50 protein-coding genes are annotated in these 57,671 nt (G+C 70.7%); 31 read left to right on the top strand and 19 right to left on the bottom strand.

The annotated features are described in order from the left end of the window. Nucleotides 1-59 precede the first annotated feature (59 nt). Entirely contained in the window at nucleotides 60-254 is a 195-nt protein-coding gene (locus RM479_RS20265; RefSeq protein WP_311513327.1) for a DUF397 domain-containing protein, read from the bottom strand. A gap of 9 nt (nucleotides 255-263) precedes the next feature. Continuing rightward, entirely contained in the window at nucleotides 264-1,100 is an 837-nt protein-coding gene (locus RM479_RS20260) for a helix-turn-helix domain-containing protein (protein WP_311513325.1), read from the bottom strand. Nucleotides 1,101-1,288: 188 nt separating this feature from the next. Between RM479_RS20260 and RM479_RS20255 the strand changes: the two genes are divergently transcribed. The 5 genes from RM479_RS20255 (at nucleotide 1,289) to RM479_RS20235 (ending at nucleotide 3,548) form a co-directional block, all read left to right on the top strand. Beyond that, entirely contained in the window at nucleotides 1,289-1,840 is a 552-nt protein-coding gene (locus RM479_RS20255) for a hypothetical protein (protein ID WP_311513323.1), read from the top strand. Further along, nucleotides 1,837-2,058: a hypothetical protein gene (locus tag RM479_RS20250; protein ID WP_311513321.1), complete on the top strand. Its 222-nt coding sequence runs from the start codon at nucleotides 1,837-1,839 to the stop codon at nucleotides 2,056-2,058. Before RM479_RS20255 ends, RM479_RS20250 begins: the two co-directional genes overlap by 4 nt. Then, a complete protein-coding gene (locus RM479_RS20245; protein WP_311513320.1) occupies nucleotides 2,055-2,459 on the top strand; it encodes a hypothetical protein in 405 nt (134 codons plus the stop codon). Before RM479_RS20250 ends, RM479_RS20245 begins: the two co-directional genes overlap by 4 nt. A 132-nt stretch (nucleotides 2,460-2,591) precedes the next feature. Further along, nucleotides 2,592-2,756: a hypothetical protein gene (locus RM479_RS20240; RefSeq protein ID WP_311513318.1), complete on the top strand. Its 165-nt coding sequence runs from the start codon at nucleotides 2,592-2,594 to the stop codon at nucleotides 2,754-2,756. A 132-nt stretch (nucleotides 2,757-2,888) separates the two neighbouring features. Further along, the gene (locus tag RM479_RS20235) at nucleotides 2,889-3,548 is read left to right on the top strand and encodes a class I SAM-dependent methyltransferase (RefSeq protein ID WP_311513317.1); all 660 of its coding nucleotides are present in this window, start codon (nucleotides 2,889-2,891) and stop codon (nucleotides 3,546-3,548) included. A gap of 290 nt (nucleotides 3,549-3,838) precedes the next feature. Here the strand turns inward: RM479_RS20235 and RM479_RS20230 are convergent, their stop codons facing one another. Beyond that, nucleotides 3,839-6,166, bottom strand: coding sequence for a molybdopterin-dependent oxidoreductase (locus tag RM479_RS20230; protein WP_311513315.1), 2,328 nt, complete (start codon nucleotides 6,164-6,166; stop codon nucleotides 3,839-3,841). A 143-nt stretch (nucleotides 6,167-6,309) separates the two neighbouring features. On the opposite strand from RM479_RS20230, the gene RM479_RS20225 reads away from it, so the two are divergent. From RM479_RS20225 to RM479_RS20215, 3 genes are all read left to right on the top strand, one after another. After that, nucleotides 6,310-7,257: an HpcH/HpaI aldolase/citrate lyase family protein gene (locus tag RM479_RS20225; RefSeq protein ID WP_311513314.1), complete on the top strand. Its 948-nt coding sequence runs from the start codon at nucleotides 6,310-6,312 to the stop codon at nucleotides 7,255-7,257. Between the two features lie 75 nt (nucleotides 7,258-7,332). Further along, the gene (locus RM479_RS20220; RefSeq protein WP_397222689.1) at nucleotides 7,333-8,040 is read left to right on the top strand and encodes a response regulator transcription factor; all 708 of its coding nucleotides are present in this window, start codon (nucleotides 7,333-7,335) and stop codon (nucleotides 8,038-8,040) included. Continuing rightward, complete coding sequence (locus tag RM479_RS20215; protein WP_397222722.1) at nucleotides 8,040-9,506, top strand: sensor histidine kinase; 1,467 nt, start codon at nucleotides 8,040-8,042, stop codon at nucleotides 9,504-9,506. Before RM479_RS20220 ends, RM479_RS20215 begins: the two co-directional genes overlap by 1 nt. Before the next feature lie 65 nt (nucleotides 9,507-9,571). On the opposite strand, the gene RM479_RS20210 is transcribed toward RM479_RS20215, so the two are convergent. Together RM479_RS20210 and RM479_RS20205 are read right to left on the bottom strand one after the other, a co-directional pair. Further along, nucleotides 9,572-10,852: a glycosyltransferase gene (locus RM479_RS20210; protein WP_311513308.1), complete on the bottom strand. Its 1,281-nt coding sequence runs from the start codon at nucleotides 10,850-10,852 to the stop codon at nucleotides 9,572-9,574. A 392-nt stretch (nucleotides 10,853-11,244) separates the two neighbouring features. Then, a complete protein-coding gene (locus tag RM479_RS20205; RefSeq protein WP_449590052.1) occupies nucleotides 11,245-12,864 on the bottom strand; it encodes a S1C family serine protease in 1,620 nt (539 codons plus the stop codon). A gap of 272 nt (nucleotides 12,865-13,136) precedes the next feature. Here RM479_RS20205 and RM479_RS20200 point away from each other — a divergent pair, with 272 nt between their 5' ends. Further along, nucleotides 13,137-13,742, top strand: coding sequence for a response regulator transcription factor (locus tag RM479_RS20200; RefSeq protein WP_311513305.1), 606 nt, complete (start codon nucleotides 13,137-13,139; stop codon nucleotides 13,740-13,742). A gap of 83 nt (nucleotides 13,743-13,825) precedes the next feature. Here RM479_RS20200 and RM479_RS20195 read toward each other — a convergent pair whose 3' ends face one another. Next, a complete protein-coding gene (locus RM479_RS20195) occupies nucleotides 13,826-15,997 on the bottom strand; it encodes a SpoIIE family protein phosphatase (protein WP_311513304.1) in 2,172 nt (723 codons plus the stop codon). 247 nt (nucleotides 15,998-16,244) lie between these two features. Between RM479_RS20195 and RM479_RS20190 the strand changes: the two genes are divergently transcribed. Both RM479_RS20190 and RM479_RS20185 read left to right on the top strand, forming a co-directional pair. After that, the gene (locus RM479_RS20190; protein ID WP_311513303.1) at nucleotides 16,245-20,624 is read left to right on the top strand and encodes a HAMP domain-containing protein; all 4,380 of its coding nucleotides are present in this window, start codon (nucleotides 16,245-16,247) and stop codon (nucleotides 20,622-20,624) included. Nucleotides 20,625-20,629: 5 nt separating this feature from the next. Beyond that, entirely contained in the window at nucleotides 20,630-21,271 is a 642-nt protein-coding gene (locus tag RM479_RS20185; RefSeq protein ID WP_274812213.1) for a response regulator, read from the top strand. A gap of 38 nt (nucleotides 21,272-21,309) precedes the next feature. Here RM479_RS20185 and RM479_RS20180 read toward each other — a convergent pair whose 3' ends face one another. After that, nucleotides 21,310-22,398, bottom strand: coding sequence for a GAF domain-containing protein (locus RM479_RS20180; RefSeq protein WP_311513408.1), 1,089 nt, complete (start codon nucleotides 22,396-22,398; stop codon nucleotides 21,310-21,312). A 185-nt stretch (nucleotides 22,399-22,583) separates the two neighbouring features. On the opposite strand from RM479_RS20180, the gene RM479_RS20175 reads away from it, so the two are divergent. Next, complete coding sequence (locus tag RM479_RS20175) at nucleotides 22,584-23,345, top strand: ANTAR domain-containing response regulator (protein WP_311513302.1); 762 nt, start codon at nucleotides 22,584-22,586, stop codon at nucleotides 23,343-23,345. A gap of 152 nt (nucleotides 23,346-23,497) precedes the next feature. After that, the gene (locus RM479_RS20170; protein WP_311513300.1) at nucleotides 23,498-23,845 is read left to right on the top strand and encodes an STAS domain-containing protein; all 348 of its coding nucleotides are present in this window, start codon (nucleotides 23,498-23,500) and stop codon (nucleotides 23,843-23,845) included. Here the strand turns inward: RM479_RS20170 and RM479_RS20165 are convergent. Together RM479_RS20165 and RM479_RS20160 are read right to left on the bottom strand one after the other, a co-directional pair. Then, complete coding sequence (locus tag RM479_RS20165; RefSeq protein ID WP_311513299.1) at nucleotides 23,835-24,800, bottom strand: anti-sigma factor RsbA family regulatory protein; 966 nt, start codon at nucleotides 24,798-24,800, stop codon at nucleotides 23,835-23,837. The two genes, RM479_RS20170 and RM479_RS20165, sit on opposite strands and share 11 nt — an antisense overlap. A 143-nt stretch (nucleotides 24,801-24,943) precedes the next feature. Next, nucleotides 24,944-26,218 carry a glycosyltransferase gene (locus RM479_RS20160; RefSeq protein ID WP_311513298.1) on the bottom strand — a complete coding sequence of 425 codons (1,275 nt, stop codon included), beginning with the start codon at nucleotides 26,216-26,218 and terminating at the stop codon, nucleotides 24,944-24,946. Between the two features lie 720 nt (nucleotides 26,219-26,938). Between RM479_RS20160 and RM479_RS20155 the strand changes: the two genes are divergently transcribed. Then, nucleotides 26,939-27,700 carry a PP2C family protein-serine/threonine phosphatase gene (locus RM479_RS20155; protein ID WP_311513297.1) on the top strand — a complete coding sequence of 254 codons (762 nt, stop codon included), beginning with the start codon at nucleotides 26,939-26,941 and terminating at the stop codon, nucleotides 27,698-27,700. Between the two features lie 106 nt (nucleotides 27,701-27,806). Here RM479_RS20155 and RM479_RS20150 read toward each other — a convergent pair whose 3' ends face one another. The 3 genes from RM479_RS20150 to RM479_RS20140 all read right to left on the bottom strand — a co-directional run bounded on the left by RM479_RS20150 (nucleotide 27,807) and on the right by RM479_RS20140 (nucleotide 29,501). Further along, nucleotides 27,807-28,430 carry a copper resistance CopC family protein gene (locus RM479_RS20150; protein ID WP_311513296.1) on the bottom strand — a complete coding sequence of 208 codons (624 nt, stop codon included), beginning with the start codon at nucleotides 28,428-28,430 and terminating at the stop codon, nucleotides 27,807-27,809. Nucleotides 28,431-28,505: 75 nt separating this feature from the next. Beyond that, nucleotides 28,506-29,081 (bottom strand): copper resistance protein, encoded by a 576-nt coding sequence (locus tag RM479_RS20145; protein WP_311513294.1) that lies wholly within the window; start codon nucleotides 29,079-29,081, stop codon nucleotides 28,506-28,508. Between the two features lie 156 nt (nucleotides 29,082-29,237). Further along, on the bottom strand, nucleotides 29,238-29,501 hold the full coding sequence (locus RM479_RS20140; RefSeq protein ID WP_311513292.1) for a WhiB family transcriptional regulator: 264 nt from the start codon (nucleotides 29,499-29,501) through the stop codon (nucleotides 29,238-29,240). Nucleotides 29,502-30,376: 875 nt separating this feature from the next. Between RM479_RS20140 and ectA the strand changes: the two genes are divergently transcribed. The 11 genes from ectA (at nucleotide 30,377) to RM479_RS20085 (ending at nucleotide 41,210) form a co-directional block, all read left to right on the top strand. Then, on the top strand, nucleotides 30,377-30,883 hold the full coding sequence (gene ectA / locus RM479_RS20135; RefSeq protein WP_311513291.1) for a diaminobutyrate acetyltransferase: 507 nt from the start codon (nucleotides 30,377-30,379) through the stop codon (nucleotides 30,881-30,883). 92 nt (nucleotides 30,884-30,975) lie between these two features. Then, nucleotides 30,976-32,241, top strand: a complete 1,266-nt coding sequence (gene ectB / locus RM479_RS20130) for a diaminobutyrate--2-oxoglutarate transaminase (RefSeq protein ID WP_311513290.1) — start codon at nucleotides 30,976-30,978, stop codon at nucleotides 32,239-32,241. Nucleotides 32,242-32,387: 146 nt separating this feature from the next. Next, complete coding sequence (locus RM479_RS20125; protein ID WP_311513289.1) at nucleotides 32,388-32,792, top strand: ectoine synthase; 405 nt, start codon at nucleotides 32,388-32,390, stop codon at nucleotides 32,790-32,792. 471 nt (nucleotides 32,793-33,263) lie between these two features. After that, entirely contained in the window at nucleotides 33,264-34,178 is a 915-nt protein-coding gene (gene ehuB / locus RM479_RS20120) for an ectoine/hydroxyectoine ABC transporter substrate-binding protein EhuB (protein ID WP_311513288.1), read from the top strand. A gap of 7 nt (nucleotides 34,179-34,185) precedes the next feature. Beyond that, nucleotides 34,186-34,911 (top strand): ectoine/hydroxyectoine ABC transporter permease subunit EhuC, encoded by a 726-nt coding sequence (gene ehuC, locus RM479_RS20115; protein ID WP_311513287.1) that lies wholly within the window; start codon nucleotides 34,186-34,188, stop codon nucleotides 34,909-34,911. After that, nucleotides 34,912-35,550, top strand: a complete 639-nt coding sequence (ehuD, locus tag RM479_RS20110) for an ectoine/hydroxyectoine ABC transporter permease subunit EhuD (RefSeq protein ID WP_274812192.1) — start codon at nucleotides 34,912-34,914, stop codon at nucleotides 35,548-35,550. Beyond that, nucleotides 35,537-36,328, top strand: a complete 792-nt coding sequence (gene ehuA / locus RM479_RS20105) for an ectoine/hydroxyectoine ABC transporter ATP-binding protein EhuA (RefSeq protein WP_274812193.1) — start codon at nucleotides 35,537-35,539, stop codon at nucleotides 36,326-36,328. The genes ehuD and ehuA overlap by 14 nt, the downstream gene beginning before the upstream one ends. 150 nt (nucleotides 36,329-36,478) lie before the next feature. Then, nucleotides 36,479-37,411, top strand: a complete 933-nt coding sequence (locus RM479_RS20100) for a CPBP family intramembrane glutamic endopeptidase (protein ID WP_311513285.1) — start codon at nucleotides 36,479-36,481, stop codon at nucleotides 37,409-37,411. A 313-nt stretch (nucleotides 37,412-37,724) separates the two neighbouring features. Continuing rightward, the gene (locus RM479_RS20095; RefSeq protein ID WP_397222719.1) at nucleotides 37,725-39,764 is read left to right on the top strand and encodes an RNA degradosome polyphosphate kinase; all 2,040 of its coding nucleotides are present in this window, start codon (nucleotides 37,725-37,727) and stop codon (nucleotides 39,762-39,764) included. Beyond that, entirely contained in the window at nucleotides 39,761-40,735 is a 975-nt protein-coding gene (locus RM479_RS20090; protein WP_311513282.1) for an NUDIX hydrolase, read from the top strand. Before RM479_RS20095 ends, RM479_RS20090 begins: the two co-directional genes overlap by 4 nt. A gap of 37 nt (nucleotides 40,736-40,772) precedes the next feature. Beyond that, nucleotides 40,773-41,210 carry an SRPBCC family protein gene (locus tag RM479_RS20085; RefSeq protein ID WP_311513281.1) on the top strand — a complete coding sequence of 146 codons (438 nt, stop codon included), beginning with the start codon at nucleotides 40,773-40,775 and terminating at the stop codon, nucleotides 41,208-41,210. 65 nt (nucleotides 41,211-41,275) lie between these two features. Here RM479_RS20085 and RM479_RS20080 read toward each other — a convergent pair whose 3' ends face one another. Continuing rightward, complete coding sequence (locus RM479_RS20080; RefSeq protein ID WP_311513280.1) at nucleotides 41,276-41,491, bottom strand: hypothetical protein; 216 nt, start codon at nucleotides 41,489-41,491, stop codon at nucleotides 41,276-41,278. Between the two features lie 450 nt (nucleotides 41,492-41,941). Here RM479_RS20080 and RM479_RS20075 point away from each other — a divergent pair, with 450 nt between their 5' ends. Further along, nucleotides 41,942-42,652: a M50 family metallopeptidase gene (locus RM479_RS20075; RefSeq protein ID WP_311513279.1), complete on the top strand. Its 711-nt coding sequence runs from the start codon at nucleotides 41,942-41,944 to the stop codon at nucleotides 42,650-42,652. 99 nt (nucleotides 42,653-42,751) lie between these two features. Here the strand turns inward: RM479_RS20075 and RM479_RS20070 are convergent, their stop codons facing one another. From RM479_RS20070 to RM479_RS20060, 3 genes are all read right to left on the bottom strand, one after another. After that, the gene (locus RM479_RS20070) at nucleotides 42,752-43,111 is read right to left on the bottom strand and encodes an STAS domain-containing protein (protein WP_311513407.1); all 360 of its coding nucleotides are present in this window, start codon (nucleotides 43,109-43,111) and stop codon (nucleotides 42,752-42,754) included. A gap of 559 nt (nucleotides 43,112-43,670) precedes the next feature. Continuing rightward, the gene (locus RM479_RS20065; RefSeq protein ID WP_311513278.1) at nucleotides 43,671-46,067 is read right to left on the bottom strand and encodes a hypothetical protein; all 2,397 of its coding nucleotides are present in this window, start codon (nucleotides 46,065-46,067) and stop codon (nucleotides 43,671-43,673) included. 140 nt (nucleotides 46,068-46,207) lie between these two features. Next, nucleotides 46,208-47,302 carry a CaiB/BaiF CoA transferase family protein gene (locus RM479_RS20060; RefSeq protein WP_311513277.1) on the bottom strand — a complete coding sequence of 365 codons (1,095 nt, stop codon included), beginning with the start codon at nucleotides 47,300-47,302 and terminating at the stop codon, nucleotides 46,208-46,210. Between the two features lie 309 nt (nucleotides 47,303-47,611). On the opposite strand from RM479_RS20060, the gene RM479_RS20055 reads away from it, so the two are divergent. Both RM479_RS20055 and rsmA read left to right on the top strand, forming a co-directional pair. Further along, nucleotides 47,612-48,778, top strand: a complete 1,167-nt coding sequence (locus RM479_RS20055; RefSeq protein WP_311513276.1) for a ubiquitin-like domain-containing protein — start codon at nucleotides 47,612-47,614, stop codon at nucleotides 48,776-48,778. A gap of 159 nt (nucleotides 48,779-48,937) precedes the next feature. Beyond that, on the top strand, nucleotides 48,938-49,831 hold the full coding sequence (gene rsmA / locus RM479_RS20050) for a 16S rRNA (adenine(1518)-N(6)/adenine(1519)-N(6))-dimethyltransferase RsmA (RefSeq protein ID WP_311513274.1): 894 nt from the start codon (nucleotides 48,938-48,940) through the stop codon (nucleotides 49,829-49,831). 93 nt (nucleotides 49,832-49,924) lie between these two features. On the opposite strand, the gene RM479_RS20045 is transcribed toward rsmA, so the two are convergent. Next, nucleotides 49,925-50,167 (bottom strand): hypothetical protein, encoded by a 243-nt coding sequence (locus RM479_RS20045; protein WP_274812204.1) that lies wholly within the window; start codon nucleotides 50,165-50,167, stop codon nucleotides 49,925-49,927. Beyond that, nucleotides 50,154-51,536 carry a PspC domain-containing protein gene (locus RM479_RS20040; protein WP_311513271.1) on the bottom strand — a complete coding sequence of 461 codons (1,383 nt, stop codon included), beginning with the start codon at nucleotides 51,534-51,536 and terminating at the stop codon, nucleotides 50,154-50,156. The genes RM479_RS20045 and RM479_RS20040 overlap by 14 nt, the downstream gene beginning before the upstream one ends. Before the next feature lie 207 nt (nucleotides 51,537-51,743). Here RM479_RS20040 and RM479_RS20035 point away from each other — a divergent pair, with 207 nt between their 5' ends. Then, nucleotides 51,744-52,982 carry an ATP-binding protein gene (locus RM479_RS20035; RefSeq protein ID WP_311513269.1) on the top strand — a complete coding sequence of 413 codons (1,239 nt, stop codon included), beginning with the start codon at nucleotides 51,744-51,746 and terminating at the stop codon, nucleotides 52,980-52,982. 13 nt (nucleotides 52,983-52,995) lie between these two features. Further along, on the top strand, nucleotides 52,996-53,688 hold the full coding sequence (locus RM479_RS20030) for a response regulator (RefSeq protein WP_397222675.1): 693 nt from the start codon (nucleotides 52,996-52,998) through the stop codon (nucleotides 53,686-53,688). Nucleotides 53,689-53,731: 43 nt separating this feature from the next. On the opposite strand, the gene RM479_RS20025 is transcribed toward RM479_RS20030, so the two are convergent. After that, entirely contained in the window at nucleotides 53,732-54,661 is a 930-nt protein-coding gene (locus tag RM479_RS20025; RefSeq protein WP_311513268.1) for a nucleoside hydrolase, read from the bottom strand. A 160-nt stretch (nucleotides 54,662-54,821) separates the two neighbouring features. Between RM479_RS20025 and pcrA the strand changes: the two genes are divergently transcribed. Further along, a complete protein-coding gene (pcrA, locus tag RM479_RS20020; RefSeq protein ID WP_311513267.1) occupies nucleotides 54,822-57,158 on the top strand; it encodes a DNA helicase PcrA in 2,337 nt (778 codons plus the stop codon). The last annotated feature ends 513 nt before the right edge of the window (nucleotides 57,159-57,671 follow it).

Here is a 57,671-nt window from a genome sequence, read left to right as displayed (position 1 = left end):
AATGCGGGAGGCCCCGACCACGAGAACCCAAGTCCGTGGTCGGGGCCTTGCTGTTCGTTCTATCCGTCTCGGCGGACAGATGAGATCAGGCCGGCCCACTCGGCCTGCGCGAACATCAGGTGCCCTGCCTCGCGGTTCTGGGTGTCTCGAATGGCCGATCCACCTGGCAGGTCGGCGACCTCCACGCAGTTCTGCGACTGCGGGTGACTGTAGGACGACTTGCGGAACGCCTCGTTTGGGATATTCGAGTTCATGATGGCTTCCTAGGTGATCATTTCTTTCAAACGCTCCACGGTCTGCTCAGGTGTCATCGCCGCGCTGTGCAGATGGCCGAAGATGTTGCGGTAGCGGGCTACCTCCTCCGGAGACTCCAGATACAACCCATCGGTGTCGGTCTCCAGGTAGACCACGGAGGGGTCGACCACCTCAGGGAAGTCCATGATGACGAACGGGCCACCCAGACCTGGCGTGAGTCGCCGCTCAGGTGTCATCTGGATGGTCGTCGTCGGCGCTTCAGCGGCTTCAAGCAGATACTCCACCTGCTGGCGGAGCACATCAGGGAAATCGGTGAGTGACAGCAGGATCGACTCGGAGAACACCGCCCAGAGTTCGGGCGGGTCCGAGGCGAGGATGCGTTGCCGCTCGATGCGGGCGTCGATCGCCCGCTGGATGCCGTGCTCGTCGCTCATCCTCGCGGCCCGAGCCACCGCCCGGATGTACTCGGGCACTTGGAGTAAGCCCGGCACCACCAAGGGCTCCCAGGTGGAAATCACGGCGGCCTCTGCCTCAAAGCCGATGAACTTGCCGCTCAGGACGTCCTTGTAGCGCGACCACCACCCTGATTCCCTCGACTGCCGGGTGAGGTTCAGGATCTCGTCGCGTTCCCGTTCTTCGGTCACTCCGTAGGCGTCGAGGAGGGCCTTGATCTCGTTGATCTGGGGCCGCTTCTTCACTCCTGACTCGATGTTGCTCACGGTGGTTCGCGAGATCTCGGTCGCCTGGGCGGCGTCGTCCAAGGTCATGCGGGCGTTGGTGCGGCGACGGCGTAGCTCTTCGCTCAGGCGTCGTCGCCGGACCGTGGGGCTGTAGCGCTGCGTCATGGCACTCCCGGAAGCGTTGATGCCCCGATCGTAGACCCTGTGGCCCCGAACTGGACATTCAGGGATTTCAGGGGCGGGATTTCAAGTTGCTCTTGAAAATCGGAAATTCAGGTTCGATGATTAGCCTAACTTGAAGTCCCGAATCTGCCGGGACTCCCACCCGGCACCCTGACCGGAGGTGTGCGCTCATGGCGCGATACCGCTACCTGAACCGCTCCGAACTGGTCGCCGCCCGCCGGCCGGCCACCGAAGTCCTTCGCCTGCGGCGACCCCGCCGAGCGTCCCGGGCCCGCATGTACGTCACCCACCCGGGGCGCGACCTGGCCCCGCTCGCCTTGGCGGTGCGGCAACTGCTCGGTCACACCACCACCCCGGACCCGGCACCGATGCCGGCCGCCGTTCCGGCACCGGCCGCGAACCCGCCCCAGGTCCCGGCCGCAGCCTCGGACCAGGCCCCGCACCCGGTCGTGGCTCCGACCTCGGCACCGACCCCGGTCCCGGCCTCCGGTTCGGGGTTCGCCGCAGCGGTGGCGTCCCGGCCGCGCATCCAGGCCCTTCGTGAGGGGACCCGCTCCCGTAGGGAGCCCGTCCCGACCACGGGCAAGGCCCCCGCGCGGTTGCGGGCCCGGACGGCCGCGTTCCAGAGCACCGCCCACCTGGTGGCCGACCGCTCTGCTCTGTGGCGCGACGAGCTGGCGGCCTCGCGGATCGTGGCCTGGAACCTCGGGAGGGCGGCGTGATACGGCGCATCTGCGATATCCGCGAGTTTCCCTCGATCCAGACCCTGGGGTTCTGGGCCAACGTCCACCGGGTTCCGCTGCGCTACCTCGGACCCACCCTGGAAGGTCGCGCGGTGTACGCGGCCACGCACGGCACGGCGACCCGGGTCGCGGTCACCTCCGGACGCGACCCCCACCCGCTGCCGTTGGTGTGGCGCAGCCCGTTGGAGGTGCTGTGACCAACGATGTTCCGGATCCGATGGTGCGGGTGCTGGACGACCTCATCCACGGACGCTGGGTCCTCACCCTCGAACCCACCCCGAACGGCGGCACGGAGGTCGTCGCCTACCGGCCGATCGGCTGGACCGGCTCGGGAGATCCGCACGAGCGCCTGGCCGCACCCGACCACGCCGTCATGCGCGACCTCCTGGCCCGCCACCACACCACAGAAACGGCCACGGAGCAGGACATGGGCGAGAAACCCCGGTGTACCGACCCGGCCGCCGACCCGATCCCGGACGATCTCACCCCCGAGGAGCGGGCAGCGGTGATCCGCCAGGGTGAGGTCATCGTCGAGCAGCGCGCGGCAGACGCCCCGCTGATCGGCGAGCAGCGCCGCAGATACGCCCACGGCGACTGACCGCCCACTCTGCCCCCGAAGCCCCCGCGCGCCCGGACCCCATGCTCTTCCCCGGGCGCGCGGGCCACGGCCAGGCCGCGTCCATGCTTCGACGCACCGGTCGTCGGCGAGAACCGTACAGGGGTGATCCCGATGGGAGAACCGGAGCACGTTTCCCAGATCGAGTCCAGGTACGACGGGGCGGTGGAGCGCACCGCCCATGTCATCCAGGAGAACGGTTTCATCGTGGACCGGCCCCTGCGGGACCGCGATGCCGCCAAGTGCACCTCGTGCGCTTCAGGGCCGAACGGTCACTGACCAACCGGACGGCTGAACCACGAGGCCGACACCTGTGAAGGTGTCGGCCTTTTCCGTTGTTCCCCTGCCGTCCCGCCGCCGCGTGGCTACCGTGGTGCGGGTCCTGTCAGACGAAGCCACAAGGACCAAACCATGGCCGATCCGACCACGGACATCCCCAGCTACTGGGACCGGTACATCCAGGGCATCACCCCGCAGGAGCCGGAGGAGGTATCGCCCCCGGCTCTGGAGTGGACCCAGTACCCGGGGCACGGGCCCGGCCCCGAACTCCTCGGTGAACCCTCCACAGCCCTGGAGTTGGGATTCGGTCGGGGCAACGCGGTTGCCGCGCTGGCCTCCCGCGGGATAAATGCCACGGGGGTGGACGTGTCCCCGGTGGCGGTGCGCACCGCACGGGAGCGGTGGGAGCATCTGGGCGCGGAGTTCCATCACGCGGACGTCGTCGAGTTCCTGGCGAGCACCACACGGCGGTGGGAGGCGATCCACTCGATCTGGGGGGCGGCGTGGTTCACCGATCCGGCAGTGTTGTTCCCGCTGGTGTACGACCGGTTGGAGCCCGGGGGGCGGTTCGTGTTCTCCCACGCCCCTGCGGTCCCGGGATCGTACGGGGTGCAGGGCATGTACGGGGCCGGGTTCAACGGCCGCCGGGTGTGGGTGTACCGGTGGGCCCACGAACCCGAGGAGTGGGAGGACATCCTGACCGGGCACGGGTTCGCCCGGGTGCGGGTGTGGGAAGAGGCGGCACCGGAGCCCGATCATGTGGGAACGGTGATCGGGGTCGCCGGCCGGTAGGTGCGGGTGTCCGCGTGCGCGGGGCTCAGGCCGGCCGCCCTTCGGTCCATCCCCGCGTGCGCGGGGCTCAGGCTTAACGACCTGGGCGAACGCGGGGTGTTATCTCTGCGTTATGTGCTCTCGGCGGTGTGAAGGACTTCCGCCTTCGGCCACTCTGGCACGAGGATCGGCACGGCTTCAAGGCCTGCTTCCATCGGTGCCCCTCGCGATCGGAAGCGCTCGGCAGGAGTGCGGCTTTCACCACCTTCGCCCCCGGGACGGGGTGGCGGTGCCCCGTCCCGTCACGGGCCTCAGACCGGGGTGACGCCGCGCGGCGGCTCGAAGGCGCGGACCGGGGGCGGCGTTCCGTCGAACCGTTCGACGCGCACCCGGGTGAGCTGCCCCGTGCAGCCCTGGCTCAGCGACGACGTGCCCTCGTCGACCGTCAGCGCGTTCGGATTGCCGTGTACGCACGTGGCCTCCGCCGCCGACGGGTCGTACCAGGCGCCCGTCGACAGCTGTGCCACCCCCGGCCGCAGCGCCTCGTCGACCACCGCGCCCGCCAGGCACGAACCCCGCTCGCCGACCACGCGCACGATGTCGCCGTCGGTCACGCCGTGGGCCGCCGCGTCGTCCGGGTGCAGGCGCACCGGCGCTCGGCCGTGGACCTTCTGCCGCATGCTGTGCGCGCCCATGTCCTGCTGGCCGTGCAGCCGCCCCGTCGGCTGGTTGGCCACCAGCACCAGCGGGAACTCCCCATCGTGGTCCGACAGCACCGGCCCCGCCAGCCACACCGGGTGCCCCGGGCAGTCCTCGTACCCGAACGAGGCGATCGTCTCCGAGAACAGCTCGATCCGCCCGCTCGGCGTCCGCAGCGCGTGCCCCTCGGGGTCGGCGCGGAACTCCCCGAGCAGCGCCTCGTCCTCGACCCGACCCGGCATCTCCACCCGGCCGGCGGCCCAGAACTCCTCGAACCCCGGTACTTCCAGCCCGCGCCGAGCCACCAGCGACCGCCACCGGTGGTAGATGACCCGCATCCACTCACCGCTCGTGCGCCCCTCGGTGAACTCCTCCCGCACCCCCAGGCGTTCCGCCAGGTCGGCGTAGGTGTCGTACTCGTCGCGGGCCTCGCCGTGCGGCGACACCGCCCGGGGCATCGCCCGTACGCTCAGGTCCCCCTGGCTCGCCGTCAGGTCGTCCCGCTCCAGCACGGTCGTGGACGGGATGACGATGTCGGCGTGCCTGGCCGTCGCGGTCCAGTGCGTCTCGTGTACCACCACGGTCTCCGGCCGTCCGAACGCCCTGGTCAGCCGGGCCAGGTCCTGATGGTGGTGGAACGGGTTGCCGCCCGCCCAATAGACCAGCCGGATGTCCGGGTAGCGCCGTTCCCCACCGTCGTAGTGATAGGCCTTGCCCGGGTGCAGCAGCATGTCGGCGACCCGCGCCACCGGGATGAAGTCCTTCACGGCGTTGTCGCCCTGCGGCAGCCGGGGCAGCCCCAACGGGGTGGAACCGCCGCCGTAGTTGCCCATCGACCCGTACCCCGACGCGAACCCGCCGCCGGGCAGGCCCACCTGTCCCAGGCAGCACGCCAGCGCCAGCCCCGCCCACAACGGCTGTTCGCCGTACCGGGCCCGCTGCACCGACCAGCCCACGTTGACCAGGGTCCGCCCCCGCGCCATCCGCCGCGCCAGCGCGCGCAGTTCGGCGGCGGGCACCCCGCTGATCCGCTCCGCCCACTCCGGGGTGCGTGCCGTCCCCGGCCGCCTTCCGCCCTCGTCGTGCTCGCCCAGCACGTAGGAGCGCACCGTGTCGGCGCCCACCGTGTACCGGTCCAGGAAGTCCGTGTCGGCCAGGCCCTCGGTGAACAGCACGTGCATGAGCGCCAGCAGCACCGCCGTGTCCGTGCCCGGCCTCAGGGAGAGCCACTCGGCCTTGACGTCGTCGGGGGTGTCGTCGCGCAACGGCGACACCGACACGAACTCCACCCCCGCCTCGGAGGCCGCCCGCATCGCCGGCCCGGCGGTCTGCGCGGCCCGACCGCCCGAGGCCGTCCACGTGTTGGACACCCGCAGCCCGCCGAACGTCACCAGCAGGTCGGTGTGCTGGCGGACGGCCTCCCACGACGGGGCCCGGTGCAGCAGCCGGTTCGTCGCCGGGGTGCCGATGAGGCGCGGGAACAGCGTCTCGACCGCTCCATGACTGTAGGTCGTGCGCGAACGCGTGTAACCGCCGATGGTGTTGAGGAAGCGGTGCAGCTGGCTCTGCGCGTGGTGCACCCGCCCGGCACTGCCCCAACCGTAGGAGCCGCCGTAGATCGCGGCGTTCCCGTGGGCGGTGCGCACCCGGTCCAGCTCCCCGGCGAGCAGGTCCAGCGCCCGCGTCCACCCCACCTCGACGTACTCGTCGTCCGGGGCGCCCCGCCGCGGATCCGGTCCGGGGCCCCGCTCCAACCACCGCCGCCGCACCGCCGGCCGCGCCACCCGCGAGGCGTGGTGCTGGGCGATCGGCGTGTTCTCCATGACGGGGGACGGCGCCGGGTCCTCGGGGTCCGGCCGCACCCCCACCACCCGGTCGTCGCGGACCAGGACCCGGTAACCGCCCCAGTGGGCGCTGGTCGGGTACGACGTGGTGGACATCGGCGCTTCCTTCTTCCGGCTCTCACGGCCCCACGAGGGCCCGAATCCCACTCTATGTACCGTCGAATGCGATGATGGGCCGCGCGTCCCACGTGGGCCGGGTCGCACAGGTCACAGGTCACAGGGAACGGGAGCGAAGTCGGATGGGCGGACTCAGGTCGCGACGGTCGGTGCTCGCGGTGCCGGGCTCCAATCCCCGGTTCGTGGAGAAGGCGCGGGGACTGGACGTGGACGCCTTCTTCCTGGACCTGGAGGACGCGGTCGCGCCCTCCGAGAAGGAGGCCGCCCGTGCCACCGTCGTCGCCGCGCTCAACGACGGCGGCTGGGGCGACAAGGTCCGTACGGTCCGCGTCAACGACGTGACCACGGCCTGGGCCTACCGCGACGTCATCGCCGTGGTGGAGGGCGCCGGCGCCGAACTCGACGCCCTGGTCCTGCCCAAGGTCACCTCGGCCCGCGACGTCCAGTGGCTCGACACCCTCCTCACCCAGATCGAACGCGCCGTCGGCCTGCCCGTCGGCCGCATCGGCATCGAGGCGCAGATCGAGGACGCCAAGGGCCTCGTCGCCGTGGACTCGATCGCCGCCGCCTCCCCGCGCCTGGAGACCCTGGTGTACGGGCCCGCCGACTTCATGGCCTCCCTCAACATGAAGAGCCTCGTCGTCGGCGAGCAGCCCCCCGGCTACGACACCGGTGACGCCTACCACCACGTGCTCATGCGGATCCTCACCGCCGCCCGTGCCCACGACCTCCAGGCCATCGACGGCCCCTACCTCCAGATCCGCGACGTCGACGCGTTCCGCCGCGCCGCCGGCCGCACCGCCGCGCTGGGCTACGACGGCAAGTGGGTGCTGCACCCCCTCCAGGTCGAGGCCGCCAACGAGGTCTTCGCGCCCTCCCAGGAGGACTACGACCACGCCGAACTCATCCTCGACGCCTACGCCCACGCCACCGAGGTCGACCGGCGCGGCGCCGTGATGCTCGGCGAGGAGATGCTCGACGAGGCCTCGCGCAAGATGGCCCTGGTCATCGCGGGAAAGGGCCGGGCGGCCGGGCTGCGGCGCACCCGGGTGTTCACACCCGACGCCTGAGCCGGGAGGCGTCGTGACCGGCTCTGACACGCGCCCCACCCGCCTCTTACCGACCTCTCACCCGGATGGGGCAGCATGTGGGCCATGGACGCCACCACCGCCACCGTGCTGGTCGCCGATGACGACCGCGCCATCAGGGAGTCGCTGGAACGCGCCCTCCAACTGGAGGGGTACGCGGTCCGGACCGTCGCCGACGGGGTTCAGGCGCTCGCCTCCGTTCACTCCGACCCCGCCGACCTGCTCATCCTCGACGTGATGATGCCGGGCGTCGACGGCCTGGGCGTGGCCCGAGTGCTGCGGGCCGAGAACGACCGCACGCCCATCCTCATGCTCACCGCCCGCGTCGAGACCCCCGACCGGGTCGCCGGACTCGACGCCGGGGCCGACGACTATCTCGCCAAGCCCTTCGAGCTGGACGAACTCCTGGCCCGGCTGCGCGCCCTGCTGCGCCGGGCCGCTCCCGGGCCCGAGGGCACCGAGGAGGGGCCGCTGCGCGTCGGTGAACTCAGCCTCGACCCGCGCGCCCGCCGGGTCTGGCGCGGCGATCGCGAGGTCGAGCTGTCCAAGACCGAGTTCGACCTGCTCGAACTCCTGGTCCGCAACGCCGGGATCGTGCTGGACCACGCCACCATCTACGACCGCATCTGGGGCTACGACTTCGGCCCCGACTCCAAGAACCTGGCGGTCTACATCAGCTACCTGCGCCGCAAACTGGAGGACGGCGGGCAACCGCTCATCCAGACCGTGCGCGGTGTCGGGTACACGCTCCGCCCGCAGGGGTGATCACCGTGGCAGACGAGCGCATCCGGGGCGGCGTGCTGTTCCATCCGAGCGGATGGCGCCTGGGCACCCGTTTCGCCGTGATGTTCGCACTGGTCGTCGCGGTCACCATCGCCCTGGTCGGCACCCTGGCCTACACCACGGCCGCCGCGCTCATCCGCGCCGACGCGCGCGAGGACTTCAGCCGGGTCGTCACCGCGCTGTCCGACCAGATCGTCTCCCTGTACGAGAACCAGGACGGCACGCTCTCCTCGGACCGGGGGCCGGTCCTGGCCGGCAAGGACCTCCAGATCCACCACATCCTGCCGGACGGCCGCCGTCAGGTCGCCGTCGCCGACGGCGCCTCCGAGGTGGCGCTCTTCGCGCCGACCGCCGAGGACATGGAACTCGCGACCGCCGGTGAGCCGGGTGAGGCCCTCACCCGCGAACAGACCGTGCAGGGCCAGGCCTACCGGGTGGCGACGGTGTCCCTGGGCGACGGCGCGGGGGCCCTCCAGGTCATCCAGCAGATGTCGCCCACCGAGCGGATGCTCGGTCGGCTCGCCACCCAGATCCTGTGGGTGGGCGTGCTGGTCGCCCTGGGCGCGGCCTGCGTCGGGTGGCTCATCGGCCACCGCACCACGGGGCGGCTGGCCCGCCTCACCGACGCCGCCGAGTACGTCAGCTCCACAGGCCGGCTCGACCCGCTCGCCGGGCGCCCGGACACACCGGTGGGGGAGGCCGGGCACGACGAGGTGGGTCGGCTCGGCGACGCCTTCAACGCGATGCTGGCCCGTCTGGCCCGTTCCCAGGAGGAACAGCGACGGCTGGTCCAGGACGCCGCCCACGAGCTGCGCACCCCGCTGACCAGCCTGTACACGAACATCCAGGTCCTCGGCCGGGCCGACCGGCTCACCCCGGAGGCCAGGGGCAGCCTCATCGAGGACCTGCGCGGGGAGACCCGGGAGCTGACGTCCCTGGTCAACGAACTGGTCGGGTTGGCCACCGGCGACCACGAGGACGAGACCCCCTCACGCGTGGTGCTGGCCGACGTCGCGGAGAAGGTCGCCGCGCGCACCCGGCGGCGGACCGGCCGCGAGATCGTCGTCGACGCCGACGACAGCGCCGTCCACGGGCGCCCCGGGGCGCTGGAGCGCGCCATGGCCAACCCGGTGGAGAACTCCGCCAAGTTCGACCCGGACGGCACCGCGCCCATCGAGATCCGGATCCGGCGCGGCACCGTCGAGGTCCTGGACCGGGGGCCGGGCATCGACCCCGAGGAGACCGGCCGGGTCTTCGAACGCTTCTACCGCGCCACCTCCGCGCGCGGACTGCCCGGCTCCGGGCTGGGCCTGTCCATGGTCCGGGAGATCGCCCGCGCCCACGACGGGGAGGTGTTCGCCCGCAACCGGGAGGGCGGAGGCGCCGTCATCGGGTTCACCCTCCCCGAGATCACCCCCGCCGATCCGCCCTCGGACGGGCCCGCCTAGAGAACCTGTGCCCTTGGGCGGTCCCGCACGGACCGAAGCGGAGCGGAGGTGCGGGGAAACGCGGTCTACCGCCGGTGGGAGAACCCGCCGACGGGCGGTGCCACGCCCTCCGCCGCCGCCTCCCGGTAGATCCGTTCGAACCTGGCCAGGGAGTGCTCCAGCCGGTGGGGCAGGGACATCTCCCGACTGCGCGCGCCCATGGCCCGCCGCCGCGACTCGTCGGCCACCACCTCGTCGACCCGGGCCGCCAGTTCCTCGGGGGAGCCCGGCCGGTACAGGTACCCGTTGACGCCCACCTCCACCAGGTGGGGCAGGGCCATGGCGTCCGCCGCGACCACCGGCAGCCCCGAGGCCATCGCCTCCAAGGTGGCGATGCTCTGGAGTTCGGCGATGCCCGCGATGGTGAACACGTCGGCCGCCCGGTACACGTTCGGCAGGTCCTCGTGGGAGACGAACCCCAGGAACACCACCCGGTCGGCGACCCCCTCGGCGACGGCCAGCTCCTCCAGCCTCGTGCGGTGGGCGCCGTGTCCGGCCAGCACCAACTGGACCTCTCCGGAGGTGCGCGCCACCGCCCGGATCAGCTCGTCCGCCCGCTTCTCCTCGTCCAGCCGCCCCACGAACAGCATCGTCGTCCGGTCGGGGACGCCCAGCCCGGCCCGGATGCGCCGCCGCCCCTCGGCGTTCTCCGGCGCGGGCCGGAACCGCACCAGGTCGATCCCGCACGAAACCGGCTCCACGGGTCGGCCGAACCCCTGTTCCCACAGCAGCCGGGCCGCTGCCGGGGTCGGCGTGGTGACGTGGTCCACCCGGGACAGCACCGCGCCCAGGTCCCGCCAGGCCAGCCGGGCGGCGTGGGGGCGCAACGGCGCCGGGACGTGCACGTAGTCGAAGAGGTTCTCCGGCATGAAGTGGTTCGTGGCCACCACGGGGATGCCGTGCGCACGGGCCGCGCCCGCCAGCACCCGTCCGATGAGGAAGTGGTTCTGGATGTGGACGGCGTCCGGACGCAGCCGCTCCAGCAGCCGGTCGAGATGCCCGCGGACCCCCACCGGCACCGCCAGCCGCACGCTCTCGTGGACCAGGGACGACATCGACCGCAACCGGTGCTCGACGACCCCGTCGCGTTCGACGACGTGCGGGCGTCCGTTCGGGGAGGCGCACACCACGTGCACCCGCACCCCGCGTGCGACCAGACCCCGGGCCAGCCGGGCGGTGAAGTAGGCGGCCCCGTTGACGTCGGGCGGGTAGGTGTCCGTACCGATGAGCACGGTCGTACGGCCATCGGGAGCGGCCGTCGGTACCTCGGCCGCCGGTGGTGATTCGGGAAGGAACGAGGTGGTCATATCGGGGTGTCTCCTGAGCCGGTGCGCGTCGGGTCGCCGTGTAGGCACGAGTGTGGAGCACCCGCGTTGACCATCGCCGACCTCCGGGTGACGGTGTGGCGACCGGCCAGGTAGCACACGACGCGAGGAACGATACTCTTCGTCATCATGCGTGTACTCTGGCGCACCGTTCCGTTGTCGACCGGTGTTCCGTCGCCGTCGAAGCCGTCACGAGGACGCTATTCCCGTTCGCGGAACGGGGCCAGAGGGCGGGCACCCCCACGTGCGCCGGGGGCCACCACGCCCCGACGGTGGTGCCACCCCCACCCTCCAACCGCGACGGGGGCGGGGCCGCGTTCGCGACCCCGCCCCCGGTGACCTCGTTCCCGGTTCCCCTCCCGGGGTCCCCGAGGTCAGTCCTCCTCGGCCTCGTCCTCCACGGACGCCGCGCTCTGCTCGCCGAGCGTCACGGTCACGTCCCGTACCGAACCGGCGCCGCCGGCCCGCACCCCCAGGGTGATCTCGTCCCCCGGACGGTGCGAACGGATCTCCGCGATCAGCTGGTCCGGCGCGGTGATCGGGGTGCCGTCGATCGACACGATCACGTCGTCCTTGCCCAAACCGGCCTCGTCCGCGGCGCCGCCCTCCGTCACGTCGACGATGGTCGCCCCGCCGTCCCGGCCGCCGGTGATGGTCGCCTCGATCGCCGGGTAGCTCGCGCTGCCCTCGGTGACCAACTGCTCGGCGATGGGCTTGGCCTGGTTGACCGGGATGGCGAACCCCAGACCCACCGAGCCGCTCTCCTGGGAGAGCCCGGCGATCGCGGTGTTGATGCCGATCACCTCGCCCGCCATGTTCACCAGCGGGCCGCCCGAGTTGCCCGGGTTGATCGCCGCGTCGGTCTGGATCGCGTTGATCACCGTGGAGGTCTGCCCGTTGCCGCTCTCGGTCGCCCCCGTGTTGACCGGCCGGTTCAGGGCGCTGACCACGCCCGTGGTCACCGTTCCGGGCAGACCCAGCGGCGAACCGATCGCGACGACGTCGGCACCCACCCCGATCTGATCGGAGTCGCCCAGTACGGCGGGCTGCAAGTCGTTCTTCCCCTGGGTCTGGATGACGGCGATGTCGGACACCGGGTCCGAGCCCAGGACCTCGGCGGACGCGGCGGTCCCGTCGTTGAACAGCACCTCCAGGACCCCGCCCTGCGCGGCGTCCACCACGTGCGCGTTCGTGAGGATCTGCCCGTCGGAGGAGATGACGACGCCGCTGCCGCCGCCGTTGGCGGTCTGGATGGACACCACGCTCGGCAGGACCTTCTCGGCGACCTCGCCCACCTCGCCCTCGGTGGCGGTCCCGCCCTGCTCACCGCCGAGGGAGCTGACCGGGCCGCTCAGGCCGTCGGGGAAGAGGTAGGCGGTGCCCAGCGCGGCGGCCGGACCCACGATCAGGCTGGTGACCAGGGCCGTGGCCGCGGCCACCCCCACGATCCGGCCCGAACCCCGCTTGCGTTCCGGTGGCGGACCGGCCGGGACGGCGTGCGGGTGAGGGCCGTACGGCGGTCGGCCGCCGGGCGGCTGGAACGGGCCGCCGAAGGGCCCCTGGGGTCCCTGCGGTCCCCGTCCGTGCGGACCCTGTGGGCCCTGCGGACCGTGCGGACCCGGGCCCTGCGGGCCCTGCGGGCCGCCGGGTGCCCCCGGCATCGCGCCGAAGGCGCCGCCCTGCGCGGTCGCGTACGGTACCCCGCCGGGTACCGGCCCGGGGCCGGTCGGTCGTGGGCCCTCACCGCCCTCGGGCGGGAAGGAGAAGGCGACCCTGTCGGTCTCGTTGGGACCCGTCGCCCAGTGCGGCGGCTGATCGTGCGGGGCGAACCGGGGTCCGGTGCCCTCCGACGGGCCGGGAGCCCCCGCGTCCCGGCCGTCGGAGGGCACCGCGTTCTGAGGGGGGGTGTCTCGGGGAACGGTGGACCCGTATCCGTCGGAGACGCCCCCCGCGGGCCCGTCGGCGCCGGTCGCGGGGTGGTTCTCCGCGGTCACGGCTTCGGGCTCGTTACCTGGTGTGGGTTCGTTGGGGTTCAACTCATCCTCCGACTGACGGGACGATGTTCCGATCGATGTGCTCCATCATGCGGCGCATGGGTTAGAACAGGGTGAGAGCCCGATATACCAGGGTTTCGAGTCTGTTCTCCTCCGAAGAGGTGGGCGCTCGGAGGCTACTGTCCGTATCGATGCTCTACGTGTTCTATGCACCTAGATGTCCGGAACACTATCGCGCCGCGACCGAACCGACACAGACCGAAGGGCCGACCTTGATCAAGATCGTGCTGGCCGATGACGAGCATCTGGTCCGGGGGGCCATCGCCGCACTCCTCGGCCTGGAGGACGACCTGGAGGTGGTGGCCCAGGTCGGGCGCGGCGACCTCGTCGTCGACGCGGTCCGGGAACACGCCGCCGACGTCGCCGTCCTGGACATCGAGATGCCCGGCGCCACCGGCCTGGAGGTCGCCGCCCGCCTCAAGGAGGCCGTACCGGCCTGCGGCGTCGTCATCCTCACCAGCTTCGGCCGACCGGGCTACCTGCGCCGCGCCCTGTCCGCCGGGGCCCGCGGATTCCTCGCCAAGGACGCGCCCGTCGAACAGCTCGCCGGCGCCGTCCGCCGCGTCCACGGCGGCGGACGCTACATCGACACCGACCTGGCCGCCGCCGCCATGGTCGGCGGCGAGAGCCCCCTCACCGACCGTGAGACCGAGGTGCTGCGCGCCGCCGCCGACGGCGCCACGGTCGCCCGCATCGCCGCGACCCTCCACCTCACCGAGGGCACCGTCCGCAACTACCTGTCCAACGCCATCGGCAAGACCGGAGCCGCCAACCGCATGGCCGCCATCCGCACCGCCCAGGACATGGGCTGGCTCTGACCCGGCGGCGCCTCTTCACCGAGCCTCCGCTCCGCCGACCCCCGGAACCTGCGCGGAAGCCCTCGCGGAGCCGTGTCCCGGTGTCAGAGGAAGCGCAGCACCAGCATCGCGGTGTCGTCGGTGTGGCCGCCCGGGGCGTACTCCTCCAGCTCCCGGTCGATCCGGCTGATCACGGCCTGCGCCGACAGCCCGGCGCAGCCGGAGAAGATCCTCTCCAGGCCCGTGTCCCCGAGCATGTCGGAGTTGCTGCGCCGCTCCGTCACCCCGTCGGTCACCGCCAGCACCACCTCGCCGGGACGGATGTCCACGTTCTCGGTGGTGAAACCGACGTCCTCGAACGCCCCCAGCAACGGCTGCGAGGCGCCGAACTGCTCCACCCCGCCCTTGGGGCTCAACCGCAACGGCAGCGGATGCCCGGCGCACACCATGCGCACCCGCATCCCGCCCCCGCCGTCGGTCGCCGGGGTCATCTCCCCGTACAGCATCGTCAGGAACCGGGTCGAGGTGTTCTCGTCCAGGATCGCCATGTTCAGCCGTTGCATGATGTGCGAGGGCGTGAACCCCTCCTTGGCCAGCGCGCGCAGCGTGTGCCGGGCCAGACCCGTCACCGCCGCCGCCTCCGGGCCGGTCCCGCACACGTCGCCGATGGCGAAGCACCACCGGCCGCTGGCCGCGAACACGTCGTAGAAGTCGCCGCCGACCACGTTCTTCTCGTCCGCCGGACGGTAGAACACGGCGTGGTCCACGTCCGGGATGACCGGTTCCTTCTCCCTGGCGGGCAACAGACTGCGCTGCAACGCCACGCTCATCGCCGCCTGCCGCTCGTGCAGACGGGCGTTCTCCATCGCCGACGCCACCCGGCGGCTCAGGTCGTCGGAGACGTCCACCTCCTCCCGGGTGAAGTCGTCCGACTCGTTCTTGCCGATGGTCATCCGGCCCAGCTCGCGTCCGTGCGCCACGAGCGGGATGCTGATCGCCGGCCCGCGCACCAGTTCGCGCACCAGACCGTCGTCGATCTCCCCCTCGCCCAGGTCGGTCGGACCCCACAACGGCCGGGGGTCGCGCTGTTCGCGCGGCGGCGCCCCCGACAGCAGTTCGCGCAGCACGTCGTTGTAGTTCTCGTTGCCGTGCATGACGTGGGTCAGCCGCGACACGCCCAACTCGTTGATGGTGTGGATGGCGCACCAGCGGCCCAGCCGTGACGTGATCAACTGGGCGGCCAACGCCCCCGTCATCCGCTCGTCCAACGTGCCCGCCAGCAGGTCGCTGGCCTCGGCCAGGAAACTGAGCGAGGCCCGTCGGCTGAGCTCCACCTCGGCCAGGCGCGCGCGTTCCACGGGCAGCGCGATGAGGTCGGCGCCCTCCTGGAGGCGCCGGGCGGCGGCCGGGGCGAAGTGCCGGACCCGACGCGACGCCACCCCGAGCAGACCGGTGACCCGGCCGTCGACGATGAGCGGCGCCGTCACCAGCGACCGCATCCCGGCGCGCGACAACCGGCCCCGGTGGGCGCGGGCGATCATCAGGTCGTCGTTGATCATCGCGCCCGCCTCCGGCGCCGCCGACGGGAACGCCTCCTCGGTGCGGATGCGCAACGGTCGCCAGTGCGCGCCGCCGGAGGTGAGTCCCACGGCCGCGCGCACCTCCCACATGGTCTCGTCGGAGGTGGCCAGGGCGATGTAGGCGGCGTCACCGCCCAGCGCGGTGGCGGAGTACTCCACCGTCCGCTCCAACAACTGGGGCAGGGACAACCGGGAGCCCAGCGCGGCGTCCAGCGACGACCAGGGCGTGGGCCGGGCGGGCCGGTTCGGGGAGCGGCGCGGCACGGTCGGCGCCTCCAGCGACGCGACTCCGTCGCCGACGTCGTCGATGCGGAACCACACCGCCTTGTCGTCGCGCCCGTAGCTCACCCCCCAACTCGACGCGATCGCCGATGCCAGGGCCAACCCCAGACCGCCGCTGCGTTCATCGCCGCGGGAGGGGGAGGTGTCCACGGACAGCGGACCCGCCTGGGGGACCGCTCTCTCGGGGGCCGCGTCGCTCACCATCACCTCGGTGGCCCCCTCCAGGCGGCGCACCGTCACCTCCAGGGGCGAGCGGGCGTGGATGACCGCGTTGGTGACCAGTTCGCTGACCAACAGGATCACGTCGTCGAACGGGTCGGGCACACCCCAGGACAGCAGGGTGTCGTGGACGAACTCGCGGGCCCCCGCCGCCGTCTCGGGCGCGGGCGGGAACTCTCGTCGAGCGACCTTCAAGGTGTCATGTGCCGGCAAACCGTCGGGTCCTTCATCTGGATACGGACTCGGGAGAGGTGTGGACACTGACACGATACGCCGACCCGGGGGACCGGTCCTGTCCGGACGGCTCCGGGACGGGGCAGGTCGACCGAAGGAATCGACATGCCGGACCCACCTGTGCCGGTCGGCGCGGGCGGTTAGTGTGAGTCGACACGTCCGCACAGCCCGGTGGTGATCGATGGCACGGTCACGGAGGAGGGGTTCGATGCCCGAGGCGGTCGGTGAAGTGGCCGACGACCAGCTGGACGAGATCCTGCGCGCGCTCTACCGAATGCGCGACGGGGACTTCAGTGTGCGCTTGCGCAAACGCGGCAGCGGCACGATCAGGGAGATCGCCTCGGTGTTCAACGAGGTGGTCGACCACAGCGAACAGCTCAGCAGCGAACTCAAACGCGTCGGCGGGGTCGTCCGCAACGAGGGTCGCCTCAACGAGCGCATCAACGTCAACCCCTCCCGGGGCGCGTGGGCCGAGAGCGCCACCGCCCTCAACACCCTGCTGGACGAGGTCGCCGAACCCGTCACCGAGGTGGCCAGGGTCCTGGACGCGGTCGCCGAGGGGCAACTGACCCTGCGCGCCTCCACCCAGGGGCGGCGCGGTGAGCTCAAGGGCGACCTGCTGCGCCTGGCCACCACCGTGAACCGGATGGCCGACCAGATGAGCGGCTTCACCCAGGAGGTCACCCGGGTGGCCCGCGAGGTGGGCACCGAGGGCAAGCTGGGCGGCAGCGCCCGGGTCGAGGGCGTCTCCGGCGCCTGGCGCGAGGTGACCGAGGCGGTCAACCAGATGGCCTCCCGGCTCACCCTCCAGGTGCGCGACATCTCCGAGGTCACCACCGCGGTCGCCCGCGGCGATCTGAGCAAGAAGATCACCATCGACGTCCAGGGCGAGATGCTGGAGCTGAAGGACACCGTCAACACGATGGTGGACCAGCTCTCCACGTTCGGTGACGAGGTCACCCGGGTGGCCCGCGAGGTGGGCACCGAGGGCAAACTGGGCGGCCTCGCCAACGTGCGCGGTGTCCAGGGCATCTGGAAGGACCTCACCGACAACGTCAACTCCATGGCGGACAACCTCACCAACCAGGTGCGGGACATCTCCCAGGTGACGACGGCGGTGGCCCGCGGCGACCTGACCCAGAAGGTCCAGGTCGACGTGCAGGGCGAGATGCTCGCCCTGAAGAACACCGTGAACACCATGGTCGACCAGCTCGACTCCTTCGCCGACGAGGTGACCCGGGTGGCCCGTGAGGTGGGCACCGAGGGCAAGCTGGGCGGTCGCGCGAACGTCAAGGGCGTCTCGGGCATCTGGAAGGACCTCACCGACAACGTCAACTCGATGGCCAACAGCCTCACCTATCAGGTGCGCAACATCTCGCAGGTGACGACGGCGGTGGCCGCCGGTGACCTCACCAAGAAGATCACCGTGGACGCCCAGGGCGAGATGCTGGAGCTGAAGGACACCATCAACAAGATGGTGGACCAGCTGTCGGCGTTCGCCGACGAGGTGACCCGCGTGGCCCGCGAGGTGGGCACCGAGGGCAAGCTGGCCGGACAGGCCCATGTCCGCGACGTCTCCGGGGTCTGGAAGGACCTCACCGACAACGTCAACTCCATGGCCAACAACCTCACCTACCAGGTACGGCAGATCTCCATGGTCACGCGCGCCGTCGCGGCGGGCGACCTGACCAAGAAGGTCACGGTCAACGCCAAGGGCGAGATCCTGGAGCTCAAGGAGACCATCAACGTGATGGTCGACCAGCTGTCGGCGTTCGCCGACGAGGTGACCCGGGTGGCCCGTGAGGTGGGCACCGAGGGCAAACTGGGCGGTCGCGCCGACGTCAAGGGCGTCTCGGGCATCTGGAACGACCTCACCGAGAACGTCAACTCGATGTCGCACAACCTCACCACCCAGGTGCGCAACATCTCCGAGGTCACCACCGCGGTCGCCGCCGGTGACCTCACCAAGAAGATCGACGTCAACGCCCAGGGCGAGATCCTGGAGGTGAAGACGACGGTCAACACGATGGTGGACCAACTGTCGGCGTTCGCCACCGAGGTCACCCGCGTCGCCCACGAGGTGGGCAGCCAGGGACAGCTGGGCGGCCAGGCCAAGGTCGAGGGGGTCTCCGGCACCTGGAAGCAGCTCACCGACAGTGTGAACGGCCTGGCCGGAAACCTCACCACGCAGGTGCGCGCCATCGCCGAGGTCGCCAACGCCGTCGCCAAGGGCGACCTGACCCGCAACATCCAGGTCGACGCCCGCGGTGAGATGGAACAGCTCAAGGACAACATCAACCTGATGGTGTCCAACCTGCGCGAGACCACCGCCACCCAGCGCGACGCCGACTGGCTCAAGTCCAACCTGGCCCGCATCTCCGGGCACATCCAGGGACACCGCGACCTGCACGAGCTGGCACGCCTCATCATGAACGAGGTGACGCCGCTCATGAACGCCCAGCACGGCGCCTGCTACCTGCCCGAGGACATGGACGACGAGGAGGTGTTCCTGCTCTACTCCGGGTTCGGGTTCGACCCGCAGGAGGAACGCAGCCGCGTCCGCAAGGGCGTCGGCCTGGCCGGGGAGGCGCTGGCCCAGCAGGCCGAGTTCCAGGTCGGGAACCTCCCCGAGGGGTACGTCACCATCTCCTCCGGCCTGGGCGGAGCACAGCCGCGCCACCTGTACATCCTGCCGATCCTGTCGGAGGAGCGGGCCCTGGGCGTCCTGGAGTTCGCCTCCTTCGACGAGTTCCGGGAGATCCACAAGAACTTCCTGCGCCAGCTGGTCGCCCTGCTGGGCACCACGATCAACACGATCCTGGCCAACAAGCGCACCGAGGACCTCCTCGAACAGTCCCAGCAGCTCACCAACCAGCTGCGCGAGCGCTCCAACGAGCTCCAGCGCCAGCAGGAGGAGCTGCGCAACAAGAACGCCGAACTGCGCCAGAAGGCCACCCAGCTGGCCAACCAGAACCGGGCGATCGAACTCCAGAACCAGCAGATCCAGCGGTCCCGCAACGCCCTGGAGGAGCGCGCCCACCAGCTCCAGGTCTCCTCCAAGTACAAGTCGGAGTTCCTGGCGAACATGTCGCACGAGCTGCGCACGCCGCTCAACAGCCTGCTCATCCTGGCCAGGCTGCTCGCCGACAACGCCGAACAGAACCTCACGCCCAAGCAGGTGGAGTTCGCCCAGACCATCCACAAGGCCGGCAGCGACCTTCTGCTGCTCATCGACGAGATCCTGGACCTGTCCAAGGTCGAGGCGGGCCGTGCCGAGGTCCAGCCCAGCGACGTCTCCATCGACCAGCTCGTCGACTACGTCGAGGCGACGTTCCGACCGGTCACCGGCGACCAGGGGCTGGCGTTCGCGGTGGACGTCTCCCCGGACATCCCCGACACCCTGTGGACCGACGAGCAGCGGCTCCAGCAGATCCTGCGCAACCTGTTGTCCAACGCCGTCAAGTTCACCCCGCAGGGCGAGGTGCGACTGCTCATCGAACCCGCGTGGGCGCTCGACGACGCCGACCTGGAGATGTTCGTCGAGAACGAGGAGATCATCGCGTTCACCGTCGCCGACACCGGCATCGGGATCGCCGAGGACAAGCTCCAGGTGATCTTCGAGGCCTTCCACCAGGGCGACGGCGGCACCTCGCGCCGCTTCGGCGGCACCGGGCTGGGGCTGTCGATCAGCCGGAACTTCGCCCGTCTGCTCGGCGGCGAGATCCGGGTGCAGAGCGTGCCCCGGCAGGGGTCGACCTTCACCCTGCTGCTGCCGGTCCGCCTGCCCGACGACGCCGCCGAGCGCGCCGGTGAGGACAGGGGACTGGACTCGCTGCCCGCCCTGGAGTCGGGCCGCGACGCGGATTTCGGGATGCCCTCGGAGGAGTTCGACGCGGCGGTGGCGGCGCTGACCGATCCGGGCGTCGAGCCGCTGCCCACCGTGCCCGTGCTCAAGGTGATCGAAACCGTCACGGAGAGCGGTGGCGAACCCGAGGCGGAACGGGACGGGGAGCCCCGCACCGACCCCGAACGCCGGGCGGTCCTGACCGGGCGCAGGGTCCTCATCGTCGACGACGACGTGCGCAACGTGTTCGCCCTCACCAGCGCCCTGGAGGCCCAGGGCCTGGAGGTCCTGTACGCCGACAACGGCCACGAGGGCATCGCGAAGCTGGAGGCCAACGAGGACATCTCCCTGGTCCTGATGGACGTGATGATGCCCGACCTGGACGGCAACCAGACCACCGAGCGCATCCGGCAGATGCCCCAGTTCGCCGAACTCCCCATCATCTCGCTCACGGCCAAGGCGATGCAGGGCGACCGCGAACGCAGCCTGGCGGCCGGCGCCACCGACTACGTCACCAAGCCGGTGGACCTCGACCACCTGCTCGACGTCATGCGCCACTGGCTCGTCGCCGACCCGGCGGTGACCGCGGCCGGGTCGGCGACGGACCCCGGGGGCGCGGGCACGATCGGCTCCGGAAACCGGCACAATGGCGCGGAAGGAGACAGCACTCGCATCATTCGCGTGGATGACACCGGCCCCAAGGGGAACACCGGCAACGACGACCCGACCGAAGACCTGGAGTGACCGCCGTGACCCAGAAGGCCAACATCCTCCTCGTGGACGACCGCGACGAGAACCTCATCGCGTTGGAGGCGGCCCTCACGTCCCTGGATCAGAACCTGATCCGTGCCGGTTCCGGGGAGGAGGCGCTCAAACACCTTCTGGGCACGGACTTCGCGGTCATCCTCCTGGACGTGGTCATGCCCGGGATGGACGGCTTCGAGACGGCCGCGCACATCAAACAGCGCGAGAAGACCAAGGACGTGCCGATCATCTTCCTGACCGCCCAGGAGATCGATCGGCACCAGGTCTTCCGCGGGTACGCCTCGCGCGCGGTCGACTTCCTGCTCAAGCCGTTCGACCCGTGGGTGCTGCGCTCCAAGGTCGAGGTGTTCGTCGAACTCCACCAGCTCAAGGCGCAGATGCGCGAACAGGCCCGCGCCCTCCAGCGCGACCTCGGCCAGGAGACCGGAGAGCCCGGCAAGGTGCTGGCCGAGCAGCTCGCCCAGGGTTCCGGGCAGGTGCGGGAGGAACTGGCCGAACTGCGCCGGCACATCGTCGACGCCTACCAGGACACCGACCAGCCCCTGGTCGAAGGGGTGCGACGGGTGGACCGGGCGTTCTCCCGCCTGTCCACCCTCATCGACACCCTCCACGGCCCCGAGGACTGACGGCGAGGCCCGCCGAGCGGGTCACGACGACACGGGGTTCATTCGGGGCGGGGCGGTAGGGCCAGACCGATGTGCTCCCCGATCTCCTCGATCAACCCGAGGTCGGCGAGCCGGAAGCTGCCCCGGTTGCTGCGCCGGATCAGGGTGAGCGCCCCGCGCACCCCCCGGCTGCCGCGCAACGGAACCGACAGCAGCGACCCGGCGCCGAGCATCGCCAACAGCGGCGCGCCCGAGGAGGCGCGGCCCAGCACGCCCTCCTCCTCGATCAGCGGGAACAGCAGTGACTGTCCCCGGCCGAGCACCTCGCCGGGGATGTCGGCGTCCTCCGTCGCGGCTCCGGCGACCTCCTCCCGCTGCTCGTCGGTGGCGTCGTGGGGGGCGGCCACCACGGCTCGGCGTGCCGCCCGCGGATCCTCGGGCAGGTCGCACACGTCCACGATCACCCAGTCGGCGTAGGAGTCGGCGAGCAGTTCCGCGGCGTCGACCAACGCCAGCGGTTCCCCCGCCCCGCCCGGTCCGGCCGAGCGGAGCAGCAACCGTGTCATCCGGGTCAGCACGTCCAACCGGCGGGCGGCCAGGACCACCACCTGGTCCTCCACCTCCGGCTCCAACGGGGCGGGACCCTCCTCCTCGCCGCCGTTCATCGGCGGCGACATCGCCACCAGCACCAGCGGATTCGGTTCGGTGGGCAGCTCCAACCGGGTCAGGGCCAGGTGCACGTCCTCGGCCCAGCCGCGCTGGGCCAGCCGCGACTCCAGGTCGGCGTCGCCGTCACCGCGCAGCACCGCCGCCAGCCACGACCGCATCGCCGCCCGCCGGCGCAGATCCACGAAGTGCACGAACGGTTTCCCGGTCAGGTACCCCGGACCGCTGCCCAGACGGGAGGCCCCGGCGTTGTTGATCCGTCGGATGTAACCCTCGTGGTCGAGCAGCACCACGGGAACGCTCAGTTCGGTGAACATCGCCCGCAACAGGGCCCGGTCCCCGTCGTCACCCTGGCGACGCTGGTCGGGCGTTTCGGCGTGGGCCCGCGCCAGCTGCGCCCCCGCCTCGCCGAGCAGCCGTTCGGAGTACTCCAGTTCGGCGAGCGTGGCCTCGGCCGTGCTCTGGCCGTCGTCCGGGTACATCGTGTGCGTATCGCGCAGGGCCGCGATGCGCTCGCCCAGAGCGGTGATCTCTCGTTGCAGCTCCGCCAGGTGCACGCGGGCTCTCCCTGTCATCGCGGTCGGCTTGACCTCCCCGACGCTAACGGATGTGCGCCCCCGCGTCGCCACGGGGCTACCGTGGTCCTGGAGAGCAAGGAGGCCGGATCGTGTGGATCGAGCGCCTGGCCCGTGACATCGGCGCGCTGGGGCGGAGCGAGAACACCACCCTCGAACGCGCCCTCGACCAGATGGGTCGGGCGGCGGCCCAGGGCGTCCCCGGATGTTCGGCCGCGCTCCTGGTCGTCTGGCGCGAGGTGGAGGGGGCCGACGGCTCCCCCCGACACGTCGTCACCGACTACGGGGCCTCCCACGCCGACCTGGCCGCCGCCTTCGAGCACCAGTACACCACCGACCAGGGGCCGGCGGTGGAGGCGGTGCGCGAGATGAGCCAGGTGCGGGTCGGCGACGTCCTGCGCGAGTCCACCCGGTGGCCGCGCTACACCAGCATGGCCGTGCAGTGCGGGGACCGCTCCTCCCTCACGCTGCCCAGCCCGCTGCCCGGGGTCGGGGCGGACAACGACCGGGTGATCACCTTCGGGGTGCACTCGGTGCGCCCCGACGCCTTCGACGACGACGCGGTCGCGTCCCTCACCGCCGTGCTCGCCGAACACGCGGCAGCCTCCCTGGTCAACGTCGGCCGACGCACCGACGAGGCCAGGCAGAGCGCGCACATGCGCCGCGCCATGTCCGCGCGCACCCTGATCGACCAGGCCAAGGGCATCATCATGCACGCGCGCGGCTGCGACGCGGACACCGCGTTCGAGGCCCTGCGCGAGGTCGCCCAGCGCAATCGCAAAAGGGTCGTGGACGTGGCCCGCGACCTCGTCGCCGAGAACACCGGGCTGCGCCCCGGGGCCTCCGGAGGGTGACCCCGGCCCACCCGGGGTGAGGGGACGGCGGGCCCGCACCGAAGGCGTTCGTGAGAAGGACGACGTCGGCGGGCGGGCGATGAGTCCCGAGTGTGACCGAAAGGCGCGATGATGGGCACGGGTCGATCCGACAGCGGCAAGGAGTGGCGAGCGTGACGTCATCAGACATCTCGATCCGTCGCGAGGACGACGTCGTCGTCGTCACCCCCGTGGGGGAGATGGACGCGGTGACCTCACCGGCCCTCGCGAAGGCGTTGGACGCGATCCTGTCCCACCCGCCCCACGGGGTGGTCGTCGACCTCACCAAGGTCGGTTTCTGCGACTCCCGGTGCATCGGGGTCCTCGTCGCCGCCTACCGGCAGGCCCGCGACCTCGGTGTCGGGCTGGTGGTCGCCGAACCCCAACGGCAGGTGATGCGCCTGTTCATGATCGCCGGCATCGACCAGGTCATCCCGATCATCGAGACCGTGGGCGGGGCCGTCGACGGACTCAAGGGCTGAACAGCCGACCGTCGTCGAACCGGAGGTCCTCCACCCGGCGGTCCAGGAAGTGCAGTCGCACCAGCGACCCCTCCCCGCCGCCGCTGATCTCCAGGAAGTCGCAGATCTGCCGGGTGATCCACAACCCGTAACCCCGGGGCCGCAGATCATCGGAGGGCCGGTATCCGATCAAGGGGTCGATCGGGCCCCCGCTCTCGTCCGACACGTCGCACACCCACCGGTCCGCCGCTCGCCACACGTGCACGCCGCCCTTGCCCGCACCGTGCTCCAGCACGTTCGCGGCCAACTCGTTGACGGCCGTCACCATCCGCTCCACCTGTTCGAGGGGCAGCCCGGCCGCCTCGACCAGGGCGGTCAGCTCGCGGCGCAGCCGCGGCAGCGACGGGCCGATCTCCAACCGGTGGACGGGGCCCTTCACCGCGAGCGGTTCGGGCGCGGCGGGTCGGGCACCGAACGCGGCGCTGCCCAGATAGGACGGGTTCGGGTAGGGGCCGTCGGCGCCGACGAGCATCGGGTGGGTGGCGATCACCGCCGCCCGCTCGCGCGCCGACAGGGACCGTTCGTCGTGCACGCACACCAGGCGCATCCGTGCCGGCGCCAGCGCCGTGCACAGCACCGACTCCCAGCGTCGCCATTCGCGGGCCTCCAGGGAGCCCTCGGGCGACGACGGCGGCTCCGCGACGACCAGGACCGGATCGCCGGAACGGCTCGACGCCAAGCGGTGCAACGACGCCAGGGCGCGGCCGGGAGAGGCGTAGAGGCGTTCGCGCTCCACGACGCGTACGCGCGCGCGCTCGTCCTCCGACAACGCGGACACGAGCCCGTCGACGCGCTCGTCCGACACCGCCAGAACGGTGTACAGGTCCGCGTCCAACGCGGCGCGCAGCGTCCCGGTGACCATTGCGTCGGGCCACCGGTCGTGGCGGAAGATCAGGCCCTGATGTTCGAAGGTCATTGATCCGTGGTCGGCGGGACGGTGCCCGGGTCGGGTGTCACGGCGCCCGGTCCCGGGTGCCACCCTCCGAGGTGTACCCGGTGCGCCCCCCGGTGTGTCCACCGGGGGGCCTCCGACAGGGACGCGGAGGAGATCCACGGGGGTCAGCGCGTGGCCCCGGACAGCACGAGGCCGTCCGTCTCCTCATCGAGTTCGTCGCGTCCGGCCTGTTGGGGCCGGGCGCGCTCATAGGCGATCTCGGTCTCGATCGCGATCCGCTGCCAGGTGAACCGGGAGCGGGCTCGGTCCACCGCGGCGATGCCGTACGCGGAGCTCATCGTGGCGGCACCGAGCACGGCGCGCACGGAACGCGCGACCTCGTCGGGGTGGCCGAACCGCATCAGCACGCCGCTGGTGCGGTGCAGGACGGCGCCGGGGATCGCCCCGGTCGCCTTGGCCACCACGGGCAGGCCGCACGCCATGGCCTCCAGCACGGCCCCGCCGTAGGGGTCGTAGGAGGCGGCGGACACGTACACGTCCGCCGAGCGCAGGAGGCGCGGGAGTTCCTTGCGCTCCACCGGGCCGACCAGGTGCAGGCGATCGTCGACGCCCGCCTCCTTGGCCCGGAGCTGGACGCGCAGGGCGTCCTCGTCGAGGGAGACGTCCTTCCGTTCGGAGGTGGAGACCAGGAGCAGCTCGGCCTCGGGCAGCCGCAGCAGGGAGTCCACGAGGCGGTCGGCACCGCCGCTGGGGTCCAGGGAGGTGACCGAGACCAGACGGGGGCGCTCGCCGCGGGCGGCGCGCCAGTGCTCGGAGGACACCCCGCCCTCCATCGTGAAGTGCTCGGTGTCCACACCGAAGGGCACGACGCTCACGTGGTGCCGGGGGACCCCCAGGCGGGCCAGTTCGCCCTGTTGGTCGGTGGAGCCCACCAGGACCCGGTCGGCGCGACCGGCCAGGATCGACTCCATGCGGGCGCGCTGGGGGGCCCTGTCGAGCCCGGAGCGCTGCTCCGCGGCGTTGAGCGAGTGGAAGGTCTGCACCAGGGGGATCGCGCTCTGATCGCGTTCGCTGTGCGCCTGGGCGTGCAGGGCGGCCAGGCCGCTGGTCCAGCCGATGGCGTGCAGGACGTCGGGGCGGTCCTCATCGAGGACGGCGGCGAGGGCCGTCCCGAAGACGCCCGTGTGCTCGGCGTGCTCGTCCTCGGACAGCGGCCTGGCGGGCCCCGCGTCGAGATGGGTCACGGAGACGCCGCGCGCCATCCGGGTGCGACCCTCGGGCTGCTCCGGGTCGCTGCGGCGGACGTAGACGGCCACCTTGTGACCGCGCTTGGCGAGTTGTCGGGAGAGGGCGCACAGGTGCAGGCTCGCGGGGCAGGCCGGTTCGCCCCGGTGGGCGGGGAGGGGGTTGGCGTGTTCGGCGATGATCGCGATCTTCACTGGACTGATCTCCTTGGACACGAGCGGGTGTCCGTCGAGGTGCCCGGGGGACTCCGGAGCGGGGTCGGAGTCCCCCGGACGGGCGGATGGTTCAGGGGACGAACGGTTCACCTGGGGCGGAACCGACGGCGGGTACGCCGAAGGGGGGCGCTCGGCGGTGAATGCGAAGCGGCCCGGAGAACGGGCGCGCAGAGCCCCCGTGGGGTGAAGAGGAGAGGAGAGAGAATCAATGAGGGCAGACGCACGGGAACCACACCAGACGACCTGTTCGAAGGGCTAACATTCGCCACCGTGCGTAACCGACAAAGGTTGCACGGCAGTGGTCGTGTGTGTCTGCGTCTTAGACACCCAACACGGCCATTGTCTCAGACATGTCCGTCGCTGACAACCGGTCGACGATTTTCGACCGGGTCCGGACATCGTGAACCGGATGTTCGGGGCCGCCCGTGAAGCAGGGTGCCGGGGGGCCTGCCGGATGCTCCGTACGGCCGCTACTGTCGAGGCGGAGCAACGCGTACTCCGGGCAGCACTTTTCGGCACTCGAATCCCGTGCGGGAACTGCATATCCGGGTGTTTTCCGTCATGATGTACGCGGATTTTGACCGACTCCGGCAGGGGGTCGGTACGGTTGCAGAATCCAGACGTTGAACGGGATTCGACCAATGGTCCGGCGCACGTGTCGGGCAGCGGCCACGGCCGACGAAACGGGAGGAAGGGCGTATGGGTGTCGCTGGTGGGGAAGTCATCGTCACGGCCCTCACGCACCGGGGCGCTATCCGTCCCGCCAATGAGGACGCCATCGTCATGGGCGCTCTGACCGTCGCCAGTGCCAACATGACCTCTCCGGTCCGTTGTGTACTGCCGGTCGGCGAACCCGTCATCCTGGCGGTCGCCGACGGCATCGGTGGTCAGGCCGCCGGTGAGATCGCCTCCGAGCACGCCGTGCACCGCATGGCGGAGATGGGACCCCGGCTCGGTGGGACGGACGAGATCGCCCAACTGTTGAGCAACATCGATGAGGAGATCAAGGACCACGCGCTCCAGCACAGCGAGTTCGCCGGGATGGGGACCACCGTCGCCGGGGTCCTGCTCAACAACGACGGCAACTTCTGGTTCAACGTCGGCGACTCCCGTACCTACCGTCTGGACGGCCGCCGCCTGATCCAACTCTCCGAGGACGACTCCCCGGCGCTGCCCCCTTCCGAGGACGGCCGTCCCGTCACCACGAACTTCATCACCCAGTCCCTGGGCGGCAGTTCCGGCGGCAGCATGGTCCCCCACGTGGGCCGGGACGACGCCGCCGACCCCAGCGCCTGGCTGATGTGCAGCGACGGCCTCTCCGACCTGGTGCTGCTCGAAGAGATGGAACGCATGATCGCCGAGGCCGGCAGTGACGAGGCCGCCGTCCACGCCCTGTGGCAGGCCGCCATGGAGGCCGGCGGCAAGGACAACATCAGCATCCTGCTCGCCCGCCGCGTCTGACGACCGCGACACCCACCCGATCCAGGGGATACCGGCCCGTTCCGTACGAGGGGCCCGCGCACCGGAAGGCGCGCGGGCCCCTCGTCCTCTCGGCCGGTCCCCGTGACTACTCGGTGGGGGAGTCCTTGCGGAGCCGGACGGCCACGATCGCGATGGCGGCCACGGCGATCACGCCCACCCCCGCGAGCACGATGACCCCCACGGGCAGCCCGCCCTCCTCCTCGGCGGCGGCCTCGGAGGCCTCGACCTCCTCCGCGGGGGCGCTCTCGGCGGCCGTCTCCTCGGCGACCCCGCCCGGCTCCGCCGCGTCCTCGGGAGCGGCGGCGGCCACGGCCTCCTCCGTCACCGTGAACGTCAGGCCGTCCTGGATCGGGTGCCCGTCGGAGGACACCACCCGGAAGCCGATCGTGTACTCGCCGGCCTCGTCCAACGTCAGCAGGCCCACCGAGACGTCCAGCCCGTCGAAGGCGGGCTCGCCGTCCTGGTAGGTGGTCTCCCCGTCCGGCCCGGTGACGACGACGGCGCTGCCGGACCCGCCCGCCATGGGCTCGTTGTTGAAGGAGAGCACGACCTCCTCCGGGACGGTGTCCAGGGTGGCGCCGTCCTTCGGGTTCGAACCGGTCAGGACGTCGTGCGCCAGGGCCGGGGCGGGCGCCGCCATCAGGACGGCGGCCACCAGCGCGGCCGGGACGAGGGCGCGGCGCAGGGGGGAGGCGTGGGTACGGGTCATTCTTCTCTTCTTCTCTCGGGCTCGGTCCGCACCGGGAACGCCGTCGGCTGATCCCGGTCTCATCGCGTGCGCCGCTCAGGCGGCGAGGGCGATGGCGGGCGGGCCGCGCGGTCGGTGCGCCGAGAGGGCCGGGGCCGTCGGGACCACCGGGGCGACGGCCGCGGCGATCCCCGGGGTCGGGGGGAGGGGGAGGGCGCGGGCGCGCGCGGGAGGCAGCGCCCGGGACAGCAGGGCGGCCAGGGACCACAGCGCCGACTCCCCGTACGCCAACAGCGCCGAGGCCAGCAGGGCGGCCCACAGGTGGGCCAAGAGCATGCCGGGGGCGAACCCGAACGCGTGCGCGAGCACCCCGTGGCCGGAGTGGTCGACTCCGGTGTCGAAGGTCGCGAAGGCGGGGTCGGCCGACCCCTGGAGGATCAGGTGCAGGATCACCTGGAGGGTGGCCATGACGGCGAAGATGTCGCCGAAACCGCGCATGACGCGGGTGAAGTGCCACAGCACGGGCGCGAGCACGACCGTGGCCAGGACGAATCCGCCCGGACCGGCCGGTCCGCCGGCCCACGGATCGTGTCCGGCCCAGGCCAGACCCGTGCACGCGGCGGCCAGTGACGCCGTGCGCAGGAGGCGGAGTGTGCCGTGAGCGGGTCGCACGTGAGAAAACCTAGATCCTGTCCGGTGGGCCCGCAAGGGCGCGAAGAGGCCGTCGGGTGCGATCCCCCGCCCACCCGACGGCCACATCGGTCTCCGGGCCGACCGTTCCGTTCCACGCGGGCCCGCCCGTTCGGGGACGGGGCCCTCTTCCCGGTCCTAGACCGCGGGAGCCAGCTCGCGACGCATGTAGCGACGCTCCTCCGGGGTGGTGCCACCCCAGACTCCGTGGGCCTCCCCGGACCGCAACGCCCACCGCAGGCACTCTGGGCGAACAGCACAACCGCGGCAGACGGCGAGGGCCTGTTCGGTGTCGGCCCTGCCGATCCCGGTGCTGCTCACCGGGAAGAAGATCTCGGGGTCGTACGCACGGCAACTCCCCTGCGTGACCCAGTCCTCGCTCTCGTGGTACAGGCGGTTCACGTGGTGCCTCCGATCCGTGGCTGTGTGGTCCCTGGCCGGTGGCCCGCACCGTGTCCCCCACGGCCGGGTCGGCGGAAGTCGTCGCGCCCCGCCGCGGCCCGTGCCCTCGGTGGAGGGCCGGTGGGGTGACCGTAGGGTGTCCGGTCGCCCGGAGCTGCGGCGAAGCGATGCGACTAAGTGTAGTACTACATCGGGTCGTACTACACGGGGTCTGCTTGGAAACCCGCCCGATTCCCAGGGACTTTCGTCGGTTTTCGAGTCCCGTGCGCCCCATCGGGGCCGGGGGCGCGGCACGCGCGGGCCGCGCCGGGTCGGGGGCGGGGACGGCCGGAGCCCTTGCGCGGAGCGGCTTTCGTCGAGGCCGGGAGGGGTTCGAGGGCATCCGCGCGGCGGGCGCGCGGCGCCCCCGCGTCACGGGGCCGACACGGGCATGGCGTTATGTCGCGAGGTTTCCACCGAATTGATGTGACTTAATGCACGCTTAATATTGCTCGTTCAGGCTCTATGTTTGACCCCGACACCCGTGGCCCGCATTCTCGCGCCGATGGTGCCGCCGCGTCATCACGACATGCGGCCCCACCTCGGGACCGACGCCGAATCCCCTGATGGGCAGGGCGTCCGCCACGCCATCGATCGTCGCGCGGCGGGGTGCGAGAGCCTTGGTCACAGGCTTGGAACGGGACTAAAAGAACAAGCCTTACCCGATCACTTCCCCGCGAAACATCCGCGACGATTCCCTCGGTAATCCCATTGACCTTCGTTCGCTAGTTTCGTTCGACGTGCCGCATCTACGAACGAATCTCCAAGCCCGCGACCGTATCGACAACGGAGCGCGCGGCTCCGCACATCGTGCCGGTGCCGCGAGCCCTGGGGACGTGCGCCTGGCACATCCCGAACCCGAGGACGGCCCGCACCTGTGGTCCCTGGCCCGGGCCACGGGTATGGACCTGAACTCTCCGTACGCCTACACACTCTGGTGCCGTGACTTCGCGGCGACGAGCGTCGTCGCCCGTGACGACACCGGCCGACCGATCGCCTACCTCACCGGTTACGTGCGACCCGACAGCCCGGACACCTACTTCCTCTGGCAGGTCGCCGTCGACCCGGCCCATCGGGGCCGCCGCCTGGCCCGGTACATGCTCGACTTCATCGGTGATCGGATCGTCGAACGAGGGATCGAGCACCTGGAGGCGACCGTCACCCCGGACAACACCGCGTCGCGTGCGCTGTTCGCATCGTTCGCACGCGATCGCGGGGCACGGATCACCTGGTCCGCACTCTTCTCCGAGGAGCACTTTCCGAAGGAGGACGGGGAATCCCACGAGCCCGAAGACCTCGTGCGCATCGGCCCCCTGGGGCTCCCCGACGACGAGCAAGCGTGAGTGCCACCGGCCACCCGCACCGGATCGATCGCTTCGGCGATCGGACATACCCTGAGCCCGAGAACCTGGGGAAAGGAACCGAGGAACCCACGATGGAGACCTTCGAGCGCCTGGAATCCGAAGTCCGCGGATACTGCCGGAACTGGCCGGTGGTCTTCGACCGTGCCGTCGGAAGCCATGTCTATGACGAGACGGGCCGTCCCTACCTGGACTTCTTCGCGGGAGCCGGATCCCTCAACTACGGGCACAACAACCCGGAGCTGAAGTCCGCGCTCATCCGCTACCTCACCGACGACCGCATCGTCCACAGCCTGGACGCCTACAGCGTCGCCAAACGCGACTTCCTGTCGACCTTCGAGGAGATCGTCCTCAAACCGCGAGGCCTGGACTACAAAGTCCAGTTCCCCGGTCCGGCGGGCAACAACGCCGTCGAGGCCGCGCTCAAGTTGGCCCGCAAGTACACCGGCCGCGAGACGATCGTCAACTTCACCAACGGCTTCCACGGCATGACCCTGGGCGCGCTGGCCGTCACCGGCAACTCGATGAAGCGCGGGGGCGCGGGCGTGCCCCTGGGCCACGTCGCCACCATGCCGTTCGACAACTACATGGACGGGCGCACCCCGGACTTCCTCTGGCTGCGCAGCCTCCTGGAGGACAGCGGCAGCGGACTGGACAAGCCGGCGGCCGTCATCGTCGAGTCGATCCAGGGCGAGGGCGGCATCAACGTCGCCGGCGCCCAGTGGCTGCGCGAGCTGTCCGAGCTGTGCCGTGAGTACGGCATCCTCATGATCCTCGACGACATCCAGATGGGCTGCGGCCGTACCGGCGACTTCTTCAGCTTCGAAGAGGCCGGTATCGTTCCGGACATCGTCACCCTGTCGAAGTCGATCAGCGGCTACGGTCTTCCCATGGCACTGACCCTGTTCAAGCGCGAACTGGACGTGTGGGAGCCCGGGGAGCACAACGGGACCTTCCGCGGCTTCAACCCCGCCATGGTCACCGCCACCGAGGCGCTGCGCCGTTACTGGACGGACGACGCCTTCGCCAACGCGACCAAGGCCAAGGGCGACCTCGTGGCCGCCCGCCTGGACGAGATGGCCGCCGAGCACGCCGAGTTCGGCGCCCACGTGCGCGGTCGGGGCCTGGCCCGCGGGCTGGCCTTCACCGACACCGACCTGGCCAAGAAGGTCGCCGCCGAGTCCTTCGAGCGGGGGTTGCTCCTGGAGACCTCCGGTCCCGAGGACGAGGTCGCCAAACTCCTGCCGCCGCTCACCATGACGGACGAGGAGCTCACGGCCGGCCTCGACATCATGGCCGACGCGGCGCGCGCGGCGGCCAAGGTGGCCCAACCCGCGTAAGTCCACCGTTCGTCACCTTCGCCGCCGCGGGGGTCCGAAGCGGCATCGCGGGGTCGGTCGGTCACCCGTTCGGGGTGGCCGACCGGCCCCGCGTCGTTCACACCGGTAGTCACGTGCGCACGAGCGCACCAACGAGGAGGAACCCTGTGATCGTTCGCAGCCTGGACGAGATCACCGACACCGAGGCCGACATCAAGACGGAGAACTGGCGCAGCCGCCGGATCGTCCTGGCCAAGGAGAAGGTGGGCTTCTCCTTCCACGAGACCGTCCTGTACGCGGGCACCGAGTCGACGTTCTGGTACGCCAACCACGTCGAGCTGGTGCACTGCATCGAGGGCGAGGCGGAACTGACCAACGAGGAGACGGGGGAGAAGCACATCATCACCCCGGGCACGCTCTACCTCCTCAACGGCCACGAGCGGCACACCGTCCGGCCCAAGACCGACTTCCGCGTCCTGTGCGTGTTCAACCCGCCGGTCACCGGTCGAGAGGTCCACGACGAGAACGGCGTCTACCCGCTGGTCGTCGAAGAGGACGGTGCCCCCGCCTAGGCGCCCGCACGCCAGGGCGGCCACCTCGCCCGGCGGATCACCCACCGGAGAAGACGTCTCCGAGAAGGGGCACCGGCGCGCGTCCCGCGCCCGACGGTGCCCCTTCGCGTGGGCCGGGAACCGACGGGCACCGGGCCTCCGGACGGGCCTGGACGGGACCACCCCCATTCCGGTCGTGTACTCAGAGTGATGAATCCTGCGCTCAGGGGTATATATCGGCGTGAGAACGGACGCTTTTCCGTCCTCGGATAACCAGTACATAACGGACCCCCGGGGTCTCGTTACCTCCGTGGGGCGTCGGGGAGGGAGAACCCCGTACCCGGGGCCCGAGTACGTCGTCGACCGACGTCGGCGCGGGTCGGGGCCGCTCCGAGCGGTCTCCGGCCGCCGGGTCTCCTTTTGCGCGGCGCCCCCCGGGGTCACCCGAGGGCGCGAAGGATCGCGCGAGTGATGCGAGGAGTGAGAGCGAAGATGCAGGTACCAGCGAACAGGCTGAGTCGTTTCGGTCGCAGGGACGCGTTCCGTCTGGCCGGTGCGGGGGCCGTCACCCTCGGGCTCGCCGCGTGCACGCGCGTCGATCAGGGCGGCAACGGCGAAGAGGGCGGCGCCTCCACACTGGAGCGACTCCGGGAACAGGGTTTCGTGTCCGTCGGGTTGTCCAACGAGATCCCGTTCGGGTTCGTCGACGGTTCGGGTGAACCCGCCGGGCAGTCCCCGGCCGTGGCCCAGGCCGTCTTCGAGGAACTGGGCGTCCCCGAGATCCAGGCGTCCCCGGTCTCCTGGGACGGGCTCATCCCGGGGCTTCAGGCCAACCGGTTCGACGTCATCGCCGCGGGCATGTTCATCACTCCGGACCGTTGCGAACAGGTGGCCTTCACCGAGCCCACCGCCACCTCGCCCGAGGCGTTCCTGGTCGCCGAGGGCAATCCGCACGACATTCAGCACTTCACGGACTTCGCCGACAACCCGGACATCAGGCTGGCGGTGCTCAACGCCTCGGTGGAGCAGACCTACGCCGAGCACTTCGGAGTCCCCACGGACCAGATGCGGCTGATCCCCGACCAGACCACCGGCTACGAGCTGCTGGACTCCGGCCGGGTGGACGCCGTCTCCATGCTCAAGGTCTCCCACGAGTACCTGCTTCTGGAGCGCGGCGGCGACTTCGAGGTCACCGAGGCGTTCTTCCCCGAGATCGACGGTCGTGAGGAGAAGGGCTGGGGCGGTCTGTGCGTGCGCCCCGCGGACAGCGCGCTCCTGGAGGAGATGAACCGGGTCATCGCCGAGTTCACCGAGAGCGGTCGCCTGCTGGAACTGGGCGAGGAGTGGGGCTTCACCGAGGCCGACCTACCCGACGGCACGACCACCGACGAGCTCTGCGAAGCCTGAGCCCGCCGTGGAGTTCCTCATCGACCGCTTACCGCTCTATCTGGGCGGCGCGTGGGTCACCGTCCAGCTGACCGTCGGCGGTATCGCGCTGGCGTTCGTCCTGGCCATGTTCTTCGGCGTCCTGGGGACCGCGCGCAGTGGGCTGCTCCGTGCCGTGTCCACGGTCTACGTGGAGGTCTTCCGCGGGATCGCCGCGCTGGTCCTGATGTTCTGGATGGCCTACGCGCTGCCCCTCCTGACGGGGTTCCAGCTGGACGGCCGGTTCGCCGCGATCCTCGCCGTGGGCCTCAACGTCGGGGCCTACGGCGCCGAGGTGGTGCGCGGTGCGATCAACGCCGTGCCCCGTGCCCAGACCGAGGCGACCATCGCGCTCGACATGTCCTGGGCCCAGCGGATGCGCCTGGTGATCCTGCCGCAGGCCTGGGCGCAGATGCTGCCGACCTTCGGCAACCTGTCCATCGAGCTGATGAAGGCCACCGCCGTCGCCTTCCTGATCGGCGTCGCCGACATCACCGCCGTCGCCGAACAGATGCGCCAGGCCACCGGCGAGACGGTGCTGGCCTTCAGCGGCGCCCTGATCCTGTACTTCCTCATCGCCCAGGTGCTCATCTTCGGCGTGCGCCTCCTGGAACGGCGTGCCAACCGCAGACTCGGTCGCACACCTCCCGGCGGCAGGGGGCTCCTCGCCCTGCTGCGTCCGCCGGCGGTCACCGCATCGGGGGGTGCGAAGTAGATGATCTGGGATTTCGAATGGACCTGGCAGGTGATGCCGGACCTCATGCAGGGGCTGGCGGTCACCGTCCAGGCGACCGTGTTCGGGTACCTCATCGCCCTGGTGTTGGGCCTGGCCATCGCGATGGTCCGCCGTGTTCCGGTGATCGGCACGATCGTGCACGCGGTCATGGAGTTCATCCGCACCACCCCGTTGCTGGTCCAGCTGGTGTTCGTGTTCGCGTTGGCGCCTTCCACCGTGTCGGCGCTGACCGTCGGCATCGTCGTGCTGGGCGTGCACTACTCGGCCTACACCGCCGAGGTGTACCGGTCCGGCATCGAGGGGGTGCCCAAGGGGCAGTGGGAGGCCGCCCGGGCGCTGAGCCTGCCCGCCGGGCGCACCTGGGGCGCCGTGGTGCTGCCCCAGGCGATCCGCAAGGTCATCCCCGCACTGGGCAACTACCTCATCGCCATGTTCAAGGACACCCCGCTGCTGCTGGCGATCACCGTGACCGAACTGCTCGCCACGGCCCGCCAGGTCGGCAGCGCCGGCTTCCGCATCGTGGAGGCCTACACCGTGGTCGGATTCCTCTTCCTCCTGGTGAGCATCCCCTCCGCGATCCTCATCCGACGACTGGAGCGACGCTATGCCGCCGTCTGACGCCCAGGCGCTGATCACCTTCGATCAGGTGGTCAAGCGCTTCGGTGACCTCACCGTGCTGGACCACCTGGACTTCTCCGTGGCCCCCGGCGAACGGGTCACCCTGATCGGGCCGAGCGGATCGGGCAAGACCACCATCCTGCGCCTGCTCATGACCCTGGAGAGGGTCACCGAGGGCACGATCATGGTGGAGGGGGAACCGTTCAGTCACATGCCGCGCGGTGACCGCCTGGTCCCGGCGAACGAGGCCTACCTGAGCGCTCGCCGCAAGCGCATCGGAATGGTGTTCCAGCAGTTCAACCTGTTCCCCAACATGACGGTCCGCAAGAACCTCACCGAGGCGCCGGTGCACGTCCTGAAGCTCTCCCGGGCCGAGGCCGACGCGCGCGCCGAGGAGCTGCTGGAGCTGGTGGGACTGTCGGACAAGATCGACGCCCATCCCACACAGCTCTCGGGCGGTCAACAGCAGCGGGTGGCGATCGCCCGCGCGCTGGCGATGCGGCCGGAGATCCTGCTGCTGGACGAGGTGACCTCGGCGCTGGACCCCGAGCTGGTCGCCGGGGTGCTGGACGTACTGCGCACGATCGCCGAGACCACGGACATCACGATGCTGTGCGTGACCCACGAGATGGGTTTCGCGCGGGACGTGTCGCACCGGGTGCTCATGTTCGACGAGGGGCGCATCGCCGAGGAGGGGACGCCGGACGAGATCTTCGGCGACCCGCGGGAGGAGCGCACCAAGTCCTTCCTCAAGTCCGTGCTGGACAACGGACACTGACGTACGCGCGGCCCCGGGTGGGCGATGCCGGCTCCGGCGTCGCCCACTCTCCGTCTTCGACCTGGTGACGACATACCGTAGCCGTTAAGTAGCTTTTAGTTTCCCCTTGGGCAGAATGAGTGCTCTGAGACAGGGGGGACTCTTGTGACCATGGTGCGACGATGGGGGCTCACCGGGTGGTCGGGCGCCGCCCTCCTGGTGGTGGCGGTGGCCCTGCTCATCGACCCCGCCCTGCGCAACGACATCGCCGTGGAGGGCGCGTTCCTGCTCCTGGTCTCCTGGGCGCCCATGCTCATCGGCGGCATCCTGGCCTGGGCCCTGGTCAAGGCCTTCGGAGACCGGGACGCACTGGACCGGCGCACCGCCGCCGCCATGGAGAGTCATCCCATCAATCGCGAGCTGGTGTGGCTGGCCCTGTTCGCGGTGGGATTCGTGGGGTGCATGGTCGTACTGAGCACCATCCTGAACATGTACGGATCACAGACCGGGACCGACCTGGCCATGTCGGCCTCCCTGGTGTCCCGGCTGCTGTTCCTGTTCACCCTGCCACTCCTGGTCATGGACCGGTCCGGTGTGGTCATCGACGGCAAGGGCACCGCCATGCCCGCCATCGCGCTCAAGGTCGACAGTCCCTGGCGCTGGCTGGGAATGATCCCGGTGGCCGTGGTGCTGGGGCTCATCGGCTTCACGCTCGTCCCCTACGTGGGTCTGCCGGTCCTGTCCTTCCCGCTCATCGGGTTCGTGCTGGCGTTCGCGGTGATCTCGGTGTGCGAGGAGATCTTCTTCCGCGGCATGCTACAGACGCGCCTGGAGATGCTCATGGGGCGCTGGGGCGGGATCGTGGCCACGTCGGTGCTGTTCGCGCTCGTCTACGCGATCGTCCAGCCCTATGACGCGGTGGCCCAGCTCCCCGGGAACGGTCTGGTCTACGACATGGGACTGTCCCTGTTGACCTATGCGACCGCGGGTCTGCTCTACGGCTACCTGTGGACGTGCTTCCGCAACACCTGGCTCAACGTGATCCTGCGGATCGGGGTGTTCCTCGTGCTGATGCCCCCGGACTTGCAAACCGGGATCATCTAGAACAATCACGAACAGGCAGCACTGAAAGCCCGACTCTCCCCGGGATGTCCCCTCGCCCCTGCCCCGCCGGCACCCCCATTGCCGCCTCCACGAGCCGAAACCTGCGCAAACTATGCTCGATAAGTGCAGGTGTTCGTGTGCATCTGGGTACAGAAGCTCCATAGCGGTCGTGTTGCGGTCATTTTCCCCTCATGGGGTTGTCACCGGCCGGTCATGAAAAGGGGGGAGTCTGCCAGCTGTGAGCACGGAACCCGTATCGACGTCAGCCGGTCCCAGTACCGCCGAACCTCCCGAACTGCCCCCCGACAGGTTCATGGACAGGGAGGAGGGATGGCTCCGCTTCAACCAGCGTGTCCTCGAACTGGCCGAGGACGACGACATCCCACTCCTGGAGCGCACCCGCTTCCTGGCCATCTTCTCCAGCAACCTGGACGAGTTCTTCATGGTCCGCGTCGCGGGCCTCAAACGTCGATTGGCCACCGGGCTCTCCGTCGCGTCGTCCAGCGGTCATCACCCGCGTGACCTGCTCGAACGCATCTCGGAGGTCACCCACGACCTCATGCTCCGGCACGCCTCGTGTTTCGAGCACAGCGTCGCCCCCGCCCTGCGCGAGGTCGGCGTCCGCATCGTGCGCTGGAACGACCTCGACGCCGCCGAACGCGAGTACCTGCACGGCTACTTCCGCCGGTCCATCTACCCCCTGGTCACCCCGTTCGCGGTGGACTCGGCGCATCCCTTCCCCTACATCTCCGGGCGGTCGCTCAACCTCGCCGTCACCGTCCGCGACCCGCGCGACGGGCGCCGCATGTTCGCCCGGGTCAAGGTGCCGGGCTCCCTGCCCCGGTTCATCGAACTCGGCACCAAGAGCGGTGGCCGGTTCGTGCCGGTGGAGGACATCATCGCCGCCCACCTGCCCCAGCTCTTCGAGGGCATGGAGGTCAAGGACCACCACGCCTTCCGGGTCACCCGCAACGCCGACCTGGAGGTGGACGAGGACGAGACCGACGACCTCGTCACCTCCCTGGAGAACGAGCTGCTGCGCCGCCGCTTCGGCCCCCTGGTGCGCCTGGAGGTCGAGCAGGACATCAGCGAGGAGATGCTGTCCATCCTCGCGGAGGAACTCGGTGCCGAGGAGGAGGAGATCTACCGGGTCCCCGGCCCGCTCAACCTCGCCGGCCTGTCCCAGATCGCCGATCTGGACCGGCCCGAACTCCACTACCCGCCGATGGTGCCGGTCGAGCCGCGCGCGCTCACCTCCGGGGACCTGTTCGCCGGCATCCGCGAACGCGAGGTGCTGGTCCACCACCCCTACGAGTCGTTCGCCACCACCACCGAACGGTTCCTCGCCCTGGCCGCCGTCGACCCCAAGGTCGTCGCCATCAAGCAGACCCTGTACCGCACCAGCGGCGACTCGCCCATCGTGGAGGCGCTCATCGAGGCCGCCCGCGCCGGGAAGGAGGTCGTGGTCCTGGTCGAGATCAAGGCCCGCTTCGACGAACAGAACAACATCCAGTGGGCCCGCAAGCTCGAATACGCCGGCTGCCACGTCGTCTACGGGGTCGTCGGCCTCAAGACCCACTGCAAACTGTCCATGGTCATCCGCCAGGACGACGACGGACTGCTGCGCCGCTACTGCCACGTCGGCACCGGCAACTACAACCCCAGCACCGCCCGCATCTATGAGGACTTCGGGCTGTTCAGCGCGTCCTCCGAGGTGGGCGAGGACGTCAGCGACCTGTTCAACAGCCTCACCGGCTTCTCCCGCAAGAAGCACTACCGCAGGCTCCTGGTGGCGCCCGCCGCGCTGCGCGAAGGGCTCCTGCAACAGATCGCCGCGGAGATCGACAACGCCCGCAAGGGCGAGCCCGCCCGCATCCGCATCAAGGTCAACTCCCTGGTGGACGAGGAGATCATCGACCACCTCTACCGTGCCTCGCAGGCCGGGGTCGGCGTGGACCTGTGGGTGCGCGGCAGCTGCGTCCTGCGCGCAGGGGTGCCGGGACTGTCGGAGAACATCAGGGTCCGCAGCATCCTCGGCCGTTTCCTGGAGCACTCCCGGATCTTCGTGTTCGCCAACGGGTGGCGTCCCCAGGTGTGGATCGGCAGCGCCGACCTCATGCCCCGTAACCTCGACCGCCGGGTGGAGGCCCTGGTCCGCATCTCCGACGGTGAGCAGTGCCGCCGGCTCATCGGCCTCATGGACCTGGCCATGTCCGACGGAACCTCCTCATGGCGGCTACAGGCGGACGGGACCTGGGACCGCGTCACCCACGGTCCGGACGGTGAACCGCTCGCCGACCTCCAGGACAGTCTGAGACGCGATCGGCACCTGCGAGTGGTGGAGGGCGCATGAGCGCGGACGGGACCGAGGGGATCGATCCGGTGCGGGCGCACAGCGCCCCCCGCACCACCGCCGTCGGCGGCTATCTCGAACCCATCCGGGCGGGCGGCGCGCTGCTGTGGCGGGAGGGTGGGGACGGGGTCGAGGTCGTCCTCATCCGGCGTCCCGCCCGGGACGACTGGACCCTGCCCAAGGGCAAGCTCAAGAACGGCGAGCACCCCATCATCGGGGCGGTCCGCGAGGTGCGGGAGGAGACCGGGCTGACACCCGTGCTCGGCCGCCGACTGCCCCCGCAGCGCTATCTCAAGGACGGCTGGCCCAAACAGGTCGAATGGTGGGCGGCGACCTCCGCCGAGGCCGACGCCCCCATCGACTACCAGGCCAACGAGGAGGTCGACCGGGTCGAATGGGTCCCGATCGCCGAGGCCCGGGACCGCCTCACCTACGACCACGACGTGGAGGTCCTGGACAACTTCCGGGCCGGGCCCGTGGACACCTTCCCCGTCATCCTGCTCCGGCACCTGTCGGCGGGGGAGAAGCGCACCTGGGACGACAGCGACCTGCTGCGCCCACTGGACGAGAGCGGTCGCGCCGACGCCCTGGCCCTGCCCCGGGTGCTGGGCGCCTACGGGCGGCCCCGGGTGGTGTCGTCGGCGGCGGCGCGCTGCACCGAGTCGATGCTGCCGTACACGGTGGAGGCCGACGTGTCGATGCGCACCGAACGCGCCTTCACGGTGCGGGAGGGGGCGCCGTCCTACGACGTCATCGCCGCCCGAGAGGCGTTCGCCCGCATCCTCGACGAGGGGTGGCCGACCGTGGTGTGCACGCACGGGGAACTCGTCCCCGACCTGATGGAGGAGGCGCTCACCCGCCTGGGGGCGCCGATCACCCAGCAGATGGGGTTGCGCAAGGGGTCGTTCTGGGTGATCCACGTGAGGGGGGGCGAACTCGCCGGAGTGGAACGGCACGCCGTCCGGGGGTAGCCGAAGGGCCTTTCGGGGGCGGTGCCATGATGGCGGCATGGCTGAGTACAAGGTTTCCCGGAGCGTCATCGTCGACGCCCCCGCCGCGCGGGTCTTCGGACTTCTCGCGTCGCCCGCCCTGCACCCGGAGTTCGACGGATCGGGGACCGTGCGCGGCAGTCTCTTCGGTCCGGACGTCCTGACCGAGGGCGCCGAGTTCGGCATGGACATGAAGATGTTCGGGCTGCCGTACCGGATGACCAACCGGGTGGTGGAGTACGAGAAGGACCGGCTCATCGCCTGGAGGCACTTCGGCCCGCACCGCTGGCGGTACGAGTTGGAGGAGTCTCCGGAGGGCGGGACCCGGGTGACCGAGACCTTCGACTACTCGAAGGGGGTACCGGCGTTCTACGTGCTCGCGGGGATACCCGCGCGCAACGCCGAGGGGATCGAGCAGACGCTGGTGCGTCTCAAGAAACTGGCGGAGCGGGGATGACGGGGCGGCGTGGCCCCGGCCGGGGGCCGGGGCCACGCCGTCGTACACGGTGTGAACGCGCCGGATCAGTAGTAGCCGTGGCCCCCGTCGTCCTCGCCGCCCCACCGGTCCCAGTCGCCGTGACCGGAGTACCCGTGGAGCGGAGAGGCGGGCTTCATCCCGTGGTGGCCGTGGTATCCGTGGTATCCGTCGTGACCACCGGCGGAGGCGGGCGCCGCGGTGAAGCCGAGGGCGGCCCCGGCGGCGAGGGTCATCAGGGCGATTCCAGCGATGCGCTTCACGAAAAAAATCCTCACTCTATGTAGTTGGCTAATGACCAACAGTTGTGACTTTAGGTCGCGTCACCGTGTTTGGCCAGTTCATCGCCTTGATTCTTCGCACGCCCCCGCCGAAGCGGCACTCATGTGCGGTGGTCCTGGGGTCCGATCGAACGGACACCCGCACCACGAGCGGCGGAAGGAGGGACCGCCCGTCGGAGCGCGTCGCCCCGGGCGAGCGGGCGGAACGGGCGATGATCCGCCGGGCCGGGACCACCCCTCTTCCCGGAGGCGATCTTCGGCCGACGGTGTTCTCGGGTCCGTCCCGAACCACCGCCGAGGCCCGGCCATCTCACATATCCGCACCGTTCCTCGCCGTCCGGGTCCATCCCGGCGGATCGCTAGAGTTCGGGCAGTGCCCCGTGCCCGTGGTGGACGCGGGGGAACCGTCGAGACGCAGTTGGGGGACCACTGGTGGAAACGACCTTCGGTGACGTCTGGCAGGAGGTGCTGACCACCCAGGCCGAACCGGAACAGTGGATCGTCATCGCCGCCGCGGCCTTGGCCTTGGCCGCCGTCCTGTTCAACCCCGTGTGGCGGGTGGGCCGCAACGTCGTCACCATCGCCCATGAGGGCGGTCACGCGCTGGTGGCCCTGCTCAGCGGCCGTCAGCTCACCGGTATCCGCCTGCACTCCGACACCTCCGGTGTCACGGTGTCGCGCGGCAGACCGAGCGGGATCGGCATGATCCTCACCGTCTTCGCCGGGTACGTCTCCTCGTCGATCATCGGCCTGCTCGGCATCCTCGTGCTGATGACGGACCACATCACCGCGCTGCTGTGGCTGAGCCTGGTGGTCCTGGCCGCCATGCTCCTGATGATCCGCAACATCTACGGCGTGATCTCCGTGGTGGGCACCGGTGCCATCGTGTTCGCGGTCAGTTGGTTCACCCCGACGGAGGTCCAGGCGGCCTTCGCCTACCTGTTCATCTGGTTCCTGCTGTTCGCCGGCGTCCGCCCGGTGTTCGAACTCCAGCGGCAGCGCGTCCGTCAGCCCTCCCCGCACTCGGACGCCGACCAGCTGGCCCGGCTCACCGGCCTCCCGGGCACCCTGTGGGTGATGGTCTTCGCCCTGGTCAACATCGCCGTCACCGGCCTGGGCGTGTGGCTGCTGCTCATCGCCTGACCGACCCGGCGTCCTCGCCGTCCGGAACACGGGAAAGGGGCGCGACCGCCGTGGTCGTGCCCCTTCGTCGTCTTCGGTGGCCGATGGCGGCCACCGGGCTCAGCTCACGTTGCTCCTCGGCGCGGCGAGTGCCTCGGAGACGGTGCCGAACACCGGGATGCGGGTGTCGAGCGCCGTGATCCGCAGGGTCTGCATCACCCGCGGGATGGGCGAGGCGATCGCCAGCACGGCCCGCTGCTCCCGGGCGGTCTTGTGCGCGCGGATGAGCACGCGCAGCCCGCTGGAGTCGATGAAACGCAGATCGGCGCAGTCCAGGACGACGCGGCCGTCCGGCTGGGTGACGAGCGCCTCGGTGACCGCGTCCTGGAACCGGTTCTCGGTGGCCAGGTCGATCTCCCCGTCCAAGGCCAGGACCCGGCCGGCATCGTGCAGGGTGGACGAGATGGTCAGGTCGGGCATGGCGACTCCGGCGTATTCGGGGCGAGCCCGACGGGTCTGCGGGACGGGCCGTACGCCACGCCGGGCCCGGGCCTCGACCGGTACGTTCAGTGCGTTACCGCGGTAGCCAAGCTGATGGTTCATCGTGTCCTCGCGTGCTGCCCCGAAATCATCGGGGCCGGGGATGTGACGCCGTTCTCCTCCGCCTCGGGGGACTCGCGGAGCGCGTCCACCCGTGGAACGTCCGGGTGCGGTTCGGAAGTTCCTTCGTGCGGTCCGCGTGTCACCGGTATTCGGAGATCGGCGGCGTGCCGCTCGGGGCGACTCCCGCACCCTTCACGACATCAAGAACCCGCCTGTCGGGGCGGTCATTCCCTCCCACGGGAGGGGCGGCGGCCGGATCGGTGGCCGGGATCTTCGGGAGACGGTGATCGTCGGGTGCCCCGCGGGGCGCCGAACGTCCCGTGCTTCGGCCGCTCAGCCTCGGACTTTACCACAGTGCCGTGGCCGTTTCGTGACGTGAGAGACGCAAGGTCGTGCTCGTTGCGGTTTGCGCATCGCGGCGTCGATGAGGTAGTCGTCACAGACACCGGGCGTTCTCGATGGGTTCGGTCTCCGGCGTCGGTCCCCCGTCCCGCTGTTGGAGCGCCCACACACAGGCCGACAGCGTCAGGGGCACGGCCACCGTCAGCGCGATCGCGGGGATGGCCACCCCCGAGTCGTTGACGGCGAACCCCACCAGCGCGGTCACCAGGGAACCGGTCAACCCCGCCCGGAGCGTCGGCGCGTACTCGTAGGCCCGTTGCAGGGCGCCGATGCGCCAGTTGGTGGGACGGTTGAGCACCGCGAACAGGAACACCAGCGCGCACGCCGCCAACAGGGTCAACTGCCAGTTACCGAGGGTGCCCAGCATCGCCCCGAGCTTGCGGGCCAGCACCGTTCCCGCCTCGCCGTCCGCCACCTGGGCGGCGAAGGCACCGAAATGGCTGCGCTCCTGCGGTGGGCGCAGGTGATCGAGCCAGGCCAGCAGCGTGATCGCCGCGACGGCCGTCACGCCCACCCCCGCCAGCCGCAGGAACGTCACGCGCACGCCCGCGATCATCATCGTGGTCACCGCGAGGCCCGGGATGAGCGCGATCACCCCGCCGAAGTCGGTGCCCAGGCCGGGCCAGCCGATGATGAGCACCGACGCCGACCCGATGGCCAGGGTCACCGGGACGGCGGCGCGCCGCCGTCCCCGCCGGATGAGCACGTGCGCGATCCCGGCCACCGTCATGAGCATGCCGGTGGCGAACGTGGCGAACGCTATGTTGCCGATCCCGTAGAACCGGCCGCCGACGATCGGGGAGTACCCGGTGGGCGAGTTCATCTGGAGATGGGCGCCGAAGCACAGGTCGACGAACAGCACCAGCGTGGTCGCCCCCGCCACCACCGTCATCGGCCCCAGGATGGTGCGCCGCCACGGGCCGGCGACGGCCAGGGCCACCACCAGCGCGTCGGCGGCCAGCACGCACCCGAGCAGTGCCACCGGCGGCGACTCGGCCGCCCACCACGGGATGAGATTGGCCAGATAGCTGGCGACGGGGAAGGCCGCTCCCGCCAACGCCACGATCCGGGTCACCGACAGCACCAGTGCGCGTTTGCCGCGCTGCCCGTCGGAGTAGCGGTGCAACGCGTAGGCGGCAGCCGCGTAGATGAGCAACTGCACGGCCACGAGACCGCTGAAGAACCCGGGGATGGAGGCTCCCACGACCACGGCGGCCGTGTTGAAGTCCACCAGCCGCTGCACGGCCCGGTCGGTGTCGGCGGTCCGCCCGGTCACGTGCCACGGTCGGCCGTTGAGCGGGACGTCCGTCCGCATCCCCAGTTCGGTCAGGACCGTGGGGGTGACGTCGGTGAGCGCGACCAGTCCCCGGCGCCGGGTGGACTCCGAGGCCAGGAACCCGATGGGCCCGGCCGGGCCCTGCTCCGCGACCTGGGCCGACAACGCCGCGGTCAGCTGGGAGGGGCCGCTGTCCATGGACACGCCCACCACCATGAGCGACGCGCCGGTGGGCAGCATCGCGATCAGGGTGCGCAGCCGTCCGTCGAGGGCGGTCAACGCCTCGTCCAGGTCCCGTTCGGGCACGTCATCGCGGTCCGGGCCGTCGGAGTCGCCGTTGAAGGGGTCGGCCTCCTCCGCGTCGGGGTACAGCCGGGTCAGGTCGGACAGTTCCACCGCCGCGAGGGAGACGCCGTCCAGGCGCTCGTCCAGGTCGCGCATGTCCGGGAGGTAATGGTCGACCCGCCCCCGACCGTCGGCGACGCCGAGCGCGGCCCCGGGACCCACGGCGAGCGTGGTCCCCCCGTGGCGGCGCACGGTGTCGCCGAGCGCTCCCACCGGCGCGGCGAACCGCGACGCGGCGTTCTGGCGCACATAGGAGTCGAAACCGGGGATGATCGCCCCGGAGCCGGTGCGTTCCGGTTCCGGGGCCGCCTCACAGGTCCCGAAGTCCTCACGGGCGGCCAGGGCGCGCTGCCCGGCCGACACCGACAACCACCCGTCGGTGGGGCAGGTGCGGGAGGTGGCGGTGCGGATGGACACGTTGCCGATGGCCGACCGGTCCGCCATGTCCCACAGGGTGGGCGTGTGCTCGGGGGTGATGTCCTGCCACAGCAGACCCGGCACTCCCACGAGCACCACGGGTTCCTCGCGGTGCCCGGGCACGTCCGGTTGCCGTTCCGCGGCCTGCGGGGCCGCGGTCGCCCGTGTCCCGTCCGCACCCGCGGCCGGTGCACCGCCGGGATCCGCCCACGCCGCCGGGGCGGCGCACAGCAGGGCGGCGAACGCCACCGTCGACGCGCACCAGCGCGCCGACACCGTGCCGATCGTCCCCGGACGCGCCGCCCCCGCGGCGCGGGTCCCTCGGGTCGCCGCCCGTGGGGCGTCGGCCATCCCCCGATGCGCCGACGCCGCCATGGCGAACCGTCCTGCCATCGTGGACCCCCCGTCGCACGTTCAGCCTGACTGGTCGCTCACCCTAGCGATCCCGGCGGCCCCATCGGGGGATACTCGCCCGCTCCGCCCGAATCCGGTCCGGGACCCCTGTGCCTCGGGTCGATCCGGAACGGCCCGGTTCAGGGGGCCAGGCCCCAGCCCTTGAGCACCTCGGCGGTGTCGGGCCGCGGACGTCCCCGGGTGACCCCGCCGGGGGTACGGGAGAAGCGCGGAGCGGGACCAGGGACGACCCGCTCGCCCTCGCGGGTCAGTGTGCCCCGGGCCCGCACGTGCGGGTGATCGGGTGCCTCCTCCAGGGACAGGATCGGCATCACGCACGCGTCCACCTCCTCGAACACCGCCGCCCACTCGTCACGGCTCCGGGTGCGCAGGACCTCGGCGAACCGCTCGCGCAGCCGGGGCCACCCCGTCCGGTCCCACTGGTCGGGCAGGTCCTCCGCGTCGAGCCCGGTGCCTGCCAGGAACGCCGCGTAGAACTGCGGTTCGATGCAGCCCACCGACACGTGCCGGCCGTCGGCGCACTCGTAGACGTCGTACCAGGGGGCGCCGGTGTCCAGGTAGTTCGTCCCGCGTTCGTCGCTCCACGAATCACGGGCCCGGTCCTCGTGCACCATCGACATCAGCAGCGACGAACCGTCGATCATGGCGGCGTCCACGACCTGGCCGCGCCCGGAGGAGTCGCGTTCCACCAGGGCGGCGAGGACGCCGGTGACGGTGAACATGGTGCCGCCCGCGAAGTCGCCGAGCAGGTTGATCGGAGGGACCGGCGGGCCGTCGGCACGGCCGATGGCGTGCAGGGCGCCGTTGACGGAGATGTAGTTCATGTCGTGTCCGGCGGTCAGGGCCAGCGGGCCGTCCTGGCCCCAACCGGTGACACGGGCGTAGACCAGCCGGGGATTGAGGGCCAGGCAGGTCTCGGGACCCAGCCCCAACCGCTCCATCACCCCGGGCCGGAAACCCTCCAGCAGGACGTCGGCCCGTTCGATGAGGTCACGGGCGAGCGTCCGTCCCTCCTCGGACTTCAGGTCGGCGCCCAGGACGGCACGGCCCTCGCTCATGTGGGGACCGGGGAGACCGGTGTTCACCGCCTCGGCGGCCTGCGGTCGGTCGAGGCGGACGACGTCGGCGCCCAGGTCGGCCAGCAGCATCGCGGCCATCGGCGCCGGTCCGAGGCCGGTGAACTCGACGACGCGGATTCCGGTGAGGGGTCCCATGTACGCGGCCTCCAGGAGGGGGTGTGGATTAGAACGACGTTCGGTTAATTGTGCCGGGTCCGCCCTCGCGGCACCAGGGAGGGCCCCGGAGGGCCATCGGGGCAAAAGCAATGAAAAGCCGCTTTTCTTTTTTCGTACCCTTCCCATTTTCGGTGAGTCCGAAAATTGAACAATGGTCTGGTGCTAATGTGTCCGATGCTCGGACGGCCGACGGCGCCCTCGCCACCTGCCACGACACGGTCGCCGAAACGACGGGGGCACCGCACGGTCCCCGAACGTCCCTCTCCCAGTGGAATCGCAGGAACAGCCATGCCCCGTACCCGGACGACCGCCCAACGCCGCCCCCGAGGCCGTCGCCGCGCCCGACGCCGCCTTCCCCCGCCGCTCCTGGCCGCCGTCACCGCGGCCGTCCTCGCGCTCGGCGCGGGCGGTACCGCCCTGGCCGCCCACAAGACCGTCGTCCTCGACGTCAACGGCACCGAGCGCACCGTCCACACCTTCGGCGGCACCGTCGCCGACGCCCTCGACGCCGCCGACATCACCCTCGCCGACGGCGACCTGGTCGCCCCCGCCCTCGACGCCCCCGTCGCCTCCGGCGAACACGTCCTCGTCCGCTCCCCCCGCGACCTCACCGTCGAACTCGACGGCCACCCCCTGGCCCACAGCGTCAACGCCGCCACCCTCGGCGAGGCCCTCCGCCAGATCGGCCTGGACCCCGAGGGCGTGGCCCTCTCCACCGCCCACGACACCCCCATCCCCACCGACGGACTCACCGTCACCGCCGAACGCGCCCCGCGCATGGTCGTCCTGCGCGACACCGTCCGCACCGAGACCCGTTCCACCGGGGACACCGTCGCCGACGTCCTCGACGCCGCCCACGTCACCCTCGGCGAACACGACATCGTCACCCCCGACCCCGACACGGCCGCCGCACCCGACATGACCGTCCGCGTCGTCCCGGTCCTCGGCGAACCCGTCACCGAGGAGATCCCCATCGAGGCGGAGACCGTCGAACGCGAGAACCCCGACCTGCCCGAAGGCGAACGCGAGACCGTCACCGAACCCGAGGACGGCGTCAAACGGGTCGTCACCGCCACCGTCCTGCACCACGGTGAGGAGGTCGAACGGGTCCTGGAGGAGGAGGTCGTGACCGCACCCGTCGAGGGCGTCGTCGACATCGGCACCAAGGCACCCGAGGGCACGCCCCCGGCCGGCGGCGGCGCGGCAGCCGACCTCAACTGGTCGGCCCTCGCCCAGTGCGAATCCGGGGGGAACCCCTCCGCCGTCAACTCCGCGGGCGGCTACCACGGCCTCTACCAGTTCAGCCCTTCCACCTGGCAGTCCGTGGGCGGCACCGGCCTGCCCTCCGAGGCCACCCCACAGGAACAGACCCAACGCGCCCAACAGCTCTACAACGCCGTCGGCGGCGACTGGCAGAGCCAGTGGCCCCACTGCGGCGTCCACCTCTTCGACTGAGCCGAGCCCGCCCGGCCCGCGACCGACGGCGCGCCCTCCCGGGCACCCGCCCCGGGAGGCGGGCCGGCGGCCCACGGAGGACACCCCCCGCCGACCTCCGGAACCCCGGCCGCGCCCTCTCCTCCCCGGGGATCCGCCTCCCCGGGGACCTGGCAAGATGTGGGGGTGACACAGACACCCGCACCCGACGAACGATCCCGCCTGCTCACCCCCGCCGACGTGCGGGTCCTGGCCGAGCGGCTCGGAGTACGGCCCACCAAGACCCTCGGGCAGAACTTCGTCATCGACCACGGCACCGTGCGCCGCATCGTCAGGGTCGCCGGGGTCGGCGAGGGGGACGTCGTCGTGGAGGTCGGGCCCGGTCTGGGCTCCCTCACCCTGGCGCTGCTCCCCCACGTGCGCGCGGTGACCGCCATCGAGATCGACCCGGTGCTCGCCGACGCCCTGCCCGGCACCGTCGCCGACCATGCCCCCGAACTCGCCGATCGGCTCACGGTCGTCCTCGCCGACGCCATGCGCATCGCCGAGGTCCCCGGCCCGGCCCCCACGGCGCTGGTCGCCAACCTGCCCTACAACGTGTCCGTTCCGGTCCTGCTGCACCTGCTCGAACTCCTGCCGAGCCTCGAACGGGTCCTGGTGATGGTCCAGGCGGAGGTCGCCGACCGCATCACCGCCACCCCCGGCGGTCGCATCTACGGCGTCCCCTCCGCCAAGGTCGCCTGGTACGCCGGCGCCCGCCGCGCCGGCGCCGTCGGCCGCACCGTGTTCTGGCCCGCCCCCAACGTCGACTCCGGGCTGGTCGAGCTCATCCGCCGACCGCGGCCCGAGACGAAGGCCACCCGCGAGGAGGTCTTCCGGGTGATCGACGCCGCCTTCGCCCAGCGGCGCAAGACCCTGCGCGCCGCCCTGGCCGGCTGGGCCGGCTCGGCCCCCGCCGCCGAGACCGCTCTGCGCGCCGCCGGGGTCGACCCGTCCGCGCGGGGCGAGTCCCTGGACGTGGCACGCTTCGCCGCCATCGCCGAGCACCGCCCGGCCGACGCCCCCCGCCCCTGACGGCCGGCCCGTGACCGATCCCCCGTTCGACACCCCCTGAACGCACACGACGGGGGCGCGGCCCCCGTCGCGCCCCCGTCGTCGCCGATCCGGTCACTCCCCGTCGTCGGGACCCCTTGGAGCGGCGGCCCGTTCGGCCGCCACCCGCGTCCTGGCCCGCGAGCGCTGTAGCGCCCGCACCACCCCGACCGCGACCAGCCCGACGACGAGCACCGGGATCGCCCACCAGACGCCGAACTCCCAGTCTCCGGTGCCCCGCACGACGAACGCGACGGCCAGACCGAGGAACAGCACCCCCGCGAGCAGCGACCCCCAATCGGTTCTACGCTTCGCCATGCAGTACCTCCACAACCCCGACGCGCGTGTCGGTGTCGACTCTGATCAGCGGGACCTCGTCGTCCCCGGTCTCCCGGGCCGGTCCGTAGTCCTCCTCGAACGTCGAGGAGAAGCCGAAGCGATCACGCGCCGAACCCCCCTCGTCCCCGGCCGGGGCGGGACCCTGGAGCACACCCGCGCCGAACGTCGCGGTCAACTCCACCCGGGCGTCGTCGGGCAGCACCAGCAGCACCCTGCCCGCGCCGACCCCCGCCGACACGTCCACGCCCTCCCCGGGTTCCAGGTCCTCCAACGCGGTCAGGTCCACGGTGACGTCGCCCATCGTCAACCGGTGCTCACCCGCCTCGGCCGCCGCGACCGTCGTCGGCCGCCACACCTCCTCGCCGATCCGCATCCGGGTCACGTCCACCGTGGACACCGTCACCAGTGCCAGCGTCAACAGCACCCCCAAGAACCCCAGCCCGCGCGGATTGCCGACCCAGGTGCCGACCACCGCGAACAGACCGACGAGCCCCAGCCCCCCGGCCAGGAAGAACACGCCCGTCTCGGGCCCCAGCAGCAACCGCGCCGTGTCGGCGCTCCACAGGGACGAGATCCTCTCGAACACGATGATCGGCGCCAGCACGGCGGCCGTGACCAGGGTCCACAACGCGCACGACCCCAGCGGGAAACCCCGTCGGCACGCCTGGTCCCCGGAGGGCTCCGGCCGCCCGGCGGCGTCCCCGGGCCCCTCGTCCTCCTCATCGCCGCCCGGGCCCGGCTCGCGGTCGCGCAACGTGCGCTCCGCCACCACCGCCAGGTCCACCGGCCCCGCCGGAGCCGAGGCCCACGGCTGCGCCGGGTTGTAATACGTCGGAACCGGCCCCGGAACGGGCGGCTGCGGCGGCGGCCTCTTGGCGCGCAACTCCTCGCCCAGACCGGTGAGCGAGGTCCGCAGATCCACCCCGCGTCCGCGCGCCGCCAGCACGCCCAGCACCAGCGGCACCGCCAACACCAGCGTCGACCAGCCGAACCCGCCGACCAGACTGAACGCCGTCGCCACCGCCAGGCCCAACGCCAACAGCTTCAACACCGCCCGGGACGGGATGCCCCGGTCGAGCATCTGCTCGATGGTCGCCGGCCCGCCCTGGGCGTCGCGCATCAACATCCACGCGGCGAGGTACAACAGCACACCCGTGCCCCCGGCGAACGCGGTCAGCGCGAACGCCGCACGCCACACCACGGGGTCGACATCGGTGTAGTGCCCCAGACCCGCGCACACACCGGCGAGGACCCGATCGCCGTCCGCCTTGCGCAACTCCCGGACGGGCGTCGGGTCCGCGCTCGACCCCGGCGCACCGGAGCCCTGGGGGACAGGTCCCTCACTCATGGTCACTCACCGCACTCTCCTCACACACCCATGGTCACCCGAAGCGTCGACCAGGGGAATCCGGGACGACCCTGACCCCACCCTGACCACGGACCAGGGCACGTCCGGGGGGCGCACCCCGATGCCCGCCGCCCACCGCCCGGTGCATGCTGGTACGGCGGGGGCACCCGTGCGCCCCGCACACCACCACGCGCACGGACGGAAGTCATGGACAACGGAAGCGGTGATCGGCCGGTGACGAGCACGGTCGCGGACACCCCGCGGCTCACCCGCGCGGTCGACGGACGACTCCTCGGCGGTGTCGCGGCGGGCCTGGCCCGCCACCTGGGCCTGGATCCCATCGTCGTCCGACTCGCCTTCATGGCCCTGGCCGTCGGCGGTATCGGCATCGCCGTCTACGTCGCCCTGTTCTTCTTCGTTCCCGCGGAGACCGCCGAACGGGAGGGCGACCCCGAGGCCAGGACCGCCGACAACCGGCGCAAGGGCCGCGACATCTCCCAGCTCGTCGCCTACCTGGGCCTGGCCGCCGGGCTCGGCTTCCTCTTCCTGCTCTTCGGCGGCGTCTTCGACCCGCTCCTGTGGTTCGTCGTGTTCGGCACCCTGGGCGGCGTCATCCTGTGGCAGCAGGCCAACCCCAACCAGCGCGACGAGTGGATGACCAGCACCGTCGGCCGGGGCGGCGGCAAGGGACTCATGCGGGCCGGCGCCGGGGTGCTCCTCGTCGTCATCGGCGTCATCGGGTTCCTGGTCTTCCAGGAACAGCTCCAGAACGCCCGCGCCGGCCTGACCTTCGCGTTCACCCTGCTCGCCGGCGTCTCGCTCATCGTCGCCCCCTGGATCATCGGCCTCATCCGCGAACGCGACGCCGAGCGCCGCGAGCGCATCCGCAACGCCGAACGCGCCGAACTCGCCGCCCACATCCACGACTCCGTCCTGCACACCCTCACCCTCATCCAGCGCCGCGCCGATGACGCCCGCGAGGTCCAACGCCTCGCCCGGGTCCAGGAACGCGCCCTGCGCAGCTGGCTCTACCAGCGACCCGCCGACGCCGAGACCACCGTCTCCCCGGCCCTGGAACGCGTCGCCGCCGAGGTCGAGGAGGAGCACGGCGTGCCCATCGACGTGGTGTGCGTGGGCGACTGCCCGGTCGACGACGGACTGCACGCCATGCTCCGCGCCGCCCGCGAGGCCATGGTCAACGCCTCCAAGTACGCCGGCACCGACACCATCTCCGTGTTCGGCGAGGTCGAACCGGAGGAGGTCCTGGTGTTCGTGCGCGACCGGGGTACCGGATTCGACCTCGACGACGTCCCCGAGGACCGCATGGGCGTGCGCGGTTCCATTCTGGGCCGCATGGACCGCCACGGCGGATCCGCACGCATCCGCACCGCTCCCGGCGAGGGCACCGAGGTGCAGTTGCGCATGCCCCGCATTCCCCAGATGTAGAGGTGCCCGAGCGATGGGTAGAGTTCCCGTTGTGGGAGACGACAGCAGCACGACCTTCAATGACGGTGACGCGGTTCCCCGCGTCGTGATCGTGGACGACCACCGCCTGTTCCGCAGCGGCGTCCGTGGCGAACTCGGAGACTCCGTCGAGGTGATCGGAGAGGCCGGAGACGTCGACAGCGCGGTGCACGTGATCGAACAGGCCCGGCCCGACCTGGTCCTGCTCGACGTGCACCTTCCCGGCGGCGGCGGGGTCGAGGTGCTACGCCGTGTTCTGGCCCGCCACCCGCAGATCCGCTTCCTGGCCCTGTCGGTCTCCGACGCCGCCGAGGACGTCATCGGCGTGGTCCGCGGCGGCGCCCGCGGTTACGTCACCAAGACCATCTCCGGCAAGGAACTGGCCGACGCCATCGTGCGGGTGGCCGACGGCGACGCCGTGTTCTCCCCGCGCCTGGCCGGGTTCGTCCTGGACGCCTTCTCGGCGACCGACGCACCGCCCGTGGACCCCGAACTGGACCGCCTCACCCAGCGCGAACGCGAGGTGTTGCGGCACATCGCCCGGGGCTACGCCTACAAGGAGGTCGCCAAGGAGCTGTTCATCTCCGTCAAGACGGTGGAGACCCACGTCTCGTCGGTGCTGCGCAAGCTCCAGCTCTCCAACCGGCACGAACTCAGCCGGTGGGCGACCGCCCGCAGACTCGTCTGAGCCCCCCGGGGCCCGCGGGCCCCGGGGAGGCCGGTCCGCGCGGTCAGCGCAGCGAGTCGAGCATCCGGCCCAGGAACTCCTCCTCGGCCACGCCCGTGATCACCCGCGCCGGACGCCGCTCGTCCCCACCGGGACGCGGCCGCAGATCCGCGACGGTCATCCCGCGCGTCAGCGCGCCGGCCAGTTCCACCCGTACCGGGGCCTCGAAGGCCTCCGTCACCATGGACGGGTCCACCAGTACCGCCGCGGCCAACGGATCGTGCATCGCGCACTGACGCACACCGAAGATCCCCTTGTAGAAGTCGGCGTAGAAGTCCAGGAACTCCGAGGTGCGCCCGGCCTTCTCACCCGGCACCCCCTTCAGTTCCTCCAGCCACTCCGTGGTCGCCACCGTCTTCATGGTGATGTCCAACGCCACGAGGTCCAGGTCGAACCCGGCGGCGAACACCGCCTCCGCGGCCTCCGGGTCGTTGTTGATGTTGGCCTCGGCGTGCGAGGACACGTTGCCGGGCACCCGCACCGCGCCGCCCATCACGACCAGCTTGCGCACCAGACCCGGCAGTCCCGGCTCCAGCCCCAGCGCGATCGCCAGGTTGGTCAACGGGCCCACCGCCAGCACGTCCAGCTCGCCGGGGTATTCCCGGGCCAGCCGTACCAGCAGCTCCGCCGCGCTCTCCGCCACCGGCCCACCGGCGGGCGGGGGCAGCTCCACCCCGCCCAGACCGTTGTCACCGTGGACGTGCGGGGCCAACCGGGGCGCCTGCACCAGCGGCCGGGACGCGCCCACCGCCACCGGGACACCCGGTCGCCCGTACAGCTCCAAGAGCCGCAGGGCGTTGTCCGCCGTCACGTCGACGCCGCCGTTGCCGAACACCGCGCCGATGCCCACGATCTCGACCTCGGGTCGCGCGGCGAGATAGGCGAGGGCGACGGCGTCATCGATCCCCGGATCGCAGTCGACGAACACGCGCATGATGTGGAGACCCCCCGAACAAGAGTGACGGCCCCCGCTCACACGAGGGCCCGGAACAGAGAAACAGACTAAACCGGACGAACATCCGATCCGGCCGCGAAGCACCGTGAGCCGGCGGTGGCGGGCGGTGTTGTCGTCCGACGGTCGTAACCTGGAACCCGTGTCCTCCCAAGAGCAGCTTCTCGAAGGTCTGAACGGTCCGCAGCACGAGGCGGTCACCCACGGCGGTGGCCCGCTCCTCATCGTGGCGGGCGCCGGGTCGGGCAAGACCCGCGTCCTCACCCACCGCATCGCGTATCTGATGGCGGCCCGGGGGGTGCGTCCCGGAGAGATCCTCGCGATCACGTTCACCAACAAGGCCGCCGCCGAGATGCGCGAGCGCATCTCGGCCCTCCTCGGCGCCCGGGCCGCGGCCAGCATGTGGACCATGACCTTCCACTCGGCGTGCGTGCGCATCCTGCGCCGGGAGGCGCACCGTCTCGGCTACCCGAGCGGGTTCACCATCTACGACTCCGCCGACTCCGCGCGGCTCATGCAGCTCGTCTGCAAGGAGATGGACCTGGACCCCAAGCGGTTCCCGCCCAAGTCCTTCTCCGCCCAGATCTCCAACCTCAAGAACGAACTGGTCGACTACGACACGTTCGCCGAGCAGGCCCAGACCGAGCAGGAGAAGAAGCTCGCCGAGGCCTACAAGCTGTACCAGCGCCGTCTGCACGAGGCCGGCGCCATGGACTTCGACGACCTCATCATGGTCACGGTCAACCTGCTCCAGATGTTCCCGGACGTGGCCGAGCACTACCGGCGCCGTTTCCGGCACGTCATGGTCGACGAGTACCAGGACACCAACCACGCCCAGTACGTGTTCATCCGCCGACTGGTCGGCGTGGAGAGCGACCCCGACACCGCCGTCGTCCCGCCCTCCGAGCTGTGCGTGGTCGGTGACGCCGACCAGTCCATCTACGCGTTCCGGGGCGCGACCATCCGCAACATCCTGGAGTTCGAACGCGACTTCCCGAACGCGCGCACGATCCTCCTGGAGCAGAACTACCGCTCCACCCAGACGATCCTGTCGGCGGCCAACGCCGTCATCGAGCGCAACGAGGGACGACCCGCGAAGAACCTGTGGTCGGAACAGGGCCAGGGCACGCCCATCGTCGGTTACGTCGCCGACAACGAACACGACGAGGCGGCGTTCGTCGTCGGGGAGATCGACCAGCTCACCGACGACGGCTCGATCACCCCGAGCCAGGTCGCGGTGTTCTACCGCACCAACGCCCAGTCCCGGGTCTTCGAGGACGTGTTCATCCGGATGGGCCTGCCGTACAAGATCGTCGGCGGAGTGCGCTTCTACGAGCGCAAGGAGATCCGCGACATCCTCGCCTACCTGCGGGTCCTGGCCAACCCGGAGGACACCGTCAGCCTGCGGCGCATCCTCAACGTTCCCAAGCGCGGCATCGGTGCCCGCGCGGAGGAGTCCCTCGAACTGTTCGCCGCCCGCGAGCGCATCACGTTCGCCCGGGCCCTGCGGCGGGTCGACGAGGTCCCGGCGATGGCGACCCGCTCGGTCAACGCGGTCCGCAACTTCACCGCGCTCCTGGACGAACTCGCCGCGGGGGTCCCCGGGTCCACCCCGTCGCAGATCGTGGAGATGGTGCTGGCCAAGACCGGGTACCTGTCCGAACTCACCGAGTCCAAGGACATCCAGGACGAGAGCCGGGTGGAGAACCTGGAGGAGTTCGTGGACGTGGCCCGGGAGTTCGAGAACACCTTCTCCGCGCTGCTGGAGGACGAGGCGGCCCTGGAGGGGGAGGAGGGGCCGGGAACGGTCGAGGAGGCCGAGCCCACCCTGGTGGACTTCCTGGAACGGATCTCCCTGGTGGCCGACACCGACCAGCTCCCGGACGCCGATGCCGAGGGCGGGGTGGTCACCCTGATGACCCTGCACTCCGCCAAGGGGCTGGAGTTCCCCGTCGTGTTCCTGACGGGGTTGGAGGACGGTGTGTTCCCGCACATGCGGACCCTGGGCGACAAGACCCAGCTGGAGGAGGAGCGCCGTCTGGCGTACGTGGGCCTGACCCGGGCCGAACGTCTCCTCTACGTGAGCCGAGCCGCCGTGCGCAGCGCCTGGGGCAGCCCGTCGTACAACCCGGCGTCCCGGTTCCTGGACGAGATCCCGCCGTCGCTGGTCGATTGGCGTCGGGGCGAGGCCACGGTGCTGAGCGCCCCGCCCGGTCGCGGCATCGGCGGGGCCCGTCGCGGTTCGGGCTTCGGGGGGGAGGGCTTCGGGGGCACCTTCGGGAGCAGGAAGACCACCGCACGCACGACCGAGGCGCCCTCCCTGAGCGTGGGCGACCTGGTCAACCACGACTCGTTCGGGATGGGCCGGGTCCAACTCGTGGAGGGCTCGGGGGACAAGACCAAGGCCCGCGTCGACTTCGGCGCGGACATCGGCGAGAAGGACTTCCTGGTCAAGTACGCCCCGATCGAGAAGCTCTGATCCGCCGGATTCGGGGGATGGAAGCCGAGACCTGAGGCCCACAAGGAGTTCTGTGGGCCTCTGTCGTTTTTGTCCGCTGGTTGTAAGGCACGACACGGGCAAGGATCGGCGAACGCGTCACGAGCACTCCCCGAGAGGGGTAGTGTTGGCCAAGACCGAGCGAGCCGGACGCGATCACGCGGACGGGCCGGTCCACCTCCCTTCCGAAGTTCACCGGTTCGAAGCACCGCTTCGACCATGTAAACTCGGTCGGGTCGCTCCGAAAAGGAGCAAAACCCTTCACTTCAGAAGGTTCCAGAAAACGCCGATTTGGCGGGACACGGAAACGCTGATAAAGTGAAGACACAACAAAGCGGAAACGCAAACGTCTTCCACGGAAGAGCACGAGCGGACCTTGTGGTCCGGGGCTTGTACGGGAAGAACGGTTGTTTCTTGAGAACTCAACAGCGCGTGTTCGATTTTCTTTAAGCCATGTTTGTTTTGGCCCCGTCACACACGATCAGTGCGATCGGG

Source organism: Nocardiopsis lambiniae (genome assembly GCF_031845465.1).
Classification (GTDB): domain Bacteria; phylum Actinomycetota; class Actinomycetes; order Streptosporangiales; family Streptosporangiaceae; genus Nocardiopsis; species Nocardiopsis lambiniae.
Note: the sequence above shows the minus strand (reverse complement) of the source record. Positions and strands in the feature narration are given on the sequence as shown.

Coding starts and splice junctions, on each gene's coding strand:
- RM479_RS20265 (WP_311513327.1), bottom strand. CDS start 254: ATGAACTCGAATATCCCAAACGAGGCGTTCCGCAAGTCGTCCTACAGT.
- RM479_RS20260 (WP_311513325.1), bottom strand. CDS start 1,100: ATGACGCAGCGCTACAGCCCCACGGTCCGGCGACGACGCCTGAGCGAA.
- RM479_RS20255 (WP_311513323.1), top strand. CDS start 1,289: ATGGCGCGATACCGCTACCTGAACCGCTCCGAACTGGTCGCCGCCCGC.
- RM479_RS20240 (WP_311513318.1), top strand. CDS start 2,592: ATGGGAGAACCGGAGCACGTTTCCCAGATCGAGTCCAGGTACGACGGG.
- RM479_RS20235 (WP_311513317.1), top strand. CDS start 2,889: ATGGCCGATCCGACCACGGACATCCCCAGCTACTGGGACCGGTACATC.
- RM479_RS20230 (WP_311513315.1), bottom strand. CDS start 6,166: ATGTCCACCACGTCGTACCCGACCAGCGCCCACTGGGGCGGTTACCGG.
- RM479_RS20225 (WP_311513314.1), top strand. CDS start 6,310: ATGGGCGGACTCAGGTCGCGACGGTCGGTGCTCGCGGTGCCGGGCTCC.
- RM479_RS20220 (WP_397222689.1), top strand. CDS start 7,333: ATGTGGGCCATGGACGCCACCACCGCCACCGTGCTGGTCGCCGATGAC.
- RM479_RS20210 (WP_311513308.1), bottom strand. CDS start 10,852: ATGACCACCTCGTTCCTTCCCGAATCACCACCGGCGGCCGAGGTACCG.
- RM479_RS20190 (WP_311513303.1), top strand. CDS start 16,245: ATGCCCGAGGCGGTCGGTGAAGTGGCCGACGACCAGCTGGACGAGATC.
- RM479_RS20180 (WP_311513408.1), bottom strand. CDS start 22,398: ATGTACCCGGACGACGGCCAGAGCACGGCCGAGGCCACGCTCGCCGAA.
- RM479_RS20165 (WP_311513299.1), bottom strand. CDS start 24,800: ATGACCTTCGAACATCAGGGCCTGATCTTCCGCCACGACCGGTGGCCC.
- RM479_RS20155 (WP_311513297.1), top strand. CDS start 26,939: ATGGGTGTCGCTGGTGGGGAAGTCATCGTCACGGCCCTCACGCACCGG.
- RM479_RS20150 (WP_311513296.1), bottom strand. CDS start 28,430: ATGACCCGTACCCACGCCTCCCCCCTGCGCCGCGCCCTCGTCCCGGCC.
- ectB (WP_311513290.1), top strand. CDS start 30,976: ATGGAGACCTTCGAGCGCCTGGAATCCGAAGTCCGCGGATACTGCCGG.
- ehuB (WP_311513288.1), top strand. CDS start 33,264: ATGCAGGTACCAGCGAACAGGCTGAGTCGTTTCGGTCGCAGGGACGCG.
- ehuD (WP_274812192.1), top strand. CDS start 34,912: ATGATCTGGGATTTCGAATGGACCTGGCAGGTGATGCCGGACCTCATG.
- ehuA (WP_274812193.1), top strand. CDS start 35,537: ATGCCGCCGTCTGACGCCCAGGCGCTGATCACCTTCGATCAGGTGGTC.
- RM479_RS20100 (WP_311513285.1), top strand. CDS start 36,479: ATGGTGCGACGATGGGGGCTCACCGGGTGGTCGGGCGCCGCCCTCCTG.
- RM479_RS20095 (WP_397222719.1), top strand. CDS start 37,725: ATGGACAGGGAGGAGGGATGGCTCCGCTTCAACCAGCGTGTCCTCGAA.
- RM479_RS20090 (WP_311513282.1), top strand. CDS start 39,761: ATGAGCGCGGACGGGACCGAGGGGATCGATCCGGTGCGGGCGCACAGC.
- RM479_RS20085 (WP_311513281.1), top strand. CDS start 40,773: ATGGCTGAGTACAAGGTTTCCCGGAGCGTCATCGTCGACGCCCCCGCC.
- RM479_RS20070 (WP_311513407.1), bottom strand. CDS start 43,111: ATGCCCGACCTGACCATCTCGTCCACCCTGCACGATGCCGGCCGGGTC.
- RM479_RS20065 (WP_311513278.1), bottom strand. CDS start 46,067: ATGGCAGGACGGTTCGCCATGGCGGCGTCGGCGCATCGGGGGATGGCC.
- RM479_RS20060 (WP_311513277.1), bottom strand. CDS start 47,302: ATGGGACCCCTCACCGGAATCCGCGTCGTCGAGTTCACCGGCCTCGGA.
- RM479_RS20055 (WP_311513276.1), top strand. CDS start 47,612: ATGCCCCGTACCCGGACGACCGCCCAACGCCGCCCCCGAGGCCGTCGC.
- RM479_RS20045 (WP_274812204.1), bottom strand. CDS start 50,167: ATGGCGAAGCGTAGAACCGATTGGGGGTCGCTGCTCGCGGGGGTGCTG.
- RM479_RS20040 (WP_311513271.1), bottom strand. CDS start 51,536: ATGAGTGAGGGACCTGTCCCCCAGGGCTCCGGTGCGCCGGGGTCGAGC.
- RM479_RS20035 (WP_311513269.1), top strand. CDS start 51,744: ATGGACAACGGAAGCGGTGATCGGCCGGTGACGAGCACGGTCGCGGAC.
- RM479_RS20030 (WP_397222675.1), top strand. CDS start 52,996: ATGGGTAGAGTTCCCGTTGTGGGAGACGACAGCAGCACGACCTTCAAT.
- RM479_RS20025 (WP_311513268.1), bottom strand. CDS start 54,661: ATGCGCGTGTTCGTCGACTGCGATCCGGGGATCGATGACGCCGTCGCC.